This is a genomic window from Roseburia sp. TF10-5 (genome assembly GCF_003462365.1).
Lineage (GTDB): Bacteria > Bacillota > Clostridia > Lachnospirales > Lachnospiraceae > Roseburia > Roseburia faecis.
The window spans coordinates 172841-230511 of sequence record NZ_QTYW01000001.1 but is presented as its reverse complement, the minus strand read 5'-3'; the positions used below and the strand labels follow the sequence as shown (position 1 = coordinate 230511).

Below are 57671 nucleotides of genomic sequence, written 5' to 3'. Positions count from 1 at the left end.
CAAAATAAAATCAGCGCGGAATAAAAGAAACAAAAGCATTGAGGTTAGAAGATGGGTAAATCAAAGAATAACGGAACAAATTTTCTGGTTCAGGGATCAATTCTTGCGGTCGCGTCAATTATAAGCAGAATCATCGGACTGGTGTATCGTATTCCATTGAACAATATTCTGGGCGATGTAGGAATTAGTTATTATGCCTGTGCATTTGACGTGTACAACGTGATTTTGATTATTTCATCCTACAGTCTGCCACAGGCAGTGTCAAAGACGGTTTCCGCGAAAGCGGCCAAAGGACAGTACCGGTCGGTATATCAGGTATTAAAAGGTGCACTTCTTTTTGCCCTGGTATCGGGAATTGTGGCATCGCTTGTTGTATTTTTCGGAGCAGAATTTTTTACCGGAACACTCTTAAAAACACCATACAGTGTGTTTGCACTTAAAATCTTAGGACCGGCACTGGTTGTTGTTGCGGTTCTTGGCGTTTTGCGTGGATTTTTCCAGGGACTTGGCACGATGATGCCAAGTGCCATTTCACAGATCATTGAACAGATTGTTAATGCCATCATCAGTGTATGGGCAGCTTATGTTCTGTATCGCTACGGAACAAAGATCGGAGCGGTTCTCGGTGATACCGAACATTACGGGCCTGCATACGGTGCAGCCGGAGGCACATTGGGAACGAACCTTGGATCTGTCGCTGCGCTGATTTTTGTACTTTTCGTATTTTTTGCTTATATGCATGTCTTTAAGCGAAGAATGAAACGGGAAAAAGGCGTTAAGGTAGAGCCATTTGCCTATACCATGAAGATCCTCATTATCACAATTGTTCCGGTTCTTTTAAGTACAACTGTTTACAATATCAGCAGTATCATTGACCAGAGTATTTTCAAAAATGTTGCGTTATTGCAGGGATACTCTGAAAACAAGATCGATGTATGGTGGGGCGTTTTTTCTGGAAAATATAAACTGCTGATCAATGTTCCGATTTCCATTGCCTCCGCGATGGCTGCCTCTTGCGTGCCGACACTGACGATGTCCTTTGCACAGAAAGATATGAAAAAAGTCAGGGAACAGATCAATTCTGCCATGCGTTTTATCATGGTGATTTCTTTCCCTTGTGCCATAGGACTTGCTGTATTGGGAGAGCCGATCTGTCGTCTGCTTTTCCCGGGAACGGCACAGACGGCACCTATGGCAGGTACCATGATGTGGGTTGGGGCAATGGCGGTTGTGTTTTATGCAATGTCTACGCTTTCAAACGGACTGCTGCAGGGCATTGACCGGTTAAAGATTCCGGTTATCAATGCAGCGGTTTCGCTTGTCGCTCATGTGATCGTACTGATTATACTGATGCTGTTTTTCCGCATGAATATCTATGCGGTCATTATCGCAAATATGTTCTTTGCGTTTTTAATGTGTATTATGAATGCGCTGGCAATACGAAAATACAGCGGCTATCATCAGGAAATTCACAAAACATTTATTGTGCCGGGAATTTCCTCGGTTATTATGGGAATTATTACCTATATCGTCTATCATGGCAGCTATGCGGTCTTAAAAATCAATGCGGTATCTGCCATGCTTGCAATTCTTGCAGCGGTTATCGTATATGCAGTTGTCTTACTGTTACTGCACGGACTGACCGAAGAGGAGATTAAAAAATTCCCGAAAGGAACTCTGATTGTCCGGGTTGCAAAAAAATTACATTTATTAAAGTAAATGGTATAAAACGGAAATAAAATGCAGATGCTACTGTTAGAAGGTGATGATATGAATCAAAAAACAGGCATCTGCATTCTTCTTTGTCTGGTTCTGCTGCTGGTCTTTGGCATCTGGTATCAGAAAAGAGGTGTAGAAAATAAAAAAAATACCCAAGAACAATATGCATCCGAAACAGAGCACACCGTTTTGACCGGAACTCCTTACAAAGAAACGGAAAATGCCTATATTATCCGTACACAGGACAGCCGGCTGGTTGTTTTTTTACCGGATGGAAAAACTGTATATATGGAAACTGGGATTCGAAGTGAGAATTTAAGTCAAAAACTGCAGAAACAGGCGGAAAATGGCATTGGATTTGCAGATGAAGAGAGCCTTTTTGACTTTTTGGAAAGCTATTCGAGTTGAATATTTTATACCCATATGATAAAATATTTAACTGGTTTAACAGATAAAATGACAGGTGGACTATGGATAAGAAAAAATCAAAACAACAGGATGTGCTCGTGATTGGCGCCGGAGCTTCCGGCATGATGACCGCAATTACGGCCGCAAGACGTGGATTGTCCGTTACCGTCTTAGAACATATGGATAAGCCGGGGAAAAAAATTCTGGCAACCGGAAACGGAAAATGTAATTTTACAAATCTTAAGATGTCTCCCCGGTGTTATTACGGAGACCGCGGACTGGTACAGGAAATTTTAAAGCAGTTTACAGTGGAAGATACCCTTGCGTTTTTTCGGGAGATCGGCATCTGGCCAAAAGAAAAGAACGGATATGTATACCCAAACTCCGGACAGGCTTCTTCCGTTGCGGATGCGCTGTCCGCGGAAATGAAACGAAGCGGAGTTTCCCTGGTCACTTCCTGTGACATCCGGCAGCTTTGTGAGACAAAATACGGATTTGAGGTACGGACATCCATGGGAACGTATTGTTCCCACAATCTTGTTTTTGCAACAGGTCTTCGTGCTGCACCGAAATCCGGAAGCGATGGATCCATGATTTCGCTGATAAAATCGTTTGGGCACCGGTTTGAGCCGATTTTGCCGGCACTGTGTGGATTTGAGGCAGAAGGAATGGAATTTTCCAAAGTATCCGGAGTCCGCACGGACGCACTCCTGTCTTTGTACATAGATGGGCAGAAATGCGAACAGGAACGGGGAGAACTGCAGCTTGCAGATTACGGGATTTCCGGTATTCCGGTATTTCAGATCAGCAGTCCGGCCTCGAAAGCGCTGTATCAGAAAAAACAGGCAGAGCTTACCATCAATTTTCTGCCGGATTTTTCCGAAGATATGATTGCGCAGGAACTGCAGCGCAGATTTTCACGGGATGCCGGGATACAGGATGTCGCAGAATCACTTCGTGGGCTTTTAAACCATAAACTGATTCCGGTTATACTTAAGGCAGCAGGCATTCCGGTTCATGAACACACGGAACGGATTTCCCAAAAACAGACCGAAACGCTCTGCAGACAGATACAGACATTTCCTGTCCGCTTAAAAAAGGTAAGGGATTTTTCTGCTGCACAGGTGTGCACTGGGGGAATCCACACGGAAGAAATCCACACAGATACGCTGGAATCACGGATTGTCCCGGGCATCTATTTCGTTGGTGAACTTTTGGATGTCGATGGAATCTGTGGGGGATATAATTTGCAATGGGCATGGTCCAGCGGACATGTCGCAGGAAGTAAAGTAGGTTCATAATGATTAAAATCAATCAGTTAAAGCTTCCAGTAGGACATTCCCAAAAAGATCTGGAAGATAAAATCAGAAAAACACTTCGTATTCCATCGAAAGAAACATTTCATTACGAGGTGATGCGGCGTTCCCTCGATGCACGGAAAAAGCCGTCATTGTTTTATGTATATTGCATCTATGTAACGATCCGTCAGGAAAACAGCATCGTAAAAAAACTGCATCAGCCTTCCGTCAGCCTTGTGACAGAAACCGGTTACCGTTTTTCGGAAATGGGGCATGAGCGTTTAAACCGACGTCCGGTGATTGTGGGAGCCGGTCCCTGTGGTCTTTTTGCAGCCTGGCAGCTGACACTTGCAGGATATGCGCCGCTTATTTTAGAGCGTGGAAAACAGGTAGAAGACCGCAGTGCGGACGTTGAACGCTTCTGGAAAACCGGTATTCTGCAGCCGGATTCCAATGTACAGTTTGGAGAAGGTGGGGCAGGAACCTTTTCCGATGGAAAATTAAACACGGTGGTGAAAGATCCATCCGGAAGAAACCGCTATGTACTCGAAACATTCGTAAAATTTGGGGCACCATCGGAGATTCTTTATGATGCAAAACCACATATCGGAACCGATATTCTGGCGAAGGTGATCAAAAATATGAGGGATTACCTGATCAAACACGGTGCGGAGTTTCGTTTTCAGACCTGCTTAAAAGACATTCAGATAAAAGAAAATGCACTGCAGGCACTTGTGACGGAGGATGATACGGTGATTCCTGCCGATGTTGCCATTCTTGCACTTGGACACAGTGCAAGGGATACCTTTACGATGCTGCACCGGCACCAGCTTCCAATGGAAGCCAAAAATTTTGCCGTGGGATTCCGCGTGGAACATCCCCAGCAGATGATCGATGATGCCATGTACGGAAACGGAAAAAGAAACGCCCTGCGGCTTCCTGCCGCACCCTATAAGGTGACGTCCAATTTTCCAAACGGACGCGGGGTATATTCCTTTTGCATGTGTCCGGGCGGTTATGTCGTAAATGCTTCCTCCATGAAGGAAAAAACCTGTGTCAATGGTATGAGTTATTCGGGCAGAAGTGGGAAAAACGCAAATTCTGCCATTATTGTTTCGGTTTCCCCTGCCGATTACGGAGCACAGGATCCACTTGATGGCATGCACTTTCAGGAAACACTCGAACATAAAACTTATCAGCTGGGAAACGGAAAGATTCCGCAGCAGCTGTTTGGCGATTACCGGCAGAATATCGCAAGCCAAGGATATGGAGATTTTAATTCCCAGACAAAAGGGCAGACCTGCTTTGCAAATCTCAGAGGTCTGATGACAGAGGACATGGAACATTCCTTTTTGCTTGGAATGGAACATTTTTCGAACATTATTCCGCAGTTTGACCGGTCTGATGCGATTCTTTCCGGCATGGAAACACGCACCTCATCTCCGGTGCGGATCATGCGGGATACAAATGGAGAGAGCCGTGTGCACGGAATTTATCCGGGTGGAGAAGGCGCAGGATATGCGGGAGGCATTATGTCGGCAGCGATGGACGGTCTGCGTCTGGCTGATGATGTGATGAAACGTTATCATCCGGTTTATTAGAAAGAGAGAAAAAAGTGAAACAAGAAGTAACACCAATGATGCAGCATTATCTGCAGACAAAAGAAGAATACAAAGACTGTATCCTGTTTTATCGTCTGGGTGATTTTTATGAAATGTTTTTCGAGGATGCCAAAACAGTTTCAAAGGAACTCGAACTGACGCTGACAGGAAAAAGCTGTGGACTGGAAGAACGGGCGCCGATGTGCGGGGTTCCGTTTCATGCCGCAGACGGATATATCAACCGGCTGGTCAAAAAAGGATACAAAGTAGCAATCTGTGAACAGGTGGAAGATCCGAAACTGGCAAAAGGAATTGTCAAACGGGAAGTCATCCGTGTAGTCACTCCGGGAACAAACATTGATATGCAGTCGTTAGACGAGGCAAAAAACAATTATCTCATGTGTATCGTATATATCGGGGATAAATACGGCATTGCGACGACCGACGTTACGACCGGAGATTTCTTTGTAACGGAAGTGGACAGTGAACGAAAACTGTTGGACGAGCTGAATCGTTTCAGTCCGACAGAAATCATCTGCAACGAGCCGTTTTATATGAGCGGGGTAGATATCGATGATATGAAGGAGCGCATGGGAATTGCGGTATCCGCTCTGGATTCCTGGTATTTCGGGGATGATCTGGCAAAGGAAACGCTGTTGTCCCATTTTCATGTACAGAGTCTGGAAGGGCTGGGACTGATGGATTACGACTGTGGTGTGATTGCCTCCGCGGCATTACTGAAATATCTGTATGAAACACAAAAGAACACCCTTTCTAATATTCTGGAACTCCGTCCGTATTCCATCGGGAAATATATGATCATTGACAGTTCCTCCCGGAGAAATCTCGAACTGGTAGAGACCATGCGGGAAAAACAAAAGCGTGGTTCCCTGCTCTGGGTACTGGATAAGACAAAGACGGCAATGGGTGCCAGACTTCTGCGCTCTTACGTGGAACAGCCGCTGATCGACAAAACAGAGATATTAAAACGGCAGGAACTGATTACAAATTTAAATGATCAGGAGATCACCCGGGAAGAATTGCGGGAATATTTAGGACCAATATATGATCTGGAACGTCTGATTACCAGAATTACATACCAGACCGCCAATCCGCGGGATATGATTGCTTTTTGCAATTCTTTAGAAATGCTGCCTCCAATTAAAACACTGCTTGAGGATTTAAAGGGAGAGCTTGCCACCGGAATCCGGGAACATTTTGACTGTCTGGAAGATCTGTGTGCACTTTTGAAGTCTTCCATCAACGATGATCCTCCGATTTCCGTACGTGACGGCAACATCATAAAAACCGGATACAATGAGGAAGTGGACCGGCTGCGGAACGCATCAACGGATGGAAAGAAATGGCTGGCAGACTTAGAGGGCAAAGAACGCGAAAAGACTGGAATTAAGAACCTGCGTATCAAATACAACAAAGTGTTTGGATATTATCTGGAAGTGACCAATTCCTTTAAGGATCAGGTGCCGGATTACTATGTGAGAAAGCAGACACTGACCAATGCCGAGCGCTATATTACGCCGGAATTAAAAGAACTCGAAGATACGATTCTCGGTTCCCAGGATCGTCTGGTCGAATTAGAATACGATCTGTTCCGCCAGATTCGGGATACCATCGCGGATAATGTTGCACGTATTCAGGCAACCGCACGGGCAGTGGCGCAGATTGATGTGTTTGTTTCCCTGGCACTTGTGGCAGGACAGAATAATTACTGCAAACCAAAGATCAACGAATCCGGCGTGATTGATATCAAAGGCGGCCGTCATCCGGTTGTCGAAAAAATGATTGTCAATGATATGTTTATAGACAATGACACGTATCTGGACAATCACAATAACCGGATTTCCATCATTACCGGTCCGAATATGGCAGGAAAATCTACCTATATGCGCCAGAGCGCACTGATCGTTCTGATGGCACAGATTGGAAGCTTTGTTCCGGCAGAATCTGCCAACATTGGAATTGTGGACCGGATTTTCACGCGTGTCGGGGCTTCAGATGATCTGGCAAGTGGGCAAAGTACCTTTATGGTAGAAATGAATGAAGTGGCAAATATTCTTCGCAATGCCACAGCGAATTCCCTTCTGATTCTGGATGAAATCGGACGCGGAACCAGTACCTTCGACGGACTCAGCATTGCCTGGGCGGTTGTCGAATATATTAGCAATCCCAAATTACTGGGAGCAAAAACACTGTTTGCCACACATTATCATGAACTGACGGAACTGGAAGGAAAACTAAACAGTGTCAATAATTATTGTATTGCGGTCAAGGAAAAAGGAGACGACATCGTCTTTTTGCGCAAGATTGTAAAGGGCGGCGCAGACAAAAGTTATGGAATACAGGTTGCTAAACTGGCAGGGATTCCGGAACTTGTGATTAACCGCGCAAAAGACATTGTCAACCAGCTTTCTGCAAACGATATTACGGAAACCGTGAAAAATATATCCGTGGAAGGACAAGCCTCCGGCAAAAAGAAAAAACCGCATCTCGATGAGGTGGATCTGACACAGATGTCATTGTTTGACACCGTAAAAGATGACGATATCATTCAGGAACTGCGGGACGTGGATATCAGCCACATGACCCCGATGGATGCACTCAATAAACTGTATGAACTTCAGAACAAAGTTAAAAACCGCTGGTAGGATATAAAAAAGGAAAAACGAATGAGCAAAATTGCGTTATTAAGTCAGGAGACAATTGATAAGATTGCAGCAGGAGAGGTCGTGGAACGCCCAAGTTCTGTGGTAAAGGAGCTTGTGGAAAACGCCATTGATGCAGGGGCATCCGCCATTACCGTGGAGATCAAAGAAGGGGGCATTTCCCTGATCCGCATCACGGACAATGGATGCGGAATCCCAAAAGAAGAAGTTCCACTGGCCTTTTTGCGGCATTCAACCAGCAAAATCCGCAGTGCAGAAGATCTGATGTGTGTACATTCTTTAGGATTCCGTGGGGAAGCACTCTCCAGCATTGCTGCTGTTTCCAGAGTGGAAATGATCACCAAACCAGCCGATGCCCTGACCGGCACCCGGTACGTGATCGAAGGCTCAAAAGAAATTGCAGACGAAGAAATCGGTGCTCCCGATGGCACAACATTTTTGGTCCGGGATCTGTTTTACAATACCCCTGCCAGACGCAAATTTTTAAAGACGGCACAGACAGAGGGCACCTACATCAGTGACATGCTGGAAAAACTTGCCCTGTCCCATCCGGATATTTCTTTTAAATATATCAACAACAACCAGACAAGACTGCACACTTCCGGAAACGGGAAAAAACGGGATCTCATTTACCATATTTACGGACGTGAGATTGCGGCGGCACTGTTAGAGGTAAACTACAAGGGAGAATATTTCTCCCTTTCCGGCTATATTGGAAAACCTGTGATTAACCGCGGAAACCGGAATTACGAAAACTATTTTATCAATGGACGCTACATCAAAAGTTCTCTGCTTTCCAGATCGATAGAAGAGGCTTATCATAATTTCCTGATGCAGCACCAGTATCCGTTTACAGTTTTGTATTTCACATTTCCGGGGGATACCCTTGATGTGAATGTACATCCGACAAAAATGGAACTGCGGTTTGGACACAATCAGGAAATTTACAAAGAATTGTGTGATGTTCTCTTCGGACTGCTTTCCCATAAGGAACTGATTCCGGAAGTTCCGGTAGATGAAGCAGAACATAAAAAAAAGAATCTTCCCCCGGCATACAAAGAACCGATTCCGGAACCATTTGAAAAGCGCAGAATCAATGAAATCCGACAGCAGCATCACCAGCCTCCGATTCCAGAAAAACCGGTTTCTCCTGTGGCTTCGCCTGTGCCATCAAAAAAAGCACCGGCATTTGAGCCGTATGTGCCACAGCATCCGGATAAAACCATGGTACGGGAATCCTTTGACCCGTTCCCAAAGCGGGAGGAAACAGCCTCTCCTGCAGATATTCCAAAAAAACAACCGGTTGGCGAACAGATGACGCTCGCCGCTGCTTCACCGGAATTTTTAACGGATGATGCCCGCAAAAAGCACCGCATCATCGGACAATTGTTTCAAACCTACTGGCTGATCGAATACGAGGATAAATTGTATATCATGGATCAGCATGCGGCACATGAAAAGGTACTTTTTGAACGGATGATGGCAAAATTAAAAGAAAAAGAATTTACATCCCAGGCAGTCAGCCCGCCCATTGTGCTGAGTCTGGATGCCCATGAGCAGGAAATGTTAGAGACGTATCTGCCGGAAATCAAAAAATTCGGGTATGAGATCGAAAATTTCGGTGGCAGAGAATATATGATCTCTGCAGTACCGGATAATCTGTACCATATTGACATGAAAGATCTGTTTATCGAAATGCTTGATGATTTTTCCAACCTGACCGGACGGCAGACACCGGAACTGATACTGGAAAAAGTAGCCACCATGTCCTGCAAGGCAGCGGTAAAGGGAAATCATAGACTGAGCCTGCCGGAAGTGGATGCACTCATGACGGAATTGCTGACGCTGGAAAATCCGTTTTGCTGTCCACACGGCCGGCCAACCATCATTTCCATGTCAAAATACGAAATAGAGAAAAAATTTAAGAGGATTGTTTCATGAAACCACTTGTCATTCTTGCAGGTCCCACAGCCGTCGGAAAAACGGCACTGTCAATAAAACTTGCGAAAAAAATAAACGGCGCCGTTATTTCCGCGGATTCGATGCAGGTATATAAACACATGGATATCGGTTCTGCAAAAGTCATGCCGGAAGAGATGGAGGGAATCCCCCATTATCTGATCGATGTGTTAGAGCCGTCCGAAGAGTTTAATATTGTCCGTTTTCAGCAGATGGCAAAAGAGGCCCTGCAGCAGATCTATGCCGCCGGACAGATCCCGATTATCGCCGGCGGAACCGGATTTTACATCCAGTCCCTGTTGTACGACATAGACTTTTCCAAAGAGGAATCCGATACGGCATACCGTACAGAACTTACGGCATTTGCAAAAGAATACGGGGCGCATGCCCTGCATGAAAAATTAAAAGAAATTGATCCGGTTTCTTATGAAACCATTCATGAAAATAATATCAAACGGGTCATCCGTGCACTGGAATTTTACCATCAGAACCATACGCCGATTTCCGCACACAACGAAAAAGAACATCAGAAAACATCTCCGTATCGTTTTGCATATTTTGTACTGACGGACGAACGGGAAAAATTATACCGGCGCATTGATCAGCGCGTGGACTTAATGATGGAGCAGGGACTTCTTACAGAAGTAAAAACGCTGTATGATATGGGATGCCGCAAAGATATGGTTTCCATGCAGGGACTGGGATACAAAGAAATTTTAGATTATCTGGACGGCAGCTGCTCCCTTGAGGAAGCGGTGTATGTGATCAAACGGGAAACCAGACATTTTGCGAAACGGCAGCTTACCTGGTTCCGCCGGGAAAAGGATGTCATCTGGCTGGACAAATCCGAATTCAATGACCGCGAAGATCATATGTTACAGAAAATGACGGATGTTTTACACGAGAAAGGAATCATACAATGAATCAGTTACTGGAAGAAAAATATAAAGAACTTGGAATTTCCGAGAAAGTTTATGCATTTGGCGAAAAAATCGAACAGGAATTAAAAGAGCGTTTTGAAAAGATTGATGCAAATGCGGAATACAATCAGATGAAAGTCATTGCAGCCATGCAGAAAAACCGTGTGAGTGCAGAATGTTTTAATATTTCGAGCGGATACGGATATAATGATATGGGAAGAGATACTTTAGAGCGGGTATATGCCGACTGTTTTGGCGGGGAAGATGCACTGGTACGTCCACAGATCACCTGTGGAACCCATGCACTTGCGCTCGCCCTGATGTCCAATCTGCGTCCGGGCGATGAGCTTCTTTCTCCGGTCGGAAAACCGTACGACACTCTGGAAGAAGTAATTGGAATCCGCCCATCCAGAGGTTCCCTTGCCGAATACGGAATCACTTATTCCCAGGTGGATCTGCTGCCGGACGGTTCGTTTGATTACGATGGTATCCGCAATGCAATCCATGAAAACACGCGTCTGGTAACCATCCAGCGCTCCAAGGGATACCAGACACGTCCAACGCTGTCGGTCGAGCGGATCGGGGAACTGATCACATTTATCAAAAATATCAAACCGGATGTCATCTGTATGGTTGACAATTGTTACGGAGAGTTTGTGGAAGACCGGGAGCCACTTGCAGTGGGAGCGGATATGATGGTCGGTTCCCTGATTAAAAACCCGGGAGGCGGCCTTGCTCCGATTGGCGGATACATTGTCGGTAAAAAGGAATGTGTGGAAAATGCGGCATATCGCCTGACTTCCCCTGGACTCGGAAAAGAAGTAGGAGCTTCGCTTGGTGTGATCCAGTCCTTTTATCAGGGCCTCTTTCTTGCACCGACCGTTGTAAGCGGTGCCTTAAAGGGAGCCATTTTTGCGGCAGATATTTATGAAAAACTGGGGTATAAAGTGGTTCCGGACAGTACAGAAAGCCGCCATGACATTATTCAGGCTGTGGAATTTCAAAACCGGGATGCCATGATTGCTTTCTGTGAAGGAATTCAGGCTGCTGCACCGGTAGACAGCTATGTCACTCCGGAGCCATGGGCAATGCCTGGTTATGACTGTGACGTTATTATGGCAGCAGGTGCATTCGTACAGGGTTCTTCCATCGAACTTTCCGCAGACGGTCCGGTGAAACCGCCATATGCCGTTTATTTTCAGGGGGGTCTGACATGGTACCATGCGAAGCTTGGAATTCTCATGTCTTTACAGAAACTTTATGAACGCAACCTTGTTAATATAGATGAACTGTGCTAAAATAATATGAGTTTTCATGTGGCTTCGGAAAAGTAGAAAGGAACCTGTTTTGAGTCACATTTCAATGAAAAACCTGCCGGAATCGGAACGTCCTTACGAACGTTTTCAGATTCTTGGAGCAGAGGCGCTGTCGGATGCAGAGCTTCTTGCAATTATATTAAAGACAGGAGCAAAGGATTATACGGCTTTGGATCTTGCGCGTGATCTTTTGTCGGAGTGTCAGGGAAATCTTTTGAATCTGTACGAAATCGGATATGAACAGCTTTTAGAACGCAGGGGCATTGGCCCGGTCAAGGCAACACAGCTGAAAGCAATTGCGGAGCTTTCCAAGCGCATTGCCAGAACCGGACGCGGATATCATTTATCCATGAACTGTCCGTCTTCCATCGCCGATTATTATATGGAAGAACTCCGGCACCGCAGGGAAGAGGCTTTTATGGCAGCTTTCTTTGATTCCAAATGCAAATTTTTAGGAGACAGTGTGATCGCAACCGGGAGCATCAGTTATGCATATGTTTCCCCCATGGAACTGTTTCGCAAAGCACTGCTTCGAAATGCTGTTATGATCGTTATCCTGCACAATCATCCGAGTGGAGACCCAACTCCAAGCACAGAAGACAAAAAGCTTACCGAACAGATTCGGGCAGGCGCCTCGGTGTTGGGATTAACCCTTGCTGATCATATCGTAATCGGAGATCAGCAGTATTTCAGTTTTCGCGAAAATAAATTGTTATAACACAAGAAAAGGGAGAAGACAATGAGTAACAATATTTATGGTATTGACTTCGGTACATGTAATTTTAAAGTATTCAGTAAATCCAGTGGAAAAGTGGTATCTGAAAAAAACACCATTGCCATTATCAACAAAACGCAGATTTATGCGTATGGCGATGATGCCTATGCAATGTATGAAAAAGCACCGGAAAGCATCAACGTTACGTTTCCGGTTTCTACGGGAGTGATCGCAGATTACAATTTTCTGCAGACCATGATTTTTGATTATATTGAGAAAAAATTAAAAGGAAGAGTAAAGAATGCAGAATTTCTTGTCGCAGTACCAACAGACATTACCGATGTAGAAAAACGTGCATTCTTTGAACTTTTTTATAAAAGCAAATTTCGTCCGAAAAACGTTATGCTCTGTGAAAAACCACTTGCAGATGCCGTTGGACTTGGAATTGATGTAAATCAGCCTACCGGAGTCATGGTCGTGGATATGGGAGCAGACACGATCGAAATTTCTGTTATTTCTCTCGGAGGACTTGTACTCAGTGATCTGATGCATTTCGGGTCCAATCGTCTCGATGAGTCTATCATCAGCTATATCCGCAGGGAATTTAACCTTGTGATCGGAAAGAAAACCGCCAAAGCATTAAAAGAAGAGCTTGGAAGCGGACTTCCGGGAAGACAGGAAACGATGACCGTTGTTGGTCTGGATGTCGTAAGCGGTCTTCCGGTAGAACGTGAAATTACCGCAGAGGTTGTCTATGAAGCAATCAAAGCAAATCTTGAATCGATCTGTTCGTCTATCAAACTGATTCTGGAGAAAACACCACCGGAACTTGCCAGGGATATTATCTATGCAGGTATTTATATCACAGGCGGCGGATCAAAAATCAAAGATCTTGACCAGTTGTTTACACAGATTACAAATATTAAAGTAAATACCTGTGAGAATCCGGAAGAGAGCGCAGTCCGCGGTCTTTCAAAGATTGCTACGGACTCCAAATATAAACGGATTCCATTCAGCATGAAAAATACTACGTTAAAGTAAGAAACAAGGATTCGAGGATTTTATGAAAAAATTTCGCAGTTTTCGCAATAAGAAAAAGCATCTTTCAAGTAAATATATTTTGCTGATCCTTACCGGCGTGTGTATTGTTGCTCTGTTTACGAGTCTGGTATTTAATCTTTCCGGAGGTCCTTTAAATTCAGTTGCCGGATATGTATTTGTTCCGATGCAGAAGGGAATCAACAATGCCGGTTCCTGGATTTCAGGAAAAGCAAATGACTTTCAAACACTTGGAGAAGTTTTAAAAGAAAACAAAAAGCTTCAAAATCAGGTAGACGATCTGACCAATCAGTTAAACGTCACAAAGCTCGAACAATACGAACTGGACAATTACCGGGAACTTCTGGATCTGGATGATAAATATTCCGGATATCAGAAGGTCGCAGCAAATGTGATCGCCATGGACGGAACCAACTGGTTTTCAAGTTTTACGATTGACAAAGGTTCCAAAGAAGGCATCAAAAAAGGCATGAACGTCATTGCCGGAAGCGGTCTGGTCGGAATCGTCACAGACGTCGGTCCGAATTTTGCCAAGGTGCGAAGCATCATCGATGATTCCAGTAATGTAAGTTCCATGGTTCTGACCACAAAAGATAATTTCAATGTCGGTGGCAGCTTAAAGTCCATGAATCAGGATAAAGTGTTACCATTTACAGAACTCCGGGATGAAGATGATAAGGTAAAGGTCGGCGATCCGGTCGTGACTTCTTATGTGTCGGATCAGTATCAGGAAGGAATTCTGATTGGATACATTGCCTCCATTGAAAAAAATGCAAATAACCTGACAAAATCGGGAACCATTACGCCGGTCGTTGATTTCCAGCATCTGCGGGAGGTGCTTGTCATTACGACACTCAAAGACACCGGAGAAAAGGAACTGTCTTCCCAGAAGGCATCCGATACTCAGACAGAAACACAGGACAATACCGAAACACAAAAATCACAGGAGTAGGAAATGCGTAGAAAAATTGTGCTTTTTATTATTATAGCAATCTGTTTTCTCTTACAGACAACCGTTTTTCGAGCTTTGACATTTGCCAATATCGGTCCAAATCTGCTGATTATTGTGGTGTCTTCTTTTGGACTCATGCGTGGGAAAAAAGAAGGGCTGTGGGTTGGATTCTTTTGTGGATTGCTTATCGACATATTTTTCGGGTTTTATCTCGGAGGATATGCTTTACTTTATATGTACATCGGTTACATTAACGGATTGTTCAAAAAAAGATTTTACCCGGATGATATTAAGCTTCCGATGATTCTGATCGGCTCGAGTGATATCGTAAATAACCTGATGATCTATATCGTTATGTTTTTTATGCGCAGCCGGTTTTCTTTCTGGTATTATTTTACATCCATCATACTACCGGAATTTGTTTATACCATGGTGATAACCATCTTTTTGTATTTTATTCTTCTCAAGATTAATCAGAAACTTGAGGAACACGAGAAAAGGAGAGCTATAAAATTTGAGTTATGATATCAAAGATTTTCTGAAGAAATTTTTCAGTTCGCGCCTTTTTGTGCTTGCTGCGGTATTTATCGTATTTTTCGGAATTATCCTTGCAAGAATCTTTACCCTTCAGGTCGTCAACGGAAAGTCTTATCAGGAAAACTTTTCTTTAAAGATTCAGATGAAGCAGCCGATCAATGCGGCACGTGGAAATATATATGACAAAAAAGGAAAGCTTCTGGCTTACAATGAACTTGCATATTCCATTTCCATCAATGACAGTACAACCTATTCAAGCACAAAAGAAAAAAACAAGGCTGTCAATGCAGAACTTGCAGAGATTCTTACGGTTTTAAAGAATAACGGTGAAACGCTGAATAATGATTTCAAAATTGACCGGAAAAAAGACGGTACATACAGCTTTAATGTATCCGGTTCCTCGCTGAACCGTTTTCGCGCAGATGTTTTCGGAAAAAATTCTGCCGACGATCTCGAATACAACAAAGATACCGGAATCGATGAGGCAAATGCAACCGCAGAACAGATTATGGAATATCTGATGGGAAAAGATAACTTTGGCATCAGTTCGAAATACGATGGGGATCTTGCATACCGTATCGTCGTTGTCCGTTATGCCATGCTTGGAAACCGCTTCGCAAGATACAAAGAAGTAAAAATCGCAACCGATGTTTCGGACAAGACCGTTGCTTACGTGAATGAGCATATGGACACACTGAGCGGAATTTCGGTCAACGAAGATATGATCCGGAAATACAACTACAGTGAATATTTTTCATCGATCATCGGATACACCGGACCGATTTCGGAATCGGAGTATACGGCACTGCACAAAAAGAATAAAGATTATACCCAGAATGACACCGTCGGAAAAGCCGGGCTGGAGCAGTATTACGAGACCTATCTGCGTGGGAAAAACGGAGAGCAGAAATTTTATATTGATAATGTAGGAAGAATTTCCGAAATTATCAGCAGCACCGATTCCGTAGCCGGAGATGACCTGTATCTGAGTATCGACGCAGATCTGCAGAAAGCTACCTATCTGGCATTGCAGAATGAGATTGCGGCGATTGTGTATTCCAATATCAAATCGGGCGAAATTCCGATCAACGATGTGTATACAGCCCTGATTGGCAACAGCGTCATCAACACAGAACACTTTTCAAAAGCGAAAGCCTCTGACACCGAAAAAAATGTGTTAAGTGTTTTTAAATCCCGACAGAAGACAACGCTTGGAAAAATAAAACAGGAACTGACCAGTTCACCGGAAGCGTTGAATACAATGTCCGATGAAGTGCTGGATGAATTTACTTACATTATTTCCATGTTAAAAGACGATCAGGTACTCTTAAAAAATGAGATAGATACCAGTGATTCTGTTTACCAGAAATGGAAAAATCAGAAAATCAGCCCGAAAGAGTATTTAGGTTACTGTATCACACAGCACTGGATCGATATCAGCCAGCTAAATGTCGATGAAAAATATGCGGACTCAACAGAAGTATATGATGCATTATGCAAGTATATTCTAAAGAACATTAAGACAGATACGGAATTTTCCAAAATTATATACCAGTATATGATTACACGTGGCGAAATCTCCCCGCGTCAGCTCTGTCTGATTCTGTTCGATCAGGGAGTATTGGATTATGATGATGCAACCGTAAATAAATTGAAAAACGGATCGTTGTCTCCACGGGATTTTCTCATGAAAAAGATTTACAACATTGAGATTACGCCTGCACAGCTTGCACTTGAACCATGTATCGGTTCCTGTGTGGTGACGGATGAAAAAACAGGGGAAATTCGTGCCATGGTAAGTTATCCCGGATATGACAGCAACAAACTTGCCAATGGTGTGGATTCGGAATATTTTGCATCTCTGCAGCATGATAAATCTTCTCCGCTGCTCAATTATGCGACGCAGCAGAAGACCGCACCCGGTTCCACCTTTAAGCTGGTTTCCGCAACAGCCGGTCTGGCAGAAAACGTGATTACGACATCCGACCAGATCCGGTGTACCGGAATTTATAATGACATCAGTAACAAACCAAAATGCTGGATTTATCCGGGCAGTCACGGACTTGACAATGTTTCCGAGGCAATTCGGGATTCCTGTAACGTCTTTTTCTATACGGTTGGCAATCGGCTGGCACAGAAAAAAACAGGATCTTATAATGATGCCAACGGTATTGATCTGATTCAGAAATATGCACATATCTATGGCCTGGATCAAAAAACAGGACTGGAGATTTCGGAAAGCAAATCATCTGTTGCGACAAAATATCCGGTTATGGCTGCCATTGGACAGAGTGATAACAACTATACCACCGTTGCATTGTCCCGCTATGTAACAGCCGTGGCCTCCGGCAAAAAATATAATTATCAGCTGATGAATAAAATCGTGGATGCAGATGGAAAGACGGTCAAAAAATATAAGGCCGACTATGAAGATATTTCGGACACCTTAACAAGCAGCCAGTGGGATGCCATTCATTCCGGTATGCGCGAAGTGGTTTCCACCATGGACCGCTTCCAGGGATTTGATATTCCGGTTGCCGGAAAAACCGGTACGGCACAGCAGACCGGACATGCCAATCATGGTCTGTTTGTTGGTTATGCGCCATATGATGATCCGGAAATTACCATCGCAGTACGAATTGCCAACGGTTACAGTTCGCATAATGCGGCAACTGCGGCAAGAAATATAATTTCATATTACTATAAAGAAACATCGATGAAAGATATCAAGGAAATGAAAGCAGCCGGTGCCAACGGTAACATAAGAAACTCTGTTGCCGATTAGTCACATAGATTACAATTTAAACTAACAGGAGGTTTATTTCATGGGTGAAGCAATTGTTTTCACTTCAGGAAAAGGCGGTGTTGGCAAGACTACAACAATTGCCAACATTGGCGCAGGACTTTCACGGTTAGATAAAAAAGTCATCATGCTTGATACAGACATGGGACTTCGGAATTTGGATGTTGTAATGGGAATGGAAGATCAGATCCAGTATAATCTGATCGACCTTCTCGAAAACAAATGCCGGTTAAAACAGGCATTGATCCGGGACAAGCGTTATCCGAATCTGTTTATGATTCCCGCAGCTCTCCGCTGCAGAAAGATTATGGATTATGAGAGTAAGCTGTATACGCTGATTTCCCATTTAAAACAGGAATTTGATTTCTGTCTGATTGACTGTCCGGCAGGAATCGAAGACGGGTTTCACTTTGCCGTATCTGCAGCAGATCGTGCAGTAGTTGTTACATCTCCGCATATTTCTGCTGTGCGGGATGCAGGAAGAGTCATCTGTCTGCTGGACGGTATGCGGCTTTCACAGATTGATCTGCTGATCAATGCCTACAATGCCCGTATGGTGCGAAAACACGATATGCTTTCGCAAAAAGATGTAGAAGATATTTTAGGACTTTCGGCAATCGGTGTAATTCCTGCCGATGAAAGAATTGTCGTAAGCCAGAATAAGGGAATACCTGTACTTTCCATGCACACAAAGGCCACCCGTGCATTTATGACCGCCGCAAGAGCATTCGCAAATCCACGTGTGATTCCGGTGGATCTGAATAAAGAAGATCCCTGCATCCGGCAGGGAAAAATATATCTGGGCGGAAAGGAATGTGAGTATGAAGGTTAATCGTTTTTCCCACAGACAGGACGGTTCCGGACCAATTGCCCGTGAACGTCTGAAATTAATGGCAGAATCCGCACCGTTTGAACATTCACCTGCTGCAGCAAGGCGAATGAAAAAGGAAATTTCAGATATTATTTCACGGTATTTTGAATTTTCTCCGGATGACTATGAGATAAGAGTTGTTTTGAAACAAAACAGGAAAAGAGCTTAAGATGTTAAAACAATACAAACTTAGAAATTATCATTTTCAATTGGTGATCAGCATACTGGTTTTAAATATCATCGGTATCCTGATCATTGGAAGTGCCAAACATTCTGTACAGAAAATGCAGATCTTAGGATGTATCATCGGTATGGTGGCGATGGTCATTGTATCCTTGATGGATTATTCCTTTATTCTGAGATTTACCTGGTTGTATTATATCGGAATCATTGTCCTGCTTGGTCTGGTTATGACAGGTATTGGTGACAGTGCCGGTGGAGCACAGCGCTGGATTGATTTTGGAGGTTTTCGTTTTCAGCCTTCCGAGCTGGCAAAAATCGTGCTGATTTTATTTTTCGCACGCTTTTTTTCCAAACATGCAGAGAACCTGAACACGGTAAAAACCATAGGTCTTTCTTTTGTCCTGATCGGAATTCCTCTGCTTTTGATTGTAAAGCAGCCGGATACTTCAACTTCCATCGCAATTGCATTAATTTTTATTAGCCTCTTGTTTATTGCCGGATTAAGTTATAAAATAGTATTAACCGTTTTGGGAATCTGTATTCCGACAGGATTGATAGGAATTACCGTTATACTTCGTATGGCACAATCATCGGGAGATTACCGTTTCGGTCGAATTATGGCATGGTTATATCCACAGGACCCCAGATGGTCGGATATCGCAGCACAGCAGCAAAATTCGATTATGGCAATTGGATCAGGCCAATTATGGGGGAAAGGCCTGAACAATTCCGCGGCCACATCCATGAAAAATGCGAATTATATCATTGAGCCACAGACAGATTTCATTTTCGCTGTTGCCGGTGAGGAACTCGGTTTTATAGGTACCATGGTAATTGTCCTTTTATTGCTGTTTATTGTGATAGAATGTATTCTGATCGCCCGGAAGGCAAAGGATCTCGCAGGAAGACTGATCTGTTGCGGCATGGCTGCACTGATTGGATTTCAGAGTATTTTTAATATTTTTGTTGCCACCGGTCTGATGCCGAATACAGGAATTCCGCTTCCATTTGTAAGTTACGGATTGACTTCTTTGCTTTCTTTGTATTTGGGAATGGGGTTTGTATTAAATGTTGGATTACAGCCGAAAAAATATTAGGGGGAATTGTTTAATGAATATTGGACTTGTAGCACATGACTCAAAAAAGAAATTAATGCAGAATTTCTGTATCGCATATCGTGGAATTCTGGCAAAAAACCAGTTGTTTGCAACCGGAACAACCGGACGTCTGATCGAGGAGGTTGCCAACCTCCAGATACATAAATATCTCGCAGGACATCTGGGAGGTTCCCAGCAGCTTGGTGCACAGATCGAGCACAATGAAATTGATCTCGTAATCTTTCTGCGTGATCCTCTGAAACCAAAGTCACATGAGCCGGATGTCAACAGCATTGTGCGGCTTTGTGATGAGCACAATATCCCGCTTGCAACCAATCTTGCCACAGCGGAGCTTTTGATTAAATCTTTGGATAGAGGAGACCTTGACTGGCGTGAAATGTACAAATAAAACTCATCATTTAAAAATAAAACTGCTATGTATTTCCTGCATAGCAGCTCTTTTTATGAACGGATGCGGAACAGGTAAGACTGCGGATATACAAAATCCATACTCCCTGACAGGAGATAATTCTTCCGTCAGCAGCCAGTTTTTTGCAAGGAATCTGTGTGTAACAGACGATATTAATTTTGGCACGGATCAGGTGCATGCAGATTATGCCGAAGGAGCTGGTGTTTTTGATCTGACAACCAAAGAAGTACTGTACAGCCAGAACCTTTTCGAAAAACTGTATCCGGCAAGTACCACAAAAATTTTGACAGCCTATATCATTATCCGTAACTGTGATTTGGATGATAAAGTAACGGTCAGTGCGGATGCCATTGCAAATATGGCGGATTCTTCCAAATGCGGACTTGCTGCCGGAGATGTACTTACTGTCCGGGATTTACTGTACGGACTGCTACTTGTCAGCGGAAATGATGCGGCAAATGTCCTTGCCGAATATTATTCCGGGTCAATTGACAAATTTGCAGAGGAAATGAATCGCGAAGCAAAAGCCCTAGGAGCAACACAGAGCCATTTTGTCAATGCAAACGGTCTGCCGGATGATGATCACTACACAACCGTTTACGATATGTACCTGATCTTTCAGGAAGCAATCCAGACACAGGATTTTATTGACATTATCCATACCAAAAGTTATGATGCTGCTTATCAGAATGCATCCGGTAATACCGTGACACAGACATGGGAAAGTACAAACCGGTATTTAAACGGTCAGACAACCGAACCGGAAGATATTACCGTAATTGGTGGAAAAACCGGTACCACAAACGCAGCGGGATACTGTCTTGTTTTGTATTCAAAGAATAAAAAAGGTGATGATATTGTCAGTATCGTTTACAAGGGAAAAACACGTTCTGATATGTATACGTTGATGAATCAGATTCTTTCCACGTTTGCGAATTAATGATTGTATTTCCTGTGCAAATATACTATAATTATGGTTATAAAGAACCGTTTTTTGTGACTTTTTATATTTGCAGGAGGAAGTGCCATGATTGAAATCATTTGTGGGGAAAAGGGAAAAGGAAAGACCAAGGAACTTTTAGAAAAAGTCAATCACACCGTCAGTACCGTTACCGGGAGTGTTGTTTATCTTGACAAAAGCCAGAAACATATGTATGAGTTAAACAATAAAGTCCGTCTGATCAATGTAGTGGATTATCCCATTACAAACTGTGATGAATTTTTAGGGTTTATCTGTGGGATTGTATCCCAGGATCACGATCTGGAAGAAATGTATCTGGACAGTTTTCTTACCATTGCATTCATTGAATCCGATCAGGACATGGTAAGGGCGATTGAAAAACTGGATATTATCAGCGAAAAATACAAAGTCCGTTTTATTTTAAGTGTTTCTAAAAACAAAGCGGATCTGCCGGAATATGCACAGGCGAAAGTAACGGTTTCGCTCTAAGAGATCCCGGTTTACGGAAGATGGGAGTGCTTCTTATTGAGAACACTCCCATCTTTTTTGTGTCTAATCTTCCAGAGAGGAACGGATTCTTCCATAAAAACTGATCAGATATAATCCGCTGAGTCCTACCAGCGCATATATGACACGCGTCAGCCAGGTTCCGTTTCCAAAGATAAAGGAAACCAGATTAAACTGGAAAAATCCAATCAGTCCCCAAACAATACATCCAATTACCGCTAATGTCAAAAGGCAGTTATCAAGCCATTTCATTTTTCTTACCTCCATTTTTTATCCATAGTATGGAACAAAAAATTAAAATTATACACATTTCTTCTGATGATTGTATTTGCAGTTTGAAAATGGTAAGATAGAAGTATCAATCAGAGAGGTGGACTTTTTTGGCACGCAAACAGAATGTTGTACGAATGCATCATGGTCTGAATTTAAATATCGGAATCGTGATTTTTGTAATTATAATTATCTATGTCATCTTTAACCTTATATCGTATCTGACTTCCAGCCCGGTTGCTGAATACGAAGTGGGGCAGGGAACCATTGCAACAAACCATGTTTATCACGGACTGATTCTGCGCGATGAGACGGTTGTCTATGCAGGACAGAGCGGTTATATCAATTACTATCTGAAAAACGGGGCAAAAGCCTCTGTCAATGACGTAGTCTATTCCATTGACACCAGCGGGGAACTTTCCCGGCAGATTTCAGATGCCGCATCCACTTGCGACACCCTTGACCCCGAAACACTGAAAGAAGTTTCCTCCGAACTGGATGTTTTCCGGAATTCTTATGACTCCAACACGTTTTCTTCGGTTTATACATTCAAAAACGAACTCAATGCACAGCTGACACAGACCCTTAGCATGAATGCCCTCAGTTCTTTAAATGAAGATGTGAAAGCCGCTGTAGAAAACAATACGTTTTACAAAAAGAAGTCAGAAAAACCCGGAATTATCGTATATTACACGGACGGCTATGAAAGTGTCACCACAGACAACTTTACTGCCGATCAGTTTAACATGGCAGATTACAAAAGAAATTCTCTGGATGATCAGGAACAGGTCACGGCAAATACCCCTGCCTACAAACGGATTGACAGTGAAAAATGGAATATTCTGTTGCCGGTATCAGAGGATATGGCAAAACAGCTAAAAGATAATGAGTATATTAAAATCCGTTTCTGCAAGGATGATTTTACACTGACAGTTCCTTATTCCCTGACCAAAAAAGACGGAAGTTATTATGTAAACCTGAGTTTAAAAACGGCAATGATCCGTTATGTAAATGATCGTTTCGTCGATGTGGAACTTGTCGTATCTGAAAAAACCGGTCTGAAAATTCCGAATTCGGCCATTACAAAAAAACAGTTTTATACGGTTCCAAAAGAGTATTTTACACAGGGAGGCGATTCATCTGATCCCGGACTTATGATAGAAAACCATGCTGGAGATACCGGTTCGGTAACACTGGTTCAGCCAACGATATACTACGAAACGGATGATTTTTACTATATTGATGATGAAACCGTTTCTGCCGGCGATGTTGTGGTAAAAAACAATTCTTCCGGGACGTATACCATCGGCAGTGATGTGGACAAGCTCACCGGTGTTTATAATATCAACAAAGGATATGCCGTATTTAAACAAATTGATATTCTTGCACAAAACAATAAATATACCATCGTTGATACAGGCACTTCCTACGGAGTCGCCCTGTATGATCATATTGCTTTAGACGGCAGTAAAATAAAAGAAAACCAGCTGGTTGTAAAATAAAAGGAGTGTATACATGATGGATTTACAGGAAAACCTGCAACAGGTAGAAGCAAATATATGCAAGGCATGCGAAAACGCAGGAAGAAAACGCAGTGATGTGACATTGATCGCCGTCAGCAAAACCAAGCCAATCGAAATGCTTCAGACCGTATATGATCTGGGACCGCGTGATTTTGGAGAGAATAAAGTTCAGGAAATGTGTGAGAAAATGGAAGTTCTTCCAAAAGATATCCGCTGGCATATGATCGGACATCTGCAGACGAACAAAGTGAAATATATCGTTGGAAAAACAGAACTCATCCATTCGGTGGACAGTCTGCATCTGGCAAAAGAAATTGAAAAACAGGCTGCAAAACAAAATGTAACCGTCTCTATTCTGGTTGAGGTCAATATTGCAGAAGAGGAGAGTAAATTTGGTATTCATAAGGAAGAAACCATTTCCCTTATCCGCCAGATTGCCGCTTTGCCGCATATCCAAATCCTTGGGCTGATGACGATTGCACCATTCGTGGAAAATCCGGAAGACAACCGCACTTACTTCCGGCAGATTCGCCAATTATCTGTTGACATTGACGCACAAAACATAGATAATGTACGTATGGATATTTTGTCCATGGGAATGACCGGAGATTATATGGTTGCAATTGAAGAAGGTGCAACCATGGTTCGCGTTGGAACCGGAATTTTCGGCGAAAGACATTATCAAAAATAAGGTGGTAAAAAATGAGTATTATTGATAAATTTCTCGATGTCATGCGTTTAAATGATGATGATTACGAATTTGATAACGAAGATTACGATTACGATGAAGAAGAGGATTATGAGGTAAAAGAAAAAAAACCTTCCCGCAGAGAACGCAAAAAAGAAGAGGAACAGCAGCAGACCGCAGCAACTTTTGATATTTCCGAAAAGCAGAGGCAGAAGCAGCAGAATAAAATTACACCAATCAACCGAAACCGCCGACAGGGACAACCGGGAATGGAAGTATGTGTGATCAAGCCAACTACCATTGAAGATGAGATTGAAATAACAGAAACCTTATTAAATGGACGTACCGTTGTAATCAACATGGAAGGACTCAGTGTAGATATTGCACAGCGGATCATCGATTTTACTTCCGGTGCTACCTTTGCCATGCATGGAAATCTACAGAAGATCTCCAATTACATCTTCCTTGCAACTCCAAATGGTGTTGACATTTCCGGAGATATTCAGGGACTTATGGAATCTTTTGATTTACCAGGATTAAATTAATGATATGAACGAACAGGAATTATGCCGGAAGCGTCTTCTGGATCTTTCCAGACAGGCGGACCGGAAAGGAATTGTATTATTCAGTGATTTTTTAAATTTAAATGAACAGAATATTTTTCATAGTCTGCAGAAGGAACTGTATACTACAGCAGAACTATCCGGTGGCTATGAGCAGGCAGAGCGTCAGATGGTTGCATTTATCCCTGATGCTCTTTGTTATGAATGGTCTTATCCGTTTGTTTGTATCCATGCGGTTCCCCAGTATCCAAAATATGCGGAAAAACTTACGCATCGCGATGTACTGGGGGCACTGATGCACCTTGGGCTGGACCGGAGTAAAATCGGGGATATTGTTCTGCTGGAAAATGACATTTATATCTTTTGTTCAGAGACCATCTCAGATTTTATTATGGATCAGTTTACGCAGATCCGCCATACCATGATCCGGAGTTCGATTATCGAAGATGTCAGTACCCTTAAAGTTCATCCCGTTTTTGAGGAACACGATGATATGGTTGCTTCTAACCGCATTGATGCCATTATTGCGCGGGCATATCATTTATCCCGGTCGGAAGCTGCCGCATATCTTACCGCTGAGAAAGTTTTCATTAATGGACGCTGCATTACAAACTGCAATCAATCCTGTGACAACGGAGATATTGTTTCGGTTCGCCAAAAAGGGCGTTTTGTTTTTGAAACCGACCAGTCTCTCAGCAAAAAAGGAAAACTTCGCGTCCGGTTTATGATTTATAAGTAAGGAGAGAACAATGAATCAGAGAAAGACAAAAAAATATATGGGATACAGCGGTCTGCTTGTTATTCTTTTAATTGCCATCGACCAGTTTACCAAATGGCTTGCCTATACCCATCTGTACCAGAAACCGGATGTGTCTGTGATCGATGGGGTATTCCAGTTAAAATATCTCGAGAATGACAGTGCTGCATTTAGTCTGGATCCGGTTTCTATTCTGCACCGGATTTTTCATTTTACTTATTTTGACAGCCATCCGGAAGCTTTTTTGATGGCAAAAATGATCTTTTTTGCCGTACTGACCATCGTTGTGCTTGTTTTACTGGCTATTGTGTATCAGCGAATTCCATTGAACCGCCGTTTTCTTCCGCTGAATATCATAGCCGTCGGAATCTTTGCAGGGGCGGCCGGAAACCTGATTGACCGTGTAATTCATCACTATGTCATTGATTTCTTTTATTTCAGCCTGATCAATTTTCCGGTTTTTAATGTTGCAGATATTTATGTAACACTTTCTGCAATCGCATTGATCATTGTTGTGCTTTTTTATTACAAGGAAGAAGATTTTTCTTTGATTTTCACTGGAAAACTGCAAGATGAAAAGGAGTCCTAAAACCGTGCAGGAAGAATCATTTGAAGTACAATATACACAGGAAGGGGAGCGTCTGGATAAAGTTCTTTCCGAAATTTATCCGGATTTCTCCCGTTCTTTTTTTCAAAAACTTATCAAAAACAAACAAATTCAGGTAAACGGGGCAGTTCAAAAGGCCAGTTATCCGGTACATACAGAAGATCTCATACGTGTCACCATTCCGGATGCTGTCGAAACGACCATTGAACCGGAAAACATTCCGCTGGACATTCTGTATGAAGACGATGATGTTCTGATTGTGAACAAACCCAAAGGGATGGTCGTTCATCCATCGGCAGGACATTATTCCGGGACACTGGTAAATGCCATTATGAATCATTGCAAAGATTCCCTGAGCGGTATCAACGGACAGATACGTCCGGGGATTGTTCATCGTATTGATATGGATACAACCGGTTCCCTGATTGTATGCAAAAATGATGAAAGTCACGTAAACATTGCAGAGCAGATCAAAGAACATACCGTCAACCGCATCTACGTTGGCATTGTCTGCGGAAATGTAACAGAAGATGAGGGAACCATCGAAGGCGCGATTGGAAGGCATCCGGTTGACCGCAAAAAAATGGCTGTCAATGAGAAAAACGGAAAACCGGCAATTACTCATTATAAAGTTCTTGAACGTTTTGGAAATTATACTTATATGCAGTTTCAACTGGAAACCGGACGAACTCACCAGATCCGTGTACACATGGCAAGCATCGGGCATCCGTTACTCGGAGATACTCTGTATTCCAGTGGCAGATCACCGTTCAAACATTTGCAGGGGCAGACGCTCCACGCAAAAACAATAGGATTCGTTCATCCAAAAAGTGGAGAATATATGGAATTTTCTGCTCCGTTGCCGGAATATTTTGATAATTTGCTAAAATTGTTGAAATCCAGGTCCTAAATGTTGTATAATATGTATATACTTTAAGAGATTACTTAAAGAATTTATGACATCGGAGGTAACGGGTATGGGCAATTATATTTATACAATCGGAAGAGAACTTGGAAGTGGTGGATACACCGTTGCAAAACTTTTAGCAGAACGTCTTGGAATCAAGTTATATGATAAAGAACTTTTGGCACAGGCAGCAAAAGATTCTGGTTTTTGCGAAGAAATTTTCGAAAATCATGATGAACGTCCAACCAACAGTTTTCTGTATTCCTTAGTAATGGATACATATACCGGCGGAAATTATTCTGCAGCACCGTTTTTGGATATGCCGCTTAATCACAAAGTATTTTTAGCACAATTTGATACCATAAAAAAGATTGCATCTGAGGAGTCCTGTGTAATTGTCGGCCGCTGTGCAGATTACGCACTGGCTTCTAATCCGGACTGTCTGAGCATCTTTGTACATGCAGATATGGACGATCGTATCAAGCGTGTCAGCAAACGTGAGGATGTCACGGAATCAAAAGCCAAAGATATGATCCAGAAAAGAGATAAGCAGCGTTCCAGCTATTATAATTATTACACCTGTAAGAAATGGGGAGACTCCAGAAGCTATGATCTGACACTTAACACAAGTAAGATCACACCGGAGGCGTGTGTCGACATTATTCTGGATTTTCGAAAGAAAATGGAACAGAAGAAATAAAGCAATTCAGCTCTGAAAAAAGGAACCGGTCTTAAGGTCCGGTTCCTTTTCTTGTATACTTTAAAAATCTATTGAAAATATTAAGAGGAATGAAATCCATGCGATTTGTAATACAACGTGTCACTGAAGCAACATGTGAAGTTGATCAAAAAATTACCGGACAGATAACAAACGGCTTTTGCGTCCTGATCGGAATTGCAGAAACCGATACCAAAAACATTGCCGATAAAATGATTCGAAAACTCCTTGGGATGCGCATCTTCGGTGATGAAAACGGAAAAACAAACCTGTCTTTACATGATATCGAAGGCTCCCTGTTATTAATATCACAGTTTACATTATATGCGGACTGCCGGAAGGGAAACCGTCCATCTTTTATCAAAGCCGGAAATCCGGAACTTGCAAACAATCTCTACGAATATATTATTGCAAAATGCAAAGAAGAAATTCCGGATGTACAAACGGGAATCTTTGGTGCAGATATGAAAATTTCTCTGGTAAACGACGGGCCTTTTACCATATTGCTGGATTCTGAAGATCTTGCATAATGGCTTGCAAAGGCATACGCGGAGTGATCTCCTGATTTTATCAGGAAAACTATTCGTTAAACTTAGGTTTTGCGAATAGTTATATACCTAACTTTCCATACCCTGCATGGCTTTCAGACCATACTTTTCAGCAGACGTGACATACTGTTTTCCCTTGGCACTTGCAAGCATCTGGAAGCTGTCATACGCATTTCTAAGATCATCCGTCTGAATAAACTTATAGTTGCTGTGTGGAATCTTGCGTTTTTTCATAACATCAACTTCATGCAGGAATTGTTCATAATCATCCACGTCATATTTACGCAGTTTCGTAACGCGCCCAAAATAACCGCGCCTGCACTCAATTACATGAGTACACAATTCACGGATAGTTTTATCAACGCGCCCGAAACGTTGAGCCGTTCCTACAATCTGTTTTCCATTTCCCTTACGGTTCTGAGTTAGCATAGTCACCAGTTCAAACGGAAAATTCTGATAATCACGAGAATTGAACTCATTCTGTATTTCATCATAGCCAAAAATCACAGGTTTGTCATAATCTGACAGTAAATCGCGCCAATGCGTCAGCTTAAAATCTTCATCCCGAAAACCATAATTCGTACAGATGTATATCTTATCACCATATTTTTTCCGCATACGTGTTAAATATTCCGTCAATGCCATAGTTTTTCCCTGTCCGTACAATCCACAGTACAACCATATGCCATACAAATGTATTTTCCGAGGATATTTAAAGTATCTGTAAATATCCCTGCACCACCATGGCAGAACACGAAACAGGAACGGCAACCAAAAGCCAAGCACGAGCACCACAACAACCAATCCAATCATTTTCAAAAATCCCATTTTTTCATTTTCTCCATTCTTTATTTTTTCTCGTACAACACCACGTTACTGTCTAAATTCAGTGCACGGTGGCAAACAAGCCGGATTCCATGCCACAAGAAACCAGATGCACCACCGCTATCTTTAAATACTTCCACCGCTAGAAGCCGATCACGCAAAAAACGCGTGTCGGGTCTCATGTCCGTTTTCAGACGGTTTATCACGTTCTCCGAGACATTCCGACTATTAGGTTAACGGAAGAAGTTTCCAAATAAATATAAGTAATCCCGCCGTAGCCTTTAACCCTATCCAAAACATGGCAGACGCAAGCACCGCAAGAAAGAGATCTGCACCCATGATATACTGACCATACTGCACACAGGTAGCCAGTGCACCAATCAGATCAACAGGCAGTGACAAAATTTGCATACCTGTCAAGACTCCACAAAGGATATTGACCACCGAATTTACAAAAAACATAACAATCATCATCAATCCCCCTTAGACGTTTCATTCTTGTCACCACCCTGCGTCATGGCACGGATACCGCCCACTATAGATATGGCAGGCTGACCGATAAAGCCCAAGAACTGATTGACGTTAAACAGCACCAACAGCAGGGCGATAAATCCACGTATAATTGAGCGGAAATACCCTACCCCCTTCAACACAAGGCTAGCATCCAATATCGTCACTTTTTTCCCATACAGCGTACACGTTATATCACCAAACTCTTTCGAGCCCGTAGCCAAACTGGTAAGTTCATACGAGTACAACAACCCACTGAACGCTGATTTCAGTTTATTCAATGCCTTATCCATTTCCCCATCTTTCGGAACAAACAGGTTCTTGATAAATTCCCCCACCGCTTCTGGGATAGCAAGTATACCATCAATGATATTCTGTAGTGTATCGACAAATGCACCAAATATCGTCTTACCTATCTTTTTCAAAGCATCCGTTACTAAGTCAAACGATTTTTTAACAAAATCAATAAAAGGCTTGAAAAATTCATAAACAGCAGATGCCACACTAGACACCGCGCTAGCAATGTTGGAAAGTGCATCTTTAAACGCTTGGAATATCAGTGAAGGAAGACCTTTAACCGCGGCAACAATGTCAGACAGCCAATCAATAATGCCAGACAAGATACCGCTATTGGAAGAATCACTTTCGTCTGGCTTATCACCCCCGCTGGAAGTTCCTGGACCATCTTTATTGACACCCCCAACGATGGTATAAAAAAACTATCGGACTTTACCGTATACTCCTTTTTTTCGCTGTCATATTCTGCATATTGTATATTGGTATTTGAATAAATAAAATCTTCAGTCGAACCGCCAAAAAGGTAAGAACCCGATTGAGATTTAGAGTCAAAAACAAGATTACTACAGTTTACCCACTCACCGCTATTAAAAGCTCCTTTTTCAGAACTAATAACAAAATCACGTTGCGTATATGGGGCAAAAGAATATATTTTCCAATTTATACGACTTTCATTCGATACAAAATGCCCCTTATCACTAGCCGAGTATACTTTTTTATCCGTCAAATAAACATAATAAGTACCCGCTGAATACGAATCAAATTCTATATAGATATACGGATATTCTGCCAATAAATCGTCCGAAACATCAATGGTATAGGAACTATCCCCATAGTCGAACGAACGCACAGACGCTTGTGCCCGAACCGTACCAAAACAAAGAGTACAGATAAAACAAAAGGCAAATGCAAGCAACACATTCCTCATACCCTGCAAATGCCTTTTTACTTTCCTTTCTTCCATATCACCCCATCCTTTCATTACACAATCTATAAAGCATCTGTGCGCGTGGGGACAGTGCCCCACCGCGCACAACAGACTTTTTATAAGAACTTGTATACAATTCTTGGAATGAGTGATACACCAATCATCACACCCATAATTGCGATCCCAACCGGAAGAAGAACCCCAAGGTTATCGTTTAATGTGGTTGTGATAGGTGCAAGCATTTCTGCCGTCACAAGTGCTCCTTTCATACCGTTACCCCCTTTCCCACGCTAAAACCGCGTGAAATATTCTATATATCGGTAGTAAAGAACACATAAGAGTATGACCACAGCAAATGCCACGATATAATCAAAATATTCATTGATACGCACCAACAAGCCGTTAATACTTGCAAGAAGCACATACAGATCATCAAGCGTTACATTACTACCGGTAGTAAGAGCCGAACCGCTGGTTACAACAGCGACAGGGCTACTTGCTAACAACATGGAAATCCACCAAATAAGCACGGTTTCCGGAAAGTTCATAATCAAACTTGATTTCTTTCCCGATATGTGACGGATTCAGTTCATCAACCCTTTCAGCAGGAAGAAAAATTTCCTCAACCTTAGAACCACAACATCCGTTATCAATATCCCTCTGCGAAAAATTACTTACAACCTGCGCAACGCAATAACGTTCCCCTTTCTTGGATGTAAAACGCTTATACCCTACTAATTTACTCATTTTCTTTTCCTCTCTTTCTATGTGCTTTTTTACCGGGCAAATATTTAGTTGTCAAGGTTCGCTTGCGTTTTCACAAACTTGCTGATAAAATAAAGATTGGAATAATTACTTTATCTATTTGCGTGGGTGCATTTAGGTTCCCATCCTAAGTTACAACTAGAGGGTTTCCGGTGCACCCACAACAACCGAGACAACATGTAGATACTTATTAGTATCTAGTAGATATCTACTGATATCTTACATGTATTATAGTACCATAGATATCTATTTATGTCAAGTAGATATCTATAAATATCTTTATATTTTTTAGGGGGTGTCTATATGGGCGAATACAAAAATAAAACATATCCGTTACGATTAGATAACAACCTTATGGATAAATTGCGAAAATTAGCAGAACAAGAAGATAGACCACTTAGCAAACAAATAGAACGCATAGTGCGCGAATATATCCAAGCATACGAACAAGAACATGGAGAAATCAATCTGGACGAGTAAACGGTATTTCATTATCGAGTACCGGAATAAAACCGTTTATGTATTCGCTACACGTTCCCTCATGCACCTTATCTTTCACATGGACACGCACTTTATTGATGCGCCTTAGAAAAGCGTTCCACGTTTCCGGTTGACATTTCTGTATGTCTGTATACTGTTCTGTCAGTGCGATATTAGATACAATATAAACCTTGGTATAACAAGCTACTTTATTCGCATAACGGCAACGCAATTCCACCGGATAACCGTCAACATAGTTGAGCATTTCCCCAATGCGAATACTAGACCGAAACTCTTCAAACATAATTACTTCTTGTCCCTTATAACCGTCAAATGGATGTTCATAATCAGTTACGCGAAACACTTTGTCATAACCGTACTTTTCCATGACTGAACGCGTTTTACCACTTCCGGTAGTGCCATATATGTATGTCGTTTCAAGTACGCGCCACTCTTTCTTATAGCGTTCTTCCAAAATAGTTTGTCTTGCACGTTCAATCTTATCAAGATTAAGCATATATTGCGGATTACTTTCTATGATTTCATAATTAGTTAAGCCCTCTTTAATCATTGCATACAGATCAGTTATATCGTTCCGCTGTCCTTGTCTTTCAACTGGGCACTCTCCGTACTCTTCCTGCGTACCATCCACACGCGTATCTTCTTTTTCAGAACCCGACCATTTACCCTCTTTAAACACATAATTCTTGTTATCGGCAGCAGTTCCCTTACATACATCAAAATGCGCACCGTCAAAACGCTTTTTCAATGTCGAAAATCTAACCGCACCAGTGCAACATATAAACACATGCGTGTGATACGTTCCACCGTCTTTCCCAATCTCATCTGACATACACCAATATGCACAGTTTTTAAACAACTGCAATTGCGCTTTGATTGCATTATGGTCAAAACCCTTTTCAACCGGATTGTTTATAGTAACCAACCACTTACGACTCCTAACATCATTCTCCATATTGTCTCCTTTTTGTCACCTGTCACAAAAGTTAAAAATTCGTGTGACAAGCGTTTCGTTGTCTCAAACCCTTGTAAACACTGGTTTTTTAAAAATTTTGTCACTGTCACAGAAGTCGGGGTAATACTAACCCCGACTTTCCCACGTTACATAAACAATTCACACACTGTAGATATAATATAAAATCCGTACAATGTTACATACCTAAATACATACACTTAAATCACACCCACTTTCCCCATTATCCAAACAATGCCGACAAATAAAAATGCCCACAAGCTATATATAATCAAAAATACTGCAAAAATATCCATTATAAAACCGTTACCTTTCTAAGTAGGCGCGTAAAAAAAGTGCACTCCTACCCCATTTTATGTAGATTCCAACTAAAAACAGTTAGGGGATAACCGTGCACACGCGCTTGTAAATATTCAGTTTTTCAAGTAAAATGGAATAAAAAAGATAAGAGCAAACTATTCGCAAAACCTCCGCTTAGCAAATAGTTGACGGACACACGCGCTCCGTTTTGGTATAATATATGTCGCACGTGGTCAACTACCACTCCGGCAAGACCTACGTTTTCGCTAAACTACGACAGGTTTTGCGAATAGTTGCATGGATGCCACTATTGCCGTTTCCGCGAACGCCTTGGAGTGCCTTTTGCATATTCCATTAATTTAGCACAAGTAAAGGAACCATTATATGAAACTACAACAATTATACAGTTATGTCCGTCAGGCAATTGACGATTACCAGATGATTGCTGATGGTGACAGGATTGCCGTCGGCATTTCCGGAGGAAAAGATTCTCTGACACTTTTATATGCATTATCCGGATTACGCAGATTTTATCCAAAGAAATTTGAATTGGCAGCTTTGACCGTTGATCTGGGATTTGATCATTATGATCTGTCCGAAATCCGGCAGCTTTGTAAAACGCTCGATGTCGAATACCATGTAATCAAAACCAAAATTGGCGAAATTGTTTTTGAAGAACGAAAAGAAAGTTCTCCATGCGCGCTATGTGCAAAAATGCGAAAAGGCGCATTAAATGACTATGCGAGGCAAATTGGATGCAATAAAGTTGCCTATGCGCATCACATGGACGATATCATAGAAACCATGTTTTTATCAATGTTTTATGAAGGACAGTTTTATTCGTTTGCCCCTGTCACCCATTTAGACCGCAGCGGAATCACTGTCATCCGGCCACTGATGTATGTTCCGGAAGCAAATGTCATCGGATTTCTTCATAAATATCATCTTCCCCTTGTGAAAAATCCGTGTCCGGCAGATGGGGAAACCAAACGTGAATATGTCAAACAACTTGTCCGGCAGATTAATTTAGAAAACCCCGGTGTCAAAAAACGCATTTTCCATGCAATATGCACCGGCAGAATAGAAGGGTGGAATATCAATGGAAAACAATGAAAAAGCATATTACGAAAAAGTAGATATTGATAACGAATTAAAACTGCGAAAGCAGCTTGCTGCTCTTCCACCCTACTGCAAACAGTATTTTATAGCAATCGAATCCAAAACCCAGTCACGGACAAGACTTGCCTATGCCTATGACCTTTCCTGTTTTTTCGATTATCTGCACGAAAACAACCCAATTTGCAAAAAAATGAGCATTACGGAGATTCCTCTGAGTATTCTGGAAAGCCTAAAACCCATGGATCTGGAAGAATATCTGTATAATTTAAAGGTATATGAAAAAGATGGTATGGCACATACCAACGAGGAACGGGGAATCAAGCGAAAACTCTCCTCTCTCCGCTCCTTTTACAAATATCTGTACAAAAATGAATTTATACAATCGAATCCTGCATCCAAGGTAAGTACCCCGAAAATCCATGAAAAAAATATTATCAGGTTAGATGCGGATGAAGTTGCCAATCTGCTTGACGAGGTCGAATCTGGCGAAAATTTAACGAAAAAGCAGCAAATGTTCCATGACCGCACAAAAGTGCGTGATTTGGCCCTTCTGACGCTTATGCTTGGGACAGGAATCCGTGTCTCGGAATGTGTCGGTCTGGATCTGGATGATGTCGATTTAAAAAACAACGGAATCAAGATCCACCGGAAAGGTGGCGCAGAAGTTGTTGTATACTTCGGAGAGGAAGTCAGAAATGCCCTGTGCGGATATATGGAAGAACGAAAACTGATCACTCCGGTTTCCGGGGATGAAAACGCACTGTTTTTATCTATGCAGAAACGAAGAATCGGAGTCCGCGCAGTGGAAAATCTCGTAAAGAAATACGCAAAACTTGTCACAAACTTAAAGAATATTACCCCACATAAATTACGAAGCACCTATGGCACCTCTCTTTACCGGGAAACAGGTGATATTTATCTGGTTGCAGATGTCCTTGGTCATAAAGATGTCAATACAACCAAAAAACATTATGCTGCCATTGAAGAGGACAGACGCCGCAGTGCCGCAAAATATGTTCATCTTCGTGAAGACTAAACGTAAAAATCTTTTTAAAAAGGTAAAAAAGAGGTAAAAAATTTTTAGGAAAAATAAAATTCTATGAAAATATAAGGAGGACAAAAAGAAATGGACTTATTATGGAAAGAACGAAAAAGAATCTGGTGCGGACTTCCGCTTACCTTCACTGTGTACAGTTATGACAACGAAAGATTCTATGTAAAAAGCGGTTTTTTAAATCAGCGGCAGGATGAGGTCCGTCTGTACCGCGTCCAGGATCTGACCGTGACCAGATCATTGTCTCAGCGGATTTTCGGAATGGGAACCATTCTTGTAAATTCTTCCGACAAAACCCTTGGCGATTTTGAAATTAAAAATATCAAAAATGTCATGGATGTGAAAGAACAGCTCTCTGCGCTGGTTGAAATACAGCGAGATCAAAAACGGGTATATACCAGAGAAAATATCTCCGGGGATTCCGAAGCCGATCATGATGATTATATGTAATCAGAATGTAAAATTTCCTGTATCCATTGAAAAAGGATACAGGAAATTTTTTACCTATGTGCCTGCATTTCCTGTTGTATTTTTTCTTCAATCCGGATTTTTACCAGATCGGCAATCTCCTGCGTTTTCATTCCCTTATACTCTTCGTAACAGATCGGTTTTAAATAATGCACATATGTTGTGATTGGTCCGATATGAAAACTGTTAAACACCTTATACGAATCAATCAGTGCAATAGGAACGATCGGTGCATGTGATTTTAAAGCGATCTTAAAACTTCCTGCCTTGAAATCGCATACCTTATTTTTATTGTTAAACCGGTATCCGCCCTCTGGGAAAAGAATATACTTTTTTCCGGCAGCCACCTCTTTTGCCACCTGATTGATAATGGTGATTCCCTGCCTCGGATTATCTTTTTCCAGGCGCTTGGCCTGCACAAGATCACAGAACTCCCGTACAAGTATCGTATGTGACTTGCGTTTGTCCATCACAAAAGAACATGGAGACTTATGGGTATACATAATACCCAGCACATCATATTTGCCCTGATGGTTCGGATACATCATGTATCCTCCCTGCTTTGGCAGGTTTTCCGCACCGGTCTCCACAGTATTAATTTTTCCTGTCTTGTTCATCAGATAAATGGCATGCTGCACGAGCGAATAACGCTGTTCTTCCGTATAGCGCTGCGGATGATCTGCTTCTGCCCGCATTCTAGGAATCATATATGGTGCACGATGCAGATTCATAAATATAACATAAAATAATTTTAACATGGTACTTGTATCCCTTATTCGGTATTCAATCATATTTTAAAGGTTTGATATATATATATTCTAGCAAATAATACGGATTTTCTGGTTCTGCGTGTCTTGAAATGACACAAATTTTCACTGATTTTTAGAGATTTTGCTGTATTCTCTCAAAATTGCTAAATTATTCTATAATTTCAAAAAGGAACTTAAATTGCCTGGGAGACATATTCTCAATCTAATTTCATTGATTGTGGTGAATCTAAAGTGTCAAGCTCCTTAAAATAATTGGCATCTTCATTGGTAGCATACATAGCTGACTTTATACGATATAAAATGTCATCAATAGACTTAATATCTGAAACCATATATTTCTCATTCAAAAGCTCAATTAACTCTTTCTTTTGATTTTCTGTTAATTTTAATGACTGCGCAAATGTTACTAGAGCAAAGTCGGCTGTTTGTTTACTAATGCTATCCTGCTGAATGGCAATTGAATCAATCAGCAATGAAAGCGATGAGAAAGTATCTCTACCATAACTTGTAAAACTTATCTGCTGTAGCATAGAGAAAACTTCTACCTGATCAAAGTCAAGTTTCAAATTGCTGGTATAAAGATCCCGAATATACTGGTTACAATAATCAAGAAACTGACGATCAATATCTCCTTCGCGCACAATAAAAACATCTTTACATTTAAAGCCAATAACATCTATAGGCAAGGTTTTCATTCCACGCTGAACAAACAGCTTTACGGATACATTGCCATTCTCCCTGTTTATACTACCATAACTGTCTGCAATTACGGGAACCAAGCGATCTTTAGTATTTTTAATAAGACTATTTGTTTTAGCAACTCCCCTAATATTATCTTCATGAAACGATATGATCATTTCATCACCAAAAGAATTATCAGCCTTAATATATACAGATATACGATACATATTATCAACTACACAAATAAAGGATGCTTGCTTTTCTTGATCTTTTCGTCTTTCTATCATGTATGGTTGCAAATTGGACAAATATTCCTTAATATACTCAAGTGGAGATAACCCGCAATACTTGATATATTTAAACAGATGTAAATTTAAATTATTTCGATGCATTGTTTCATCTAGTTGCAAGCGATCAAGTTTTGCTAGTTTACGTAATTTCTTGCAGACCCCGACATAAGTAAGATCTACACCAATTTTTCTTGCTTCCTCCGCAGAGATTTCCCTCATTCCAAGTTCGTTTATTATCATTGTCTTCTCCTAATCAAATCATCCCTACAATATTATGCTACCCCAAAAGTCACTTTTTCTGTAGCAATATCACTAACATTATGGAAGATCGATCTCTTCTAATGAATTCACTGTCTCATGCTCAATGTCATAGAAATGTGGTTCATTTGTATAAGAATCATTATAAATACCCGTTGTTACAAAGTAACTTAATGGAATTTCAGCATTTCATGATGAGCTTATGGAAATTTTAAATACTATCTTTGCTATGGATGAATTTAAAGATGCGCTACCTAATCTATTTGAAAGATCAGCTAATGATAATCTTATTGCTCTTATCTTCTCAATCACAAAAGCAACTTTAACAACCAGTGATAGCATGGTTTAAAATTTTTTTCATGATTTTTCCGGTTTTTTCATTCTGACTTGCACGCTTATTTTTACCGGAATAACCGGAAAACCCCAAACACTTTTCCGAGAATCTTACAGTCTGGAACTATGATCGGATCCATCGCATCATTTTCCGGCTGCAGCCGGATATGCCCGTCTTCTTTGTAAAAAGTCTTGACCGTTGCGGAATCATCGACTAAAGCAACAACCATTTCCCCATTCTGTGCAGTACTGCAGCGCTCCACAATGATATTGTCCCCGTCAAAAATACCTGCATTGATCATGCTCTCGCCCTTTACCTTCAGCATAAAGGACTCTGCATTTGGCATATACTCTGCAGGAATCGGGAAATAGGCATCAATATTCTCAACGGCAAGCATCGGCTGACCGGCGGCTACCTGCCCGATCATAGGGACATTCACCACTTCACGCCGTGTCAGATTGAAGTTATCATCCACGATTTCGATTGCACGCGGCTTTGTCGGATCACGACGGATATATCCGTTTTTCTCAAGTGTCTCCAGGTGGGAATGGACGGATGATGTGGACTTTAAATGAACCGCTTCACAAATGTCACGGACTGTTGGCGGATATCCTTTGTTTAAGATTTCTTTTTTTATATATTCCAGAATTTCTCTCTGTTTATCTGAGATTTTTCCATATGCCATAATGCGTTACCTCCGGGCGTATTTCTTTATGATCTTAGTTTATCATACTACAACATAGAACGCAAACGTATATTCCGAAAATTTGTTCGTATTTTCTATTGACAAACACATGTTCGCGTATTATATTTATCTTATACAAACAAGTGTTCGATTCCAGATAAAACAGGAGGAATTTATTATGAAAAGGGTATATAATGAAAAAATCTCACCTCGTGCAAATGAAAGTCTCACCCGAAGAGAACATACCGTTCAGACCCAGAAACGTGTGATTGTTCTGGTCTGTGTTCTTGTCATCTTCGCCGTTATTCTGATTGGAAACAGTATTATTACATTTGCCGGTTCCAGAGCCGAACAGCCGGTTCATAAATATTACACAAGTGTCCAATTACAAAAGGGAGATTCTTTGTGGTCTCTTGCCGATCAATATGCTGCCTCTGACCGTACCTCCCGTGCGCAGTTTATCGATGAGGTGTGCGAACTGAACGGAATCTCGGAAGATAATACACTGCACAGCGGCGAGTATCTCGTAGTTTCCTATTACTCTCCGGAAATTCGGTAGCTACTTATCTGTTCTATTAATATTTATAACCTGCTATATTATTTTGTCACAAAAAAAGAGAATAACCTTCTTCCCTTTCATATCCGTAGGAAAGAAGTTATTCTCTCACTTTTCATTTATAATCACTCTTTATAATCAATCATGTCTGTTACACAAAATACCTGTTGGAATTACATCTCAATGATCTTTCCATCTCTCCAGATGCGTTCGAGATCATAGAACAGACGGTCTTCTTTGGAAAACAGATGCACAATGATATCCTCATAGTCCATCAGAATCCATGTCGACTTATTATTTCCTTCAATCTGCTTTGCATGCAGCCCTGCTTTGTATAATGCTTCATCTACAGCATCCTGCATTGCAGTCAGCTGATTCTGGTTGTTTCCGTTTGCAATAATAAAATAATCGGCGATAGAGGAAACTCCTGTAATATCAATAACGGTTACATCCTCTGCCTTTTTATCTCTGAGCGCTTCTACGGCGGTCTTTACGATTTTTAATATTTCCATGGCTGATCCTTTCCATACGGTTCATAAAATTGATAGGTTAACTGGGTCGTTGGGTCTACACTGCCTTTTCTCCCGCTTAAATAATGCAGAGTATCATATAAGATTTCTGCCATACACTGATTCAGATCCGAAAAGGCAATCTGTCTTATGATCGAAAGATGGGGAGCTTCACATCTTAAAGGTTCAATATAATCGGCAATGTAGATAATCTTATCCAATGTATTCATATCCGGCTCTCCGGTTGTATGCACCTTGATGGCATGAAGGATCTGCGGGTCCTTTACTCCATATGCTTCCTCTGCCAAAACCATACCTGCTTTTGCATGGAGAAGTCCTGGATTTTCACGCTCTACTTTAGAAATCAGGATATCGTTTTTTTCACAGAGAGAAATCTTTTTCTCTGTCGGGAGGCATTTGGCGCAATCATGCAGAAGTCCTGCGATCATCGCCTTCTCATAATCATATCCATATGCCATGGCAAGGCTTCCTGCCGTATACATGACCCCAAGCGTATGCTCATAGCGGTTTTTATCCAGTTCTTTTTTCAATCTCTTTTGTATTTCTTCTCGTTCCATACGTTTTGCTCCACTTCTTTACGATTGATACAGATGATGCCTGCGAATATACGCAGATACTTCTTCCGGAAACGCATGTTCCGGATGTTCTCCTCTCATCAGTGCCTGGCGGATCTTTGTGGAAGACATCAAAAAACGTTCACAGGGAACGATCCGGATATCACAGGGAAATTGTTCCTGCAACAAACGGATCTTCTTCTCCAGTGCAGCGATGGTAAAAAGATCCCTCGGGATCACCAGAATCGTAGCCAGTTTGGCAATTCGTTCCGGTTGTTTCCATTGTTCAAAATAGTCCAGAGAATCTCCACCCATAATAAAGAAGAAACGATGCATCGGAAACTGTTCCGACAATTTCTCCATGGTGCGGTATGTGTAGCTTCTCTCGGCACTGTCAAGCTCCAACCGGCTGACCGTCATCCAGGGATACGGCTGTGCGGCCAGTTTACACATTTGAAACCGGTCTTTGGCATCGGTCATCCCATGCTCATCCTTATTTGGAGAATGTCCGGCGGGAATAAGCCATACCTGGTCCAGTGCATAAGATTCGTATGCACATTTTGCCATATGAAGATGTCCGTTATGAATTGGATCAAAAGACCCTCCTAATATTCCGATATTCATGTGTCTTATTCCGGAAGTTTAATCTTTGGATTCTTCTTTGCCTTGCGGTAAAAGATCATTTTCTTTCCGATTACTTTTACGACATTGGAATGTGTACGCTCTGCAATGACAGAAGCGATCTCCTTCGGATCATCAATACAGTTTTTCAATACAGAGACTTTAATCAGTTCTCTCTTTTCCAATGCGGCATCAAGTGCTTCAATGATCTCCGGTGTCAGAGATGCTTTTCCAATCTGAAAGATCGGATCTATATTGTTGGCAAGGCTTCCCAGATAGGCGCGCTGTCTGCTGTTCATAGCGTTTCCTCCTGTTACTTATAATAATCAAATTCGTTATAATACATACGGACAGTATCTCCATCCTGTATGCCCTGTTCTTCCAGTTCCTTTAAGATGCCCTGTTCCCGAAGGAATTTCTGGAAGAATAAAAATCCTTTTTCGGAATCCATATTGGTATATCCAAGCATTTTTTCAATCTTTGGACCCTCTACAACAAAGGCACCGTCTTCTGCACGGGTAATTGTATATGGTTCATCCTTAAAGAAGCCAAGTGCCGGATCAAATTCCTGCTCATAGACAACGGCTTCCTTCGGACATTTTGCCAGAAGTTCACGTACATGAAACAGTAATTCCCGAACACCCTGACCGCTCACCGCAGAAATCGGATACACTTTAATGCCTTCTTTTTCCTCAAATTCTGCACGAAGCGCAGAAATAATTTCGTTTTCATTGCCATAAATTGCATCAATCTTGTTTGCTGCAATTACCTGTGGTTTCTTCAACAAGTCCGGATTATATGCATCCAGTTCCCGGTTAATGGCATGAATATCCGCAATTGGATCACGTCCTTCGGTTCCGGCCGCATCCACAATATGGATAATGACTTTGGTTCTTTCAATATGCCGGAGAAATTCATGTCCCAGACCGACACCATCGGAAGCACCTTCAATCAGTCCCGGAATATCCGCAATCACAAAACCGTTTCCGTCTTCCATGTCAACAACACCCAGATTTGGCTGTAATGTCGTAAAATGGTAATTGGCGATCTTTGGCTGTGCATTGGTCACACGCGATAAAAAGGTGGATTTTCCGACATTCGGGAAACCAACCAGTCCCACATCCGCGATCACTTTAAGTTCCAGCTGAACTTCAATCTCGATGGCTTCCTGTCCCGGCTGCGCATATTTTGGAGCCTGCATGGTGGAAGTTGCAAAGTGCTGATTGCCAAGTCCTCCACGGCCGCCATGCAAAATGACAGAACGCTTATTTTCCCCTGACATATCGGCAATTACTTTTCCGGATGCCGCATCTCTTATAATTGTTCCCTCCGGAACTTTTAATATCAGATCTGCACCATTTTTTCCATGGCAGTTTTTCTTGCCACCTTCTTCGCCCGGTTCTGCTGCGAATTTTCGTCTGTGCCGATAGTCTGCAAGCGTATTGATTCCCTCGTCTACTAAGAAAATGACATCTCCGCCTTTTCCTCCATCGCCACCGTCCGGACCACCGTTCGGCACATATTTTTCACGACGGAAGGACACATGTCCGTCTCCGCCTTTTCCTGATTTGATAATAATTTTTGCACGGTCTGCAAACATAATCTCTCTCCTACATAACGATAAAACCCCGGCTCAAAAAGTCGGGGTTTTGTAAACTACTCGTTGTCTACTGGATATACAGAAGCCTGCTTCTTATCTCTTCCTACTCTCTCGAAACGAAGAACACCATCTACTTTAGCAAATAATGTGTCGTCTCCACCGATACCAACATTCACACCTGGATGAATTCTTGTACCACGCTGTCTATAGAGAATATTGCCAGCCTTTACGAACTGTCCGTCTGCTCTCTTTGCTCCTAATCTCTTGGACTCGGAATCACGGCCGTTCTTTGTAGAACCAACTCCCTTTTTATGAGCAAAAAACTGAAGGTTCATATTCAACATGTCCTACACCTCCTTGAAATCAAGAATGATATACTCATTCCCATAATCATTTTGTATTCCTTGTAAGCCCAGAACCATGGACTTCATCAGAAGCTGTGTATCATGACCGGCTTTCTGATCAAGTCTGAAATCAATCAGCCCGGATGTCTCTTCTGTATCAATATGATAAGAATCCTCTGTGAAAGTCTCTATGGAATTGATCGTATTTATCACAAGTGCCGAAACACCTGCGCAGATAATATCACTTCCTGCTTCCGCATATCCGGAATGACCGATGCAGTGAAATCCCACTGCATCTTCATGATCCTGTAAAATCGTTATAGTAATCATATAACAATTCCTATCGATTATCCATTAATCTTTTCAATCTTAACCTGGGTGAACGACTGTCTGTGTCCGTTCTTCTTGTGATAACCGGTTTTTCTCTTGTACTTGTAAACGATTACTTTCTTTGCTCTGCCTTCTTTGATGACAGAAGCTTCAACAGTTGCTCCGGCTACTGTTGGGTTTCCAACCTTCATATCGTCTCCGGATACTGCTAATACCTGATCAAAAGTAACCTTCTCACCAGCATCAACTCCAAGCTTTTCAATGGTAATGATATCGCCTTCGGATACTTTGTACTGTTTACCACCTGTTGCTATAATTGCGTACATATGGCACCTCCTATTTATCATTACTCGCCAGTTACGGTGTTGCCAATAAGCAAACTTTTACCTCACTGTGCGGCATACTAGTGTATAATAGCACATGACCACCTGTTCGTCAAGCTGTTTATGATAAAATTTCACGCAAAGATTTGTATACTTTTTTCCGGGTCAGTTCCACCAGACCAAGTCTGGTAATATCGATAAAATTTGCGGGAACCGAATCTTTTTGTAATTCCTCCCGAATAACAGAAATCAGCTTCTGCTGCTGTTCTTTCTTTTTCAGATTGATGAAATCCACGAGGATCATCCCTGAAATGTTGCGCAGACGAAGCTGCCGTGCAATCTCTTTTGCCGCTTCAACATTGATCGCAAATAAAGCCTCTTCCCGGCGGGACCGGTTTTTTCCGCTGTTGACATCAATGACCGTCAGGGTTTCAAGAGATTCAATGATAATATTGGCTCCGGAATCAAGCCATACTTTGGAAGAAAGCAGTTCCTGCATATTGCCCCGCAGATGATATAAAGTCGAAAGACTGACCGCATCATCCCGGTAAAGCTGCACTTTCTTTTCTTCCACAAGATGGGGAAGGTATGCACAGATCTCCTGATACAGATCCTGACCATCCGTAAGAACCAGATCTGTTTTTTCAAAATTTTCTGCTTTTAACCGCGCCAAATAGCCGGGGAGATTCCGGTACACCAGATCTCCGGCATTCTGATGTGTACCGGTCTTCTTTAAAGCCCGGTATTCTTTCTGCACCAGCTCGATATCTTCGCATAATTCGGTTTCCGGAACCGCCCCTGCATTGGTTCTGAATACCAGCCCGTACCCTTCTGCTTCATGATCCTTACACGTGTTCTCTAAAAGAGCCGACAGTCTTTTTGACTCCTCCTGGGATAATTTTTTAGAAACGCCAAGACAGGTATTCTCTGTCGAAAGGAAACAGTAATGTCCATGCACTACAAGCTTGGTGCTTACGACCGGATCTTTGGTTTTTACCGCATCTTTTACAACCTGCACCAGCAACTCATCCCCTTCACAGAGCGCTTCTTTTTTGGATAATTTTCTGGTATACACCGGGTTTTTCACATCATTCAGCGGAAGATAGCATTTCTGTCCATCCGCAATGCGCACAAAAGCGGCATGAATATTGGGCACAATCTTCTCTACATATCCTATATAAATATGATCCAGCAGAGTATTTTCTTCCGGTTCAAAAACCTGAAGTTCCTGCAGCTTCCGGTTCTCATCTAAAACCAGATAAGCAAGATACTCTGTCTGATGATGTTCCAGTTTTGTGACAACGATCCGATTCATTTAAACAATTTCCTCTCCCATGCCGGAAAGCCCAACCAGCTGCCCCTGTTCATCCCTCGCATAAACTTCGAGCCGGTGGATCTGGATTGCGGATTCGCAGTATTCCAGTCCGCAAAGCTGATAAACCGATGAAAGTACCAGTTCCGGTTTGATATTATCCACACTGCCCGTAGAAACCTGCAGGAAAAATGCCGGGCGTCCCTGCTCCTCTTCAACGGAAAACGCGTATACCAATGGTTTTAGGTCCACTTCCCGTTCACTTTTTTTCGTCTTTTTGATAATGGTAAACTGTGGGCTGTCCAAAAACCGTTCTTTGACGATTCTTTTCCATTCTTCCGTTGAAAACGGACTTTCGTACCCTTCTTTATAGCTCAGCCGGTAATCCGCTGCTGCCACAATTGACATCGCGGTTTTCGCTTTATCCGGCAGTTTCACATAGGAAGTAACCTCCACACCATCTACCATGGTTTCATTCAGTGCAGCGACTGCCTCCTTAGATGTCATGGATTCATTGACTTCAATATCAAAATATTCGCCATCGCTTGTGATTCCGACTCCAAGCGGCGCCGCAAAGGACATAATCTGATGCGGAGAATATCCTTCCGAATAACGGATATCAATCTTTGCACGCCGGACCGCTTTCTGAAAATAGCGCATCATATCCAGGTGTCCGATGAATTTCATGACACCCCATTTTCGAAATTTAATTCTGATTTTCAAAGCAGACACCTCCTCCAAATTGTCTTGCACCACATCCGGAACAGCGCATCCGGCAGTTTGGTGTCACCGTCTCACTGAGCGCGGTTTTCCATTCACGCAGCATAAATGCCTTTGTCACACCGACATCAATAAAATCCCACGGGAAAATTTCATCATCGCTTCGTGCTCTCTTGGTATAAAAATCAATATCAATGCCACATGCAGCAAATGCCTCCAGCCACAGATCATAGTGAAAGAATTCCGACCACGCATCGAAAAATCCGCCGTGTTCATACACATAAAGAATTGCTTTTGAAATCTTACGGTCTCCGCGCGCAAGAATTCCTTCCAATACCGTCACATCGGCTTCATGCCAGTTGTAACGGATACTCTTGTGGTTTAACTGTTCCTTTACATGATCATTGACAATCTTGGCACGCGCCAGATAATCTGATGGGTCTAACATGGTAGCCCACTGGAACGGGGTAAAAGGTTTCGGTACAAAAAAGGAAGTACTGATTGTAATCTGGCATTTTCCGTTTCTCTGTTCCTTTGGCACGGTGTCATAATACAAAGCGGCAATCTCGTTTGCCAGTTCCGGGATCGCCCGCATATCTTCTTCTGTTTCCGTTGGAAGTCCAAGCATAAAATAAAGCTTGACCTTATTCCAGCCGCCGACAAACGCATCATGGGAACCGGTCAGAATATTGTCAACCGTCAGGCCTTTATTGATGACATTTCGCAGTCTCTGGGAACCTGCCTCCGGGGCAAATGTCAGACTGCTTTTTTTGATGTCCTGCACTTTCTGCATAATATCAAGGGAAAAGGCATCAATACGAAGGGATGGCAGGGAAATATTGACATGTTTTTTGTCACACTCCTCAATCAGGAAATTGATCAGTTCCTCCAGATCGGAATAATCCGATGAACTGAGAGAACTTAAGGAAATCTCTTCATAGCCGGTCGATGCAAGCATGGTTTGTGCAAGTTCTTTCAGTCGTTTTACGCCCTTTTCCCGGTTTGGCCGGTAAATCATGCCGGCCTGACAGAAACGGCATCCGCGGATACAGCCCCTCTGTATTTCAAGCACCACGCGATCCTGTGTTGCTTTGATAAATGGAACCACCGGTTTTTCCGGATAAACCGAGCCGGTCAGATCCATATCCACCTGCTTTTTGATGGTTGCCGGAATATCATCATAAACAGGAGTAAATGCCGCTATCGTGCCATCTTCTTTGTAACGGACTTCATACAGCGACGGGACATAAATGCCCTCTATTTTTGCCGCCTCATGCAGAAATGCCTTTCTTGAATACTGTCCGGATGCCCGCATCGACTTATAGAGATTTAAAAATGTATCATACTGTGTCTCCCCTTCTCCAATATAAAAACAATCAAAAAAGTCTGCAATCGGTTCCGGATTATAAGAACATGGTCCTCCACCTAAAATAATAGGGTCTTCGTCCCCACGGTCAGCCGAAAGAAGCGGAATCTGTGCCAGATCCAGAATCTGTAAAATATTGGTGTAGCACATCTCATACTGCAGAGTCAGACCGACAAAATCAAAGTTTTTGATCGGTTCCTGGGACTCAAGTCCGAACAGCGGAATATTCTGCTCCTTCATAATTTTATGCAGATCCGGCCATGGAGAATAGACACGTTCACACCAGGTGTCCTCTCTGCGGTTAAACATGTCGTATAGGATCTGAATTCCAAGATGTGACATACCAATTTCGTATACATCAGGAAAACACATCGCAAAACGAATCTGCGATGTGTCATCTTTTACTACAGAATTCAGCTCATTACCGATATAGCGTGCAGGTTTTTCAATCTGCATCAGAATCTCGTCACTTAAAGCTAGTTTTCTCATAGATACCTCTTAACATTTATTTTTTATCGCTGGGCAAGTTCATTGGCAATCTCTTCCCAGGTAATGCCTTTTTCCACCATAAGCACCATACAGTGATACAGAAAATCGGAAATCTCGTATTTGATGTTTTCCGGTTCCGGATTTTTCGCTGCAATTACAATTTCCGTACACTCTTCCCCAAGTTTCTGCAAAATCTTATCGGTTCCTTTCCCAAACAGATAATTGGTATAGGAACCATCCTGCGGATGTGCTTTACGTTCCTTGATAATATCATACACGCTCTCAAGTACCTTCAGCGGATTTTTCTCAACATACTCTTTTTGTACGATGCTATTGAAAAAACAGGTACGGTTTCCGGTGTGACAGGCAGCCCCTACCTGGGAGACTTTTGCCAGAATCGTATCAAAGTCGCAGTCAGCCGTCAGGGATTTCACATACTGGAAATGCCCGGAAGTCAGGCCTTTGGTCCAGAGTTCATCACGGCTTCTGCTCCAGTAGGTCATTTTTCCGAGATTAATTGTCGTATCAAACGCCTCTTTGTTCATGTATGCAAGCATCAGCACTTCATCTGTACGGTAATCCTGCACAATGACCGGAACCATTCCGTCCGAATTCAGTTTCAGATCCTCCCAGGACAGATCCGGTGCAAAATTATACATATTGATGCCTTCCTGAAGCAGAGAAGACTTTAACTTCATAATATCCGTTGAAGTATCATTGATGAACGGACCCGCAATTCCTCGGATTTTTTCCCGCTTTAGCAGCCTTACGATCTCGTCAAAATTATAATCTGGAAGTTCCACCACATACGGAATGTTGGTCAGATTTTCCAGTGCATCCAGAATTTCCGGATTTAACACCAGTGCTTCATGGAATGTATTTTCAATCGAATCCTGATTCTTAAAAATAAAATCCACATTGTTGATAGAGAGCAGAATCCGGTCTTTGCCAAAACGTGCACTGGCTTCCTCCGCCAGTCCGATGCTCGAAGGCTTAGAAGCATTCAAAATCACCTGAAGGCATCCTGCAAACAAAAGTTTTTTGATGTCTTCCAGACGGTTAATGTTTCCTCCTGCGCATACTTTAATATCAATGTTGCGATTGATGTTTCGAATCGTATTGACATTCTTTTCATGCTCATCATCGCTGGTAGACAGGTCAAAAATAATGATCTTGTCAACTCCACTGTCGTTGTATAACTGGCACAGTCGATAAACATTCGCATCTACCGGCGTAAAATCGGTCATGGATCTTACTGCATGACCATCTTTTAAATAAAGCGTCGCGACAATGTTTTTTTGTTTCATGTATTACAAACTTCCTTTCGTTGACAGAATTCCTTTTACTCTCGGATCATGGGAAACCGCTTCATCCAAAGCTCTGGCAAATGCCTTAAACATCGCTTCTGCCATATGATGATTATTTCCGGGGCTTAACACCTTAATGTGCAGATTCATGCCCGCACTGTAGGAGACCGCATAGAAAAATTCACGGATCATTTCGGTATCAAGTGTTCCCAGACGCTCCGTAGTAAATTCGCCGTCAAATACAAGATATGGACGTCCGGATAGATCTACCGCACACAAAACAAGTGTCTCATCCATCGGAAGGATACAACTTCCAAATCGTTTGATTCCGCTTTTGTCCCCCAATGCCTTTTTGATCGCATCTCCAAGTACGATTCCGCAGTCTTCGATCGTATGATGGCTGTCGACCTGAAGATCTCCATCACATTCCATATGCAGATCGAAGAAACCGTGCTTGGAAAATCCCTCCAGCATATGATCAAAAAATCCAATGCCTGTCTCAATATGGGAAATACCGCTTCCATCCAGATTTAAAGTCACCTGAATGTCCGTCTCTTTTGTTTTGCGTGTTGTGCTGATCTGTCTTTTTTCCATAATCTGCTCCTTTTAGACTTTCTTTCCCATATACTACTCAAACCGAACGCGGATGGAGTTTGCATGTGCGGTCAGTTTCTCACATTCTGCAAACTGCTCAATATCTTTATGTACTTTTTCAAGCGCTTCCCGTGAGTAAGAAATAATGCTGGACTTTTTAATAAAATCATCCACGGAAAGTGCGGAAAAGAACTTGGCCGTTCCGTTTGTCGGAAGAACATGGTTTGGTCCGGCAAAGTAATCGCCAAGCGGCTCGGAGGAATACTCTCCGATAAAGATAGCACCGGCATTGCGGATCTTTGTCATTACGTGGAACGGATCTGCTGTGACGATTTCCATATGTTCGGATGCAATCGCATTTACGGTATCAATTGCTTCTTCCATATTATCTGCCACAAGAATATATCCGTAATTGTCCAGGGACTTCTGGATGATCTCTTTTCTGGAAAGTTCTGCGACAAACTGATCAATCTCTGCAGATACTTCTTCTGCAAGTTTCTGGCTTGTGGTGATCAGAATTGCAGATGCCATCTCATCATGTTCTGCCTGGGATAACAGATCCGCTGCAACATAGCGTGGATTTGCAGTCTCATCCGCAAGCACTAAAATCTCACTCGGTCCTGCAATGGAATCAATGCTGACATAACCAAACACTGCTTTTTTGGCAAGTGCGACATAAATATTTCCCGGTCCGACAATCTTGTCAACCTTTGGCACACTTTCGGTTCCAAATGCCATGGCAGCAATTGCCTGTGCTCCACCGACTTTATAGATCTCATCAACTCCGGCTTCTTTGGCTGCAACCAGAGTGGAAGGATATACTTTTCCATCTTTGCCTGGTGGCGTACACATTACAATACGGTCTACTCCCGCAACTTTTGCCGGAAGAACATTCATCAGTACGGAAGAAGGATACACGGCCTTTCCGCCCGGAACATAGACACCAACCGTCGCAAGTGCGGTAACTTTTTGTCCAAGAATGATACCGTCCTCTGTCGTAAACCAGGAATTCTGTACCTGTTTTTCATGATATTTTTTGATATTTACAAGAGACTTGCGGATCACTGCAAGCAATGTCGTGTCAACCTGCTCATAGGCCTCGGCAATCTCTTCTTCTGTTACAAGAATATTGCCGGCATTGATGTCCGCGCCGTCAAACTGCTTGGTATAATTAAAAACTGCCTGATCGCGGTTATTTCGCACTTCTTCAATAATGGCGTTTACACGGCCTTCAAACTCACCGTAATTATTCGGGCTTCTTTTTAAGAGATTCTGCAGAATATCTTTTCTGGTATCCTCTGTAAGTTTTAAAATTCTCATGATGTCCCTCCTAAATGACTTTTTTCAAATCGCGGATCAGTTTTGTGATTCGTTCATTTTCCATTTTCATACTTACCTGGTTTACGACCACGCGTGCAGAAAGCGGACAAACTTCCTCTAACACCGTCAGCCCGTTTTCACGCAAGGTCGTACCTGTCTCTACTATATCACAGATTACCTCTGATAGTCCAACGATCGGTGCAAGTTCGATGGAACCATTCAGCTTGATAATCTCAACCGTCTGATGTTTTTTGTTATAAAAATAATCTTTGGCAATCCGCGGATACTTGGTTGCCACACGGATCTGTTCATGATGCTGCAAAAGTTCCGCAGCACTTTCCGGTCCACAGATGCACATTTTGCATTTGCCGAATCCAAGATCCAGCACTTCATAAATATTTCTCGACTCTTCTAAAATCGTGTCTTTTCCGACAATTCCAATATCGGCTGCACCATACTCTACATATGTAGGCACATCCGGTCCCTTGGCAAGAAAAAACCGAAGTCCAAGTTCCTCATTGACAAAGATCAGTTTACGGGTATCCGGATCACGGATCTCATCACAGGTGATTCCTATTTTTTCAAACAGTTCGAGTGTCTTTTTTGCCAGACGTCCCTTTCCCAGTGCAAACGTCAGATATCTCTTTTCTTCCATGATCTCCTCCTATGCTTCCTCTATAAATTCTACTTTTGAAACGTGATCCTTCATGGCATAGCTCAGATAATCATCTTTGCTCCGGCCTTCCTGCATCTGGATCAGAGAAACCGAAATTCCCTGAGCGCGAAGTTCTTTCGCTTTTTCTACTGCTTCCGCAATCTTATTTTCCGCGTAAACGATCATCTGATTTTTCTCTTCGGACGGAAGTGTGATCTTTTGTCTGGAAAGAGCGGAAAGAAGCTGGTCCACAACAATGGCAAAACCAATGGCCGGTGCTTTTCTTCCGAAATATGTAAGCAGCCTGTCATAGCGTCCTCCCTTTACCACAGGTTCTCCTGTTCCAAACGTATATCCTGCAAAAATAATACCGGTATAATAATGGTAATTGCTGATGATTCCGAGTTCAAACGAAACGTATTTTTCAATTCCGTATAACCGCAGAAACGATCCGAGTTTTTCCAGATCAGTAATTGCGGAAAGAATGTTCGGGTAATCCGAAGCAAGAGACTTTGCCTCAGCAAGTTCTTCTACCTGTGTCTCAAAACTTCCGAGAAGGGAAAACAGTTTCTTTAACGTGTTATTTAAATGCATTCCCTCTACCATTTCTTCCACACCGAAATAATTTTTATTGGCAAGCAGTTCTCTTAATTCCTGCTGCTGTTCCTCATCAAGTCCTGCCGCCTCTGCCAGCCCGCGGAAAAACTGTGCATGTCCCACCGAGATCTGAAATTCTTTCAGTCCGCTCGAAAGAAGGGACTCCACTACCATGGCAAGTATTTCTGCGTCAGCGGCAACCGTTCCGTCTCCGATCAGCTCCGCACCGCACTGTGTCGTTTCCTTTAATCGTCCCTGATACGCGTTGGAATTGATAAACGTGTTTCCCATATAACAAAGTTTTACCGGCATATCATCCTCGGTATAGTACTTTGCAGCACTTCTTGCAATAGATGGAGTAAAATCCGGACGAAGTACCAGCGTACTTCCGTCCTTGTCAAAAAACTTATACAGATCTTTGGATGGTGTTGTACCGATTTCTTTTCCAAAAATATTAAAAAATTCAAACGTTGGTGTCTGAATATCACGATATCCATATTGACGCAATACATCGTGTAATCTCTCCTGCAACAGTAGTTTCTGTTTGCACTCTCCGTTATAAATATCCCGGACTCCGTCCGGCGTATGTAACATCTGGTCTGTCATAATCGAACCTCTCGCTTTACTATTTTAAAGTGATACCGTGATAATTTGGTAGCACATGAAACAACGCTATTATAAGAAATATTCCAAAGATTGTCAATCCCTGTCCTCTAAATCCTTCTGGAGAACCTGAAGATAGGGAATCAGTACCCCTGATACCTTTGGCAGAAAATAGGCCGGATTCAGCTCCTCATACCGAAAGCTTTTCCGTCCACCATCCAGAGCCCGGTTCCAGAACTTCTCCAGATCGGAAAAACGCAGATAATAAAATTCCTCCCTGTGCGTAAAAGATATCAGAAGAAACGCTATTCCCTCCTGCTTTTCAAACTGCTCCATAAAAGCCACCTGATGCGGATGAACATTGGCAAGCGGAAAGGTGTCGGTGTTGCATTCTTTTGCATCGAAACACACCGGAATTCCCTGTACAGCTCCAATATAATCCACGGTACTTTTCTGTTCAAAATAGGCAAGTGTGATGTGTCTGGTTTCTTTATCAATATTAATAGGAGTAATCGGTGTCGGGATCTTCTGGATCAGCGCCAGACCGTTGTGTGCATATTTTTCGTTTGTACGGTTTAAAAGATCCTCCAGTGTTGATCCGCGCAGTCCCCTTGAATTCCAGGTCGGCATCTGCTATCCACGCTCCTTTTCCATAATTTCTTTAAATATTTCGGGCATCGGAGCAGTAAAAACTCTTCCGTCCGGAAATTCCAGACGATACGCATGAAGCAGCTGATGATCCACATGAAAGGTACTATAAAATTTGTGATTCACTGACGGGTCCCCATACTTGCGATCTCCGATAACCGGATGACCGACAGATGCCAGATGTGCACGAATCTGATGTGTTTTTCCGGTAATCAGGCAGATTTCCAACAGACTGCATGTTCCTTTCGCCTGTACGGACGTATAAGAAGTCTCAATCCGTACAGCATCTTTTTGTTCCTGTGTCAGAATCTTTACCTGATTGGTATGTTCGTCTTTGATAAGCCATCCGGACAGATGTACCGGTTTTGTAACGTTCCCGGATACAATGGCACGGTAAAATTTATGAATGGTACGTTCCCGCAGCCCCTCGGAAAGCATCTGCGCGCCGGCAAGCGTTTTGCCCATCAGAAGAAGTCCTGTCGTATTGCGGTCCAGCCGGTTGCACACTGACGGACGAAACGTGCCGAATGTCTCCAGAGAAAGTGCCCCGCTCCGGATCAGATAGCCGAGCAGATATTCATTGGCAGACAGATCCTGTTCTTTTGCTTTCTGGGAAAGCATATTGTATGGCTTATCCGCGATGAGAATATCCGTATCTTCATAAATGATGGAAAGCCCCTTCATTGGCAGACGCTGCAGCATGTGAAACTCTTCCTGCAGTTTTTTTGTATCCTGCATAAATTTATGCAGTGTTTCATCACTGAAAAACACTGCTACCTGCGCGCCTTTTTGCAGCGTCTCCTTCCCGGTCGCTTTTTTTCCGTCCAAAGTAATATTCTTTTTTCGAAGCATCTTATATAAAAAACTGACCGATGCATTGGGCAGCAGTTTTTTTAAATATTTATCAAACCGCTGGTTGGCATCATTCGTGCCGATGGTAAATGTTTTCATAACGTTTCCTACTTCTTTTTATGGATGTTGCGGATGGTTTTCTTTTTGTGTTTTGCGGTCACCATCTTTCCGGCAGCAGCCTTGCCTGCCGGTGCCTTCTTTCCCTGTCTGGATGACCGGTAGGAAGTACCCGCGTCTTTTTTCGGCCGGCGCGGACGGATCAGACATTTGGAATCAAATCCGATCAGATCCTGACGTCCTGCTTTGATTAATGCTTCATGTACCAGATCGTAATTTTTCGGGTTGCGATACTGGATCAGTGCACGCTGCATGGCTTTTTCATGCGGATTGGTTGCCACATATACAGGTTCCATTGTCCGCGGGTCCAGTCCTGTATAATACATGCAGGTAGAAATCGTTGACGGTGTCGGATAAAAATCCTGTACCTGTTCCGGCATGTAACCTAAATCCCGCAGATACTCTGCCAGTTCAACCGCTTCTTTCAGCGTCGATCCCGGATGGGAAGACATCAGATACGGCACAAGATACTGCTCTTTTCCGATTTTTTTATTCATATCTTTATACGCTTTTACAAAACTGTTATACACTTCCACACTTGGCTTTCCCAGTTTCTGTAAAACGGTATTGCTGATATGTTCCGGTGCCACCTTCAACTGCCCGCTCACATGATGCTCGCACAGTTCCCGCAAAAATGTACGATCCTTATCATACATCAGATAATCAAAACGGATACCCGAACGGATAAATACTTTTTTCACACCCGGAAGCACCCGCAGCTTTTTCAAAAGGGCAATGTAATCCTTATGGTCTACTTCCAGATTCTTACATGGTTTTGGGAACAGGCACTGTTTCGTCGGACAGGCTCCCTTCGTCATCTGCTTTTTGCATGCCGGTGCACGGAAATTCGCCGTAGGTCCCCCGACATCATGGATATACCCTTTGAAGTCCGGTTCCTGAATGATCTGTTTTGCCTCGTCAATGATCGACTCATGGCTTCTCGTCTGGATAATTCTGCCCTGATGAAACGTCAGCGCACAGAAACTGCATCCTCCAAAACATCCGCGGTTGCTGATCAGGGAAAACTTAATCTCCCGGATCGCAGGAACCCCTCCGTCTTTTTCATATGACGGATGATAATTCCGCATATACGGAAGTGCATAGACTTCATCCATTTCCGTCTGTGTCAATGGCTTTGCCGGTGGATTCTGCACAACAAATGTGGTTCCACCGTAAGGCTCAAACAGGCGCTTTCCGGAAAATGGATCTGTATTACAGTACTGCTTATAAAAACTCTGCGCAAACGAACGCTTATTTTCTTTGATCTCATCATAATCCGGTAACTCGATGGCATCATAGATCAGATCACGGTTTTTTGTTTTAAATACGGTTCCGTCAATAAAGGTAATATCATGCACATCGATTCCGGCATTCAATGCATCTGCGATTTCAATGATACTGTGTTCTCCCATTCCATAAGAAATCAGATCTGCACCGGAATCAAGCAGGATCGAACGTTTCACCTTGTTGGACCAGTAATCATAATGTGCCAGACGGCGCAGACTGGCTTCAATTCCACCGATAATGATCGGGGTCTTCTTGTATGTATGCCGGATCAGATTACAGTACACCACGGTAGCATAATCCGGTCGCTTTCCCATTACGCCTCCCGGGGTATAGGAATCGGTTGCACGGCGTTTTTTGGATACCGAATAATGATTCACCATAGAATCCATATTTCCGGCAGAAACCAAAAAGCCAAGTCTTGGAACGCCAAGCACGGAAATAGAAGCATCATCCTTCCAGTCCGGCTGCGCAATGATGCCCACCGTATAGCCATGTGCCTCCAGCAGTCTGGCAATGATTGCATGACCAAAAGACGGATGATCTACATATGCGTCTCCGCACACATATACAAAATCCAGCTGTTTAATCCCGCGTTCCTGCATATCCTGTTTTGAAATCGGCAGATACCCTTCGTACATAATTTTATACTCCTGATGATTGTTTATTTTCCGCTTCTTTTTTCAGGGAAGCCAGTTCCTGTTCCGTAAGTTTACGGTAAGTTGCCTTTTCTAATGTTCCAAGTGTAAGTGTTCCCATGGAGATCCGTTTCAGATATGTCACCTTACATCCAACCGACGCAAACATACGCTTCACCTGGTGAAATCTGCCTTCCGAAATCGTAAGTTCCGCCTCATGGTTCCCAAGGATTTTGAGATCTGCCGGAAGTGTGCGCTTCTCATCGCCGATGTCCACGCCCTCTGCAAATTGTCCTGTCGTCGTATCTGGAATTTTCTGATCTACCTGTACAAAATACGTTTTTTTGACATGGTATGCCGGTGACAGCAGGCGATGCGTGAGTTCTCCGTCATTTGTAATCAGCAAAAAACCTTCCGTATCCTTATCCAGTCTTCCGACCGGTGCAAACTCCTTTCGCATGGACTCCGGGAAGAAATCCATAACCGTCCGGTTTAACCGGTCACATCTTGCCGTCACACAGCCCGCCGGTTTATGAAAGAGATAATAGGAATACTTCTCATAAATCACCGGACGATGATCAAACAGAATCTGATCCTGTTCCGGATCAACCTTAAGATCCGGTTTCTTTGCCACCGCATCATTTACCGTAATTCGCCCCTCGCGGATTCGTTTTTTCACATCGGTGCGTGTGCCGACGCCGGAATCCGCCAGGAATTTGTCCAGGCGAATCATACGTTTGCCTGCTGCAGAAATGCAACCAGGAAATCCCATACTCTTGCGGTAGATGTAATGGATAAATGCTCTTTTGGCGTGTGAATGTCAAAATTGTCCGGTCCGAAAGAAACGCAGTCGAGATCCGGAATTTTTTCAGAAAGAAGGCCACACTCCAGCCCTGCATGAATCGTGGAAAATACAGGTTTTTTATGAAACAGCTCTTCGTATACTTTTTCT

66 protein-coding genes (2 of these 66 running past the window's edge) are annotated in these 57671 nt (G+C 42.5%); 34 read left to right on the top strand and 32 right to left on the bottom strand.

The genetic code is table 11. The annotated features are described in order from the left end of the window. The 20 genes from DXD06_RS01220 to DXD06_RS01125 all read left to right on the top strand — a co-directional run. A protein-coding gene (locus tag DXD06_RS01220) for a DUF3048 domain-containing protein (RefSeq protein WP_158569454.1) crosses the window boundary here: on the top strand, nt 1–24 show its final stretch. Its footprint begins 1071 nt before the window's first position; 24 of the gene's 1095 nt are visible here — the last part of the coding sequence; its start codon lies off the left edge, out of view; its stop codon occupies nt 22–24. A gap of 27 nt (nt 25–51) precedes the next feature. Further along, complete coding sequence (locus DXD06_RS01215) at nt 52–1719, top strand: putative polysaccharide biosynthesis protein (RefSeq protein WP_117830354.1); 1668 nt, start codon at nt 52–54, stop codon at nt 1717–1719. A 51-nt stretch (nt 1720–1770) separates the two neighbouring features. Then, a complete protein-coding gene (locus DXD06_RS01210) occupies nt 1771–2127 on the top strand; it encodes a hypothetical protein (RefSeq protein ID WP_147343598.1) in 357 nt (118 codons plus the stop codon). A 62-nt stretch (nt 2128–2189) separates the two neighbouring features. Beyond that, a complete protein-coding gene (locus DXD06_RS01205) occupies nt 2190–3428 on the top strand; it encodes an NAD(P)/FAD-dependent oxidoreductase (RefSeq protein ID WP_117830352.1) in 1239 nt (412 codons plus the stop codon). Then, nucleotides 3428–5026 carry an NAD(P)/FAD-dependent oxidoreductase gene (locus DXD06_RS01200; protein ID WP_117830351.1) on the top strand — a complete coding sequence of 533 codons (1599 nt, stop codon included), beginning with the start codon at nt 3428–3430 and terminating at the stop codon, nt 5024–5026. The genes DXD06_RS01205 and DXD06_RS01200 overlap by 1 nt, the downstream gene beginning before the upstream one ends. Before the next feature lie 35 nt (nt 5027–5061). Further along, complete coding sequence (mutS, locus tag DXD06_RS01195; protein ID WP_022047042.1) at nt 5062–7692, top strand: DNA mismatch repair protein MutS; 2631 nt, start codon at nt 5062–5064, stop codon at nt 7690–7692. Nucleotides 7693–7713: 21 nt separating this feature from the next. Further along, nucleotides 7714–9651: a DNA mismatch repair endonuclease MutL gene (mutL, locus tag DXD06_RS01190; protein ID WP_117830350.1), complete on the top strand. Its 1938-nt coding sequence runs from the start codon at nt 7714–7716 to the stop codon at nt 9649–9651. Next, nucleotides 9648–10592, top strand: a complete 945-nt coding sequence (gene miaA / locus DXD06_RS01185; RefSeq protein WP_117830349.1) for a tRNA (adenosine(37)-N6)-dimethylallyltransferase MiaA — start codon at nt 9648–9650, stop codon at nt 10590–10592. The genes mutL and miaA overlap by 4 nt, the downstream gene beginning before the upstream one ends. After that, a complete protein-coding gene (locus tag DXD06_RS01180; protein WP_117830348.1) occupies nt 10589–11887 on the top strand; it encodes a methionine gamma-lyase family protein in 1299 nt (432 codons plus the stop codon). The genes miaA and DXD06_RS01180 overlap by 4 nt, the downstream gene beginning before the upstream one ends. A 49-nt stretch (nt 11888–11936) precedes the next feature. Then, the gene (radC, locus tag DXD06_RS01175; RefSeq protein WP_243000814.1) at nt 11937–12623 is read left to right on the top strand and encodes a RadC family protein; all 687 of its coding nucleotides are present in this window, start codon (nt 11937–11939) and stop codon (nt 12621–12623) included. Between the two features lie 21 nt (nt 12624–12644). Beyond that, on the top strand, nt 12645–13661 hold the full coding sequence (locus tag DXD06_RS01170; protein ID WP_022047037.1) for a rod shape-determining protein: 1017 nt from the start codon (nt 12645–12647) through the stop codon (nt 13659–13661). A gap of 22 nt (nt 13662–13683) precedes the next feature. Beyond that, nucleotides 13684–14631 (top strand): rod shape-determining protein MreC, encoded by a 948-nt coding sequence (gene mreC / locus DXD06_RS01165; protein WP_022047036.1) that lies wholly within the window; start codon nt 13684–13686, stop codon nt 14629–14631. 3 nt (nt 14632–14634) lie between these two features. Next, complete coding sequence (gene mreD, locus DXD06_RS01160) at nt 14635–15156, top strand: rod shape-determining protein MreD (protein ID WP_022047035.1); 522 nt, start codon at nt 14635–14637, stop codon at nt 15154–15156. After that, nucleotides 15146–17953: a penicillin-binding transpeptidase domain-containing protein gene (locus tag DXD06_RS01155; RefSeq protein WP_117830347.1), complete on the top strand. Its 2808-nt coding sequence runs from the start codon at nt 15146–15148 to the stop codon at nt 17951–17953. Before mreD ends, DXD06_RS01155 begins: the two co-directional genes overlap by 11 nt. Before the next feature lie 40 nt (nt 17954–17993). Next, complete coding sequence (gene minD / locus DXD06_RS01150) at nt 17994–18803, top strand: septum site-determining protein MinD (RefSeq protein ID WP_022047033.1); 810 nt, start codon at nt 17994–17996, stop codon at nt 18801–18803. After that, nucleotides 18793–19011 carry a cell division topological specificity factor MinE gene (locus DXD06_RS01145; protein ID WP_022047032.1) on the top strand — a complete coding sequence of 73 codons (219 nt, stop codon included), beginning with the start codon at nt 18793–18795 and terminating at the stop codon, nt 19009–19011. Before minD ends, DXD06_RS01145 begins: the two co-directional genes overlap by 11 nt. A gap of 1 nt (nt 19012) precedes the next feature. Then, a complete protein-coding gene (locus DXD06_RS01140; protein WP_117830346.1) occupies nt 19013–20122 on the top strand; it encodes an FtsW/RodA/SpoVE family cell cycle protein in 1110 nt (369 codons plus the stop codon). A 13-nt stretch (nt 20123–20135) separates the two neighbouring features. Then, the gene (locus tag DXD06_RS01135) at nt 20136–20531 is read left to right on the top strand and encodes a methylglyoxal synthase (RefSeq protein ID WP_022047030.1); all 396 of its coding nucleotides are present in this window, start codon (nt 20136–20138) and stop codon (nt 20529–20531) included. Nucleotides 20532–20586: 55 nt separating this feature from the next. Next, nucleotides 20587–21492, top strand: a complete 906-nt coding sequence (locus DXD06_RS01130; protein WP_117830471.1) for a D-alanyl-D-alanine carboxypeptidase family protein — start codon at nt 20587–20589, stop codon at nt 21490–21492. Nucleotides 21493–21579: 87 nt separating this feature from the next. After that, the gene (locus DXD06_RS01125) at nt 21580–22002 is read left to right on the top strand and encodes a hypothetical protein (protein WP_022047028.1); all 423 of its coding nucleotides are present in this window, start codon (nt 21580–21582) and stop codon (nt 22000–22002) included. A gap of 63 nt (nt 22003–22065) precedes the next feature. Here DXD06_RS01125 and DXD06_RS01120 read toward each other — a convergent pair whose 3' ends face one another. Further along, nucleotides 22066–22272 carry a DUF378 domain-containing protein gene (locus DXD06_RS01120; protein ID WP_022047027.1) on the bottom strand — a complete coding sequence of 69 codons (207 nt, stop codon included), beginning with the start codon at nt 22270–22272 and terminating at the stop codon, nt 22066–22068. A 128-nt stretch (nt 22273–22400) separates the two neighbouring features. Between DXD06_RS01120 and DXD06_RS01115 the strand changes: the two genes are divergently transcribed. From DXD06_RS01115 to dtd, 8 genes are all read left to right on the top strand, one after another. After that, nucleotides 22401–23792, top strand: a complete 1392-nt coding sequence (locus DXD06_RS01115) for an HlyD family efflux transporter periplasmic adaptor subunit (RefSeq protein WP_022047026.1) — start codon at nt 22401–22403, stop codon at nt 23790–23792. A 13-nt stretch (nt 23793–23805) separates the two neighbouring features. Further along, complete coding sequence (locus DXD06_RS01110; RefSeq protein ID WP_226947468.1) at nt 23806–24504, top strand: YggS family pyridoxal phosphate-dependent enzyme; 699 nt, start codon at nt 23806–23808, stop codon at nt 24502–24504. 11 nt (nt 24505–24515) lie between these two features. After that, nucleotides 24516–25046: a cell division protein SepF gene (locus tag DXD06_RS01105; protein WP_055067831.1), complete on the top strand. Its 531-nt coding sequence runs from the start codon at nt 24516–24518 to the stop codon at nt 25044–25046. Between the two features lie 4 nt (nt 25047–25050). Further along, nucleotides 25051–25803, top strand: a complete 753-nt coding sequence (locus tag DXD06_RS01100; protein ID WP_022047023.1) for a YlmH family RNA-binding protein — start codon at nt 25051–25053, stop codon at nt 25801–25803. Nucleotides 25804–25813: 10 nt separating this feature from the next. After that, nucleotides 25814–26410, top strand: a complete 597-nt coding sequence (locus DXD06_RS01095) for a signal peptidase II (protein ID WP_117830345.1) — start codon at nt 25814–25816, stop codon at nt 26408–26410. A gap of 4 nt (nt 26411–26414) precedes the next feature. Further along, complete coding sequence (locus DXD06_RS01090) at nt 26415–27338, top strand: RluA family pseudouridine synthase (protein WP_117830468.1); 924 nt, start codon at nt 26415–26417, stop codon at nt 27336–27338. Nucleotides 27339–27405: 67 nt separating this feature from the next. Further along, nucleotides 27406–28035 (top strand): cytidylate kinase-like family protein, encoded by a 630-nt coding sequence (locus DXD06_RS01085; RefSeq protein WP_117830344.1) that lies wholly within the window; start codon nt 27406–27408, stop codon nt 28033–28035. Between the two features lie 98 nt (nt 28036–28133). Further along, nucleotides 28134–28583, top strand: coding sequence for a D-aminoacyl-tRNA deacylase (gene dtd, locus DXD06_RS01080; protein ID WP_117830343.1), 450 nt, complete (start codon nt 28134–28136; stop codon nt 28581–28583). 87 nt (nt 28584–28670) lie between these two features. On the opposite strand, the gene DXD06_RS01075 is transcribed toward dtd, so the two are convergent. From DXD06_RS01075 to DXD06_RS01055, 6 genes are all read right to left on the bottom strand, one after another. After that, nucleotides 28671–29429, bottom strand: coding sequence for a zonular occludens toxin domain-containing protein (locus DXD06_RS01075; RefSeq protein ID WP_117830342.1), 759 nt, complete (start codon nt 29427–29429; stop codon nt 28671–28673). Nucleotides 29430–29654: 225 nt separating this feature from the next. Beyond that, a complete protein-coding gene (locus DXD06_RS01070) occupies nt 29655–29900 on the bottom strand; it encodes a hypothetical protein (RefSeq protein ID WP_147343597.1) in 246 nt (81 codons plus the stop codon). Then, nucleotides 29900–30556 carry a hypothetical protein gene (locus tag DXD06_RS01065; RefSeq protein ID WP_147343596.1) on the bottom strand — a complete coding sequence of 219 codons (657 nt, stop codon included), beginning with the start codon at nt 30554–30556 and terminating at the stop codon, nt 29900–29902. Before DXD06_RS01065 ends, DXD06_RS01070 begins: the two co-directional genes overlap by 1 nt. Further along, the gene (locus DXD06_RS01060; RefSeq protein WP_117830339.1) at nt 30493–31197 is read right to left on the bottom strand and encodes a hypothetical protein; all 705 of its coding nucleotides are present in this window, start codon (nt 31195–31197) and stop codon (nt 30493–30495) included. Before DXD06_RS01060 ends, DXD06_RS01065 begins: the two co-directional genes overlap by 64 nt. An 80-nt stretch (nt 31198–31277) precedes the next feature. Then, nucleotides 31278–31430: a hypothetical protein gene (locus DXD06_RS16970; protein ID WP_158569453.1), complete on the bottom strand. Its 153-nt coding sequence runs from the start codon at nt 31428–31430 to the stop codon at nt 31278–31280. Between the two features lie 223 nt (nt 31431–31653). Continuing rightward, nucleotides 31654–31908, bottom strand: coding sequence for a hypothetical protein (locus tag DXD06_RS01055; protein WP_117830338.1), 255 nt, complete (start codon nt 31906–31908; stop codon nt 31654–31656). 321 nt (nt 31909–32229) lie between these two features. Between DXD06_RS01055 and DXD06_RS01050 the strand changes: the two genes are divergently transcribed. Continuing rightward, a complete protein-coding gene (locus DXD06_RS01050) occupies nt 32230–32406 on the top strand; it encodes a ribbon-helix-helix protein, CopG family (protein WP_117830337.1) in 177 nt (58 codons plus the stop codon). Here DXD06_RS01050 and DXD06_RS01045 read toward each other — a convergent pair. Then, entirely contained in the window at nt 32390–33382 is a 993-nt protein-coding gene (locus DXD06_RS01045) for a replication protein (protein WP_117830336.1), read from the bottom strand. The two genes, DXD06_RS01050 and DXD06_RS01045, sit on opposite strands and share 17 nt — an antisense overlap. A 702-nt stretch (nt 33383–34084) precedes the next feature. On the opposite strand from DXD06_RS01045, the gene DXD06_RS01040 reads away from it, so the two are divergent. The 3 genes from DXD06_RS01040 to DXD06_RS01030 all read left to right on the top strand — a co-directional run bounded on the left by DXD06_RS01040 (nt 34085) and on the right by DXD06_RS01030 (nt 36323). Then, nucleotides 34085–34813, top strand: a complete 729-nt coding sequence (locus tag DXD06_RS01040; protein ID WP_117830335.1) for a tRNA 2-thiocytidine biosynthesis TtcA family protein — start codon at nt 34085–34087, stop codon at nt 34811–34813. Continuing rightward, on the top strand, nt 34800–35855 hold the full coding sequence (locus DXD06_RS01035; RefSeq protein WP_117830334.1) for a tyrosine-type recombinase/integrase: 1056 nt from the start codon (nt 34800–34802) through the stop codon (nt 35853–35855). Before DXD06_RS01040 ends, DXD06_RS01035 begins: the two co-directional genes overlap by 14 nt. Nucleotides 35856–35945: 90 nt before the next feature. Next, nucleotides 35946–36323, top strand: coding sequence for a PH domain-containing protein (locus DXD06_RS01030; RefSeq protein WP_117830333.1), 378 nt, complete (start codon nt 35946–35948; stop codon nt 36321–36323). 50 nt (nt 36324–36373) lie between these two features. On the opposite strand, the gene DXD06_RS01025 is transcribed toward DXD06_RS01030, so the two are convergent. Both DXD06_RS01025 and DXD06_RS01020 read right to left on the bottom strand, forming a co-directional pair. Beyond that, nucleotides 36374–37099: a lysophospholipid acyltransferase family protein gene (locus tag DXD06_RS01025; protein WP_055261250.1), complete on the bottom strand. Its 726-nt coding sequence runs from the start codon at nt 37097–37099 to the stop codon at nt 36374–36376. A 209-nt stretch (nt 37100–37308) separates the two neighbouring features. Beyond that, nucleotides 37309–38322 (bottom strand): hypothetical protein, encoded by a 1014-nt coding sequence (locus DXD06_RS01020; RefSeq protein ID WP_055067841.1) that lies wholly within the window; start codon nt 38320–38322, stop codon nt 37309–37311. A 220-nt stretch (nt 38323–38542) separates the two neighbouring features. Here DXD06_RS01020 and DXD06_RS16965 point away from each other — a divergent pair, with 220 nt between their 5' ends. Continuing rightward, nucleotides 38543–38689, top strand: coding sequence for a hypothetical protein (locus tag DXD06_RS16965; protein WP_158569451.1), 147 nt, complete (start codon nt 38543–38545; stop codon nt 38687–38689). A 52-nt stretch (nt 38690–38741) separates the two neighbouring features. Here DXD06_RS16965 and lexA read toward each other — a convergent pair whose 3' ends face one another. After that, complete coding sequence (gene lexA, locus DXD06_RS01015) at nt 38742–39359, bottom strand: transcriptional repressor LexA (RefSeq protein ID WP_022046548.1); 618 nt, start codon at nt 39357–39359, stop codon at nt 38742–38744. 178 nt (nt 39360–39537) lie between these two features. Between lexA and DXD06_RS01010 the strand changes: the two genes are divergently transcribed. Continuing rightward, the gene (locus tag DXD06_RS01010; protein WP_022046549.1) at nt 39538–39918 is read left to right on the top strand and encodes a LysM peptidoglycan-binding domain-containing protein; all 381 of its coding nucleotides are present in this window, start codon (nt 39538–39540) and stop codon (nt 39916–39918) included. Nucleotides 39919–40088: 170 nt separating this feature from the next. Here DXD06_RS01010 and rsfS read toward each other — a convergent pair whose 3' ends face one another. From rsfS to DXD06_RS00905, 21 genes are all read right to left on the bottom strand, one after another. Beyond that, nucleotides 40089–40427, bottom strand: coding sequence for a ribosome silencing factor (gene rsfS, locus DXD06_RS01005; RefSeq protein WP_117830331.1), 339 nt, complete (start codon nt 40425–40427; stop codon nt 40089–40091). Then, nucleotides 40415–41002: a bis(5'-nucleosyl)-tetraphosphatase (symmetrical) YqeK gene (gene yqeK, locus DXD06_RS01000; protein WP_117830330.1), complete on the bottom strand. Its 588-nt coding sequence runs from the start codon at nt 41000–41002 to the stop codon at nt 40415–40417. The genes rsfS and yqeK overlap by 13 nt, the downstream gene beginning before the upstream one ends. Nucleotides 41003–41020: 18 nt before the next feature. Beyond that, nucleotides 41021–41623 carry a nicotinate (nicotinamide) nucleotide adenylyltransferase gene (gene nadD, locus DXD06_RS00995; RefSeq protein ID WP_055067843.1) on the bottom strand — a complete coding sequence of 201 codons (603 nt, stop codon included), beginning with the start codon at nt 41621–41623 and terminating at the stop codon, nt 41021–41023. 5 nt (nt 41624–41628) lie between these two features. Beyond that, nucleotides 41629–41919 (bottom strand): ribosome assembly RNA-binding protein YhbY, encoded by a 291-nt coding sequence (gene yhbY / locus DXD06_RS00990; RefSeq protein ID WP_022046553.1) that lies wholly within the window; start codon nt 41917–41919, stop codon nt 41629–41631. Nucleotides 41920–41933: 14 nt separating this feature from the next. Then, nucleotides 41934–43220 (bottom strand): GTPase ObgE, encoded by a 1287-nt coding sequence (gene obgE / locus DXD06_RS00985; RefSeq protein WP_022046554.1) that lies wholly within the window; start codon nt 43218–43220, stop codon nt 41934–41936. A 56-nt stretch (nt 43221–43276) separates the two neighbouring features. Beyond that, the gene (gene rpmA / locus DXD06_RS00980) at nt 43277–43564 is read right to left on the bottom strand and encodes a 50S ribosomal protein L27 (RefSeq protein ID WP_022046555.1); all 288 of its coding nucleotides are present in this window, start codon (nt 43562–43564) and stop codon (nt 43277–43279) included. Between the two features lie 3 nt (nt 43565–43567). Beyond that, the gene (locus tag DXD06_RS00975) at nt 43568–43894 is read right to left on the bottom strand and encodes a ribosomal-processing cysteine protease Prp (protein ID WP_022046556.1); all 327 of its coding nucleotides are present in this window, start codon (nt 43892–43894) and stop codon (nt 43568–43570) included. A 17-nt stretch (nt 43895–43911) separates the two neighbouring features. After that, nucleotides 43912–44220 (bottom strand): 50S ribosomal protein L21, encoded by a 309-nt coding sequence (gene rplU, locus DXD06_RS00970; RefSeq protein ID WP_022046557.1) that lies wholly within the window; start codon nt 44218–44220, stop codon nt 43912–43914. Between the two features lie 118 nt (nt 44221–44338). After that, nucleotides 44339–45532, bottom strand: coding sequence for a ribonuclease E/G (locus tag DXD06_RS00965; protein ID WP_117830329.1), 1194 nt, complete (start codon nt 45530–45532; stop codon nt 44339–44341). Further along, nucleotides 45533–46252 carry a TIGR03936 family radical SAM-associated protein gene (locus DXD06_RS00960; RefSeq protein ID WP_055261242.1) on the bottom strand — a complete coding sequence of 240 codons (720 nt, stop codon included), beginning with the start codon at nt 46250–46252 and terminating at the stop codon, nt 45533–45535. Then, complete coding sequence (locus tag DXD06_RS00955) at nt 46236–48104, bottom strand: TIGR03960 family B12-binding radical SAM protein (protein ID WP_117830328.1); 1869 nt, start codon at nt 48102–48104, stop codon at nt 46236–46238. Before DXD06_RS00955 ends, DXD06_RS00960 begins: the two co-directional genes overlap by 17 nt. A gap of 23 nt (nt 48105–48127) precedes the next feature. Continuing rightward, nucleotides 48128–49411 (bottom strand): bifunctional phosphoribosyl-AMP cyclohydrolase/phosphoribosyl-ATP diphosphatase HisIE, encoded by a 1284-nt coding sequence (gene hisIE, locus DXD06_RS00950; RefSeq protein WP_022046561.1) that lies wholly within the window; start codon nt 49409–49411, stop codon nt 48128–48130. Between the two features lie 3 nt (nt 49412–49414). Continuing rightward, complete coding sequence (gene hisB / locus DXD06_RS00945) at nt 49415–50005, bottom strand: imidazoleglycerol-phosphate dehydratase HisB (RefSeq protein ID WP_022046562.1); 591 nt, start codon at nt 50003–50005, stop codon at nt 49415–49417. A gap of 33 nt (nt 50006–50038) precedes the next feature. Further along, nucleotides 50039–51325, bottom strand: a complete 1287-nt coding sequence (gene hisD, locus DXD06_RS00940; RefSeq protein ID WP_022046563.1) for a histidinol dehydrogenase — start codon at nt 51323–51325, stop codon at nt 50039–50041. A 10-nt stretch (nt 51326–51335) separates the two neighbouring features. Continuing rightward, nucleotides 51336–51980, bottom strand: a complete 645-nt coding sequence (hisG, locus tag DXD06_RS00935; protein ID WP_022046564.1) for an ATP phosphoribosyltransferase — start codon at nt 51978–51980, stop codon at nt 51336–51338. A gap of 9 nt (nt 51981–51989) precedes the next feature. Further along, nucleotides 51990–53183, bottom strand: coding sequence for an ATP phosphoribosyltransferase regulatory subunit (hisZ, locus tag DXD06_RS00930; RefSeq protein WP_117830327.1), 1194 nt, complete (start codon nt 53181–53183; stop codon nt 51990–51992). Nucleotides 53184–53276: 93 nt separating this feature from the next. Continuing rightward, complete coding sequence (locus DXD06_RS00925; RefSeq protein WP_022046566.1) at nt 53277–53810, bottom strand: Holliday junction resolvase RecU; 534 nt, start codon at nt 53808–53810, stop codon at nt 53277–53279. 3 nt (nt 53811–53813) lie between these two features. Then, the gene (locus DXD06_RS00920; protein WP_022046567.1) at nt 53814–54779 is read right to left on the bottom strand and encodes an RluA family pseudouridine synthase; all 966 of its coding nucleotides are present in this window, start codon (nt 54777–54779) and stop codon (nt 53814–53816) included. An 8-nt stretch (nt 54780–54787) separates the two neighbouring features. Further along, nucleotides 54788–56722 carry a YgiQ family radical SAM protein gene (locus DXD06_RS00915; RefSeq protein ID WP_055067848.1) on the bottom strand — a complete coding sequence of 645 codons (1935 nt, stop codon included), beginning with the start codon at nt 56720–56722 and terminating at the stop codon, nt 54788–54790. Nucleotides 56723–56726: 4 nt separating this feature from the next. Continuing rightward, the gene (locus DXD06_RS00910; RefSeq protein WP_117830326.1) at nt 56727–57452 is read right to left on the bottom strand and encodes a pseudouridine synthase; all 726 of its coding nucleotides are present in this window, start codon (nt 57450–57452) and stop codon (nt 56727–56729) included. Beyond that, nucleotides 57449–57671, bottom strand: partial view of an aminoacyl-histidine dipeptidase gene (locus tag DXD06_RS00905; protein ID WP_117830325.1) — the 3' end only. 1229 nt of this gene lie beyond the right edge of the window; the window shows 223 of its 1452 coding nt (coding positions 1230–1452); its start codon lies off the right edge, out of view; the stop codon is at nt 57449–57451. The genes DXD06_RS00910 and DXD06_RS00905 overlap by 4 nt, the downstream gene beginning before the upstream one ends.

Bases quoted from the DNA above. Each gene is read 5' to 3' on its own strand.
- DXD06_RS00955 (WP_117830328.1), bottom strand. From the start codon at position 48,104: ATGAGAAAACTAGCTTTAAGTGACGAGATTCTGATGCAGATTGAAAAA.
- DXD06_RS16970 (WP_158569453.1), bottom strand. From the start codon at position 31,430: ATGAAAGGAGCACTTGTGACGGCAGAAATGCTTGCACCTATCACAACC.
- DXD06_RS00910 (WP_117830326.1), bottom strand. From the start codon at position 57,452: ATGATTCGCCTGGACAAATTCCTGGCGGATTCCGGCGTCGGCACACGC.
- dtd (WP_117830343.1), top strand. From the start codon at position 28,134: ATGCGATTTGTAATACAACGTGTCACTGAAGCAACATGTGAAGTTGAT.
- DXD06_RS01110 (WP_226947468.1), top strand. From the start codon at position 23,806: ATGATGGATTTACAGGAAAACCTGCAACAGGTAGAAGCAAATATATGC.
- DXD06_RS01105 (WP_055067831.1), top strand. From the start codon at position 24,516: ATGAGTATTATTGATAAATTTCTCGATGTCATGCGTTTAAATGATGAT.
- obgE (WP_022046554.1), bottom strand. From the start codon at position 43,220: ATGTTTGCAGACCGTGCAAAAATTATTATCAAATCAGGAAAAGGCGGA.
- yqeK (WP_117830330.1), bottom strand. From the start codon at position 41,002: ATGGAACGAGAAGAAATACAAAAGAGATTGAAAAAAGAACTGGATAAA.
- DXD06_RS01060 (WP_117830339.1), bottom strand. From the start codon at position 31,197: ATGGAAGAAAGGAAAGTAAAAAGGCATTTGCAGGGTATGAGGAATGTG.
- DXD06_RS01075 (WP_117830342.1), bottom strand. From the start codon at position 29,429: ATGGGATTTTTGAAAATGATTGGATTGGTTGTTGTGGTGCTCGTGCTT.
- DXD06_RS01130 (WP_117830471.1), top strand. From the start codon at position 20,587: ATGAACGGATGCGGAACAGGTAAGACTGCGGATATACAAAATCCATAC.
- DXD06_RS01205 (WP_117830352.1), top strand. From the start codon at position 2,190: ATGGATAAGAAAAAATCAAAACAACAGGATGTGCTCGTGATTGGCGCC.
- DXD06_RS01025 (WP_055261250.1), bottom strand. From the start codon at position 37,099: ATGTTAAAATTATTTTATGTTATATTTATGAATCTGCATCGTGCACCA.
- nadD (WP_055067843.1), bottom strand. From the start codon at position 41,623: ATGAATATCGGAATATTAGGAGGGTCTTTTGATCCAATTCATAACGGA.
- DXD06_RS01070 (WP_147343597.1), bottom strand. From the start codon at position 29,900: ATGATGATTGTTATGTTTTTTGTAAATTCGGTGGTCAATATCCTTTGT.
- mutS (WP_022047042.1), top strand. From the start codon at position 5,062: ATGATGCAGCATTATCTGCAGACAAAAGAAGAATACAAAGACTGTATC.
- DXD06_RS00925 (WP_022046566.1), bottom strand. From the start codon at position 53,810: ATGCCGACCTGGAATTCAAGGGGACTGCGCGGATCAACACTGGAGGAT.
- DXD06_RS01120 (WP_022047027.1), bottom strand. From the start codon at position 22,272: ATGAAATGGCTTGATAACTGCCTTTTGACATTAGCGGTAATTGGATGT.
- DXD06_RS01200 (WP_117830351.1), top strand. From the start codon at position 3,428: ATGATTAAAATCAATCAGTTAAAGCTTCCAGTAGGACATTCCCAAAAA.
- DXD06_RS01215 (WP_117830354.1), top strand. From the start codon at position 52: ATGGGTAAATCAAAGAATAACGGAACAAATTTTCTGGTTCAGGGATCA.
- miaA (WP_117830349.1), top strand. From the start codon at position 9,648: ATGAAACCACTTGTCATTCTTGCAGGTCCCACAGCCGTCGGAAAAACG.
- DXD06_RS01030 (WP_117830333.1), top strand. From the start codon at position 35,946: ATGGACTTATTATGGAAAGAACGAAAAAGAATCTGGTGCGGACTTCCG.
- DXD06_RS01040 (WP_117830335.1), top strand. From the start codon at position 34,085: ATGAAACTACAACAATTATACAGTTATGTCCGTCAGGCAATTGACGAT.
- DXD06_RS01095 (WP_117830345.1), top strand. From the start codon at position 25,814: ATGAATCAGAGAAAGACAAAAAAATATATGGGATACAGCGGTCTGCTT.
- hisIE (WP_022046561.1), bottom strand. From the start codon at position 49,411: ATGAAACAAAAAAACATTGTCGCGACGCTTTATTTAAAAGATGGTCAT.
- DXD06_RS01085 (WP_117830344.1), top strand. From the start codon at position 27,406: ATGGGCAATTATATTTATACAATCGGAAGAGAACTTGGAAGTGGTGGA.
- rpmA (WP_022046555.1), bottom strand. From the start codon at position 43,564: ATGTTGAATATGAACCTTCAGTTTTTTGCTCATAAAAAGGGAGTTGGT.
- lexA (WP_022046548.1), bottom strand. From the start codon at position 39,359: ATGGCATATGGAAAAATCTCAGATAAACAGAGAGAAATTCTGGAATAT.
- DXD06_RS01180 (WP_117830348.1), top strand. From the start codon at position 10,589: ATGAATCAGTTACTGGAAGAAAAATATAAAGAACTTGGAATTTCCGAG.
- DXD06_RS01135 (WP_022047030.1), top strand. From the start codon at position 20,136: ATGAATATTGGACTTGTAGCACATGACTCAAAAAAGAAATTAATGCAG.
- DXD06_RS01140 (WP_117830346.1), top strand. From the start codon at position 19,013: ATGTTAAAACAATACAAACTTAGAAATTATCATTTTCAATTGGTGATC.
- DXD06_RS01170 (WP_022047037.1), top strand. From the start codon at position 12,645: ATGAGTAACAATATTTATGGTATTGACTTCGGTACATGTAATTTTAAA.
- DXD06_RS01055 (WP_117830338.1), bottom strand. From the start codon at position 31,908: ATGAGTAAATTAGTAGGGTATAAGCGTTTTACATCCAAGAAAGGGGAA.
- DXD06_RS01050 (WP_117830337.1), top strand. From the start codon at position 32,230: ATGGGCGAATACAAAAATAAAACATATCCGTTACGATTAGATAACAAC.
- DXD06_RS01035 (WP_117830334.1), top strand. From the start codon at position 34,800: ATGGAAAACAATGAAAAAGCATATTACGAAAAAGTAGATATTGATAAC.
- DXD06_RS00920 (WP_022046567.1), bottom strand. From the start codon at position 54,779: ATGAAAACATTTACCATCGGCACGAATGATGCCAACCAGCGGTTTGAT.
- DXD06_RS01145 (WP_022047032.1), top strand. From the start codon at position 18,793: ATGAAGGTTAATCGTTTTTCCCACAGACAGGACGGTTCCGGACCAATT.
- DXD06_RS16965 (WP_158569451.1), top strand. From the start codon at position 38,543: ATGGAAATTTTAAATACTATCTTTGCTATGGATGAATTTAAAGATGCG.
- mreD (WP_022047035.1), top strand. From the start codon at position 14,635: ATGCGTAGAAAAATTGTGCTTTTTATTATTATAGCAATCTGTTTTCTC.
- DXD06_RS01210 (WP_147343598.1), top strand. From the start codon at position 1,771: ATGAATCAAAAAACAGGCATCTGCATTCTTCTTTGTCTGGTTCTGCTG.
- DXD06_RS00965 (WP_117830329.1), bottom strand. From the start codon at position 45,532: ATGAATCGGATCGTTGTCACAAAACTGGAACATCATCAGACAGAGTAT.
- minD (WP_022047033.1), top strand. From the start codon at position 17,994: ATGGGTGAAGCAATTGTTTTCACTTCAGGAAAAGGCGGTGTTGGCAAG.
- DXD06_RS01010 (WP_022046549.1), top strand. From the start codon at position 39,538: ATGAAAAGGGTATATAATGAAAAAATCTCACCTCGTGCAAATGAAAGT.
- mreC (WP_022047036.1), top strand. From the start codon at position 13,684: ATGAAAAAATTTCGCAGTTTTCGCAATAAGAAAAAGCATCTTTCAAGT.
- DXD06_RS01045 (WP_117830336.1), bottom strand. From the start codon at position 33,382: ATGGAGAATGATGTTAGGAGTCGTAAGTGGTTGGTTACTATAAACAAT.
- DXD06_RS01125 (WP_022047028.1), top strand. From the start codon at position 21,580: ATGATTGAAATCATTTGTGGGGAAAAGGGAAAAGGAAAGACCAAGGAA.
- rplU (WP_022046557.1), bottom strand. From the start codon at position 44,220: ATGTACGCAATTATAGCAACAGGTGGTAAACAGTACAAAGTATCCGAA.
- DXD06_RS01100 (WP_022047023.1), top strand. From the start codon at position 25,051: ATGAACGAACAGGAATTATGCCGGAAGCGTCTTCTGGATCTTTCCAGA.
- hisB (WP_022046562.1), bottom strand. From the start codon at position 50,005: ATGGAAAAAAGACAGATCAGCACAACACGCAAAACAAAAGAGACGGAC.
- DXD06_RS00975 (WP_022046556.1), bottom strand. From the start codon at position 43,894: ATGATTACTATAACGATTTTACAGGATCATGAAGATGCAGTGGGATTT.
- hisD (WP_022046563.1), bottom strand. From the start codon at position 51,325: ATGAGAATTTTAAAACTTACAGAGGATACCAGAAAAGATATTCTGCAG.
- mutL (WP_117830350.1), top strand. From the start codon at position 7,714: ATGAGCAAAATTGCGTTATTAAGTCAGGAGACAATTGATAAGATTGCA.
- hisZ (WP_117830327.1), bottom strand. From the start codon at position 53,183: ATGACAGACCAGATGTTACATACGCCGGACGGAGTCCGGGATATTTAT.
- rsfS (WP_117830331.1), bottom strand. From the start codon at position 40,427: ATGGAAATATTAAAAATCGTAAAGACCGCCGTAGAAGCGCTCAGAGAT.
- yhbY (WP_022046553.1), bottom strand. From the start codon at position 41,919: ATGAACAGCAGACAGCGCGCCTATCTGGGAAGCCTTGCCAACAATATA.
- DXD06_RS01020 (WP_055067841.1), bottom strand. From the start codon at position 38,322: ATGATAATAAACGAACTTGGAATGAGGGAAATCTCTGCGGAGGAAGCA.
- DXD06_RS00915 (WP_055067848.1), bottom strand. From the start codon at position 56,722: ATGTACGAAGGGTATCTGCCGATTTCAAAACAGGATATGCAGGAACGC.
- hisG (WP_022046564.1), bottom strand. From the start codon at position 51,980: ATGGAAGAAAAGAGATATCTGACGTTTGCACTGGGAAAGGGACGTCTG.